Raw genomic sequence first — 57,671 nt, 5'->3', positions numbered from 1 at the left:
CCAACCGCGCCGGCCAGAAGGGATTTTCCTTTTTGATTTCTGCCAAACAGTCTCTTGACCGCGCCAAAACAGCAGCCAAAATTTCGGAATGGGATGACCAAAACCTGATTAAAAAGATCGCCCAGGATATAGGCGGAGATCCTTTTCTCCAGGTTTCTGCCCGTAGACAGGCTGATCCAATAGATGACAGCGGCTGTAAGAAAGATAAAATTCAGTCCTTTGATCAGGATATTGTCAAAAAGCAAGAAAACCAGGGAAGACAGGATAATGACAATAAAACACAACCAGCTCGTTCTTGTTTGACGAAACTTGCCTGATTTCAGATATAGGACGGTAGACAGACAGAATACCGCTGCAAATAAGGTAACACCTGCACCAAGACCGGCATCCAGGATCAGATTCCAATATAAGAAGCCACAGGCCAGCATGGCTAATGCGAAAACAATATCACTTCTTGTATAGGTTGCCGTATCCATACTGTTATTCTTCTCCGTGTTATTCTTCTCCGTGTTATTCATCTTCCTGTTCTCCTTTCCGATACTCTAATAAATCTCCGGGCTGGCAATTCAGAACCTTGCAGATTTCTTCCAGGGTCGAAAAGCGAATGGCCTTGGCCTTGTTGTTTTTTAGAATTGAAAGATTAGCCGGAGTGATTCCGATTTTATCCGCCAGCTCACCGGCAGAAATTTTTCTTTTTGCCATCATAACGTCGAGATTAACGACAATCAATGAGAATCCCTCCCCTAGATCGTAAAATCATTTTCCCTTTTGATAACGATTGCCTGTTCAAAAACATTTTTGATCACTCTCAGGATCAGCCCTAAAAAAGCGGCACAAACGGCTATAATCACAAAAAGAATATAATAAAATCCTGAGATGAATAAAATGACGGAGACAACAAAACTGCACCATGACAACGCCCGCAGGAGCTTGACATTTTTTTCTACAAACACTTCTTCCCGCCTGATGTTGGAAAGAAGCATGCCAAGGCAGATCAAGGATAACATCCCCGGCAGAACACAGGCATAGACCGTTAGGAGCAAGGAATGAATGATTTCAGGATCTTTTCCTGTATAGCTTACATATGTAGCGATTAAGTTCGGCATAGCAAAAGCTGCGCATATGACCAGAACAATGGCGATCTTGGTACAAATGGAAGATAGTCTTACAGACTTACTTGGATTCCACATTGTATCATACCCTTTCTATCTATTTTGGTTCTATTGTAAATGGTGCATTATCGTAAGTCAATATTAATTTATCATTTTACGATATATTTATGTTGTTTATAGATAAACTTCATCAACCATCAACCGTCAGTCCGTCATCCCATTATCTGGACGCCCCCACCCCCCCACAATTCCTGACGGTGATGGAAAAAGATAATAAACAGATCATCAAAGCAAAATAAAAATAACCTTGGAATGACTTGAGTACCAAGGTTATTCTTTTTAGTTCTTACTGTTTATAAAGTACTACTATGATCAAATTTATTTGTTCTTAGTTATAAGCGGATACAGAGCTCGAATTCATGATGGCAGCAAGGGCACTTTACTGTATGTTTGCCTTTTCGCCGCGGCAGCCGAAGTACTCTTTTACAGTGTGGACATTTGCGGAAACGGTGAGTTTTAATTTCTTTGATTCGGCGCATCGTCAAAGAACCTTCAGCCTTAATCCTATTCCATATTTTCATGAATTTATCGTTTTCCTGGCGTCTTTTATAGATGTTCCGGGATAAGCTTCTGAAGATCATTCCCGCCAGAATGGCCCCCATCAAAACACTGATGATACCGGAACGGATAAACGTATTGGCGATCAGCAATACAAACCAGACCCCAAGCAAAGCATAATACAACTGATCGATGCCGTACCGGCCAATCATCAAACGTGTCAGCTTATTTTTCAGATTACCCATGGTTCACACTCCTTACGCAATTCTCCTCAACAGAACGGACAGCAAAGGTCCGCAATACATAAGCCAAAACAGAGTTTGTCCAGCGTGTCGTTCGGCATGCCGAAGCCGCGTCTTTGTTGCTGATAAATCCTTCCGCCACGCTGCAGCATATTTAAGACGCGTTGGTATTCCGGATTGCCGGGATTCATGCGTACAGCTGTTTCGGCGTGGTTCAGCGCAGTGATAATGTTGCCGATACCGGCATTGGCAACAGCACTGCAATAGTACCATTCGGCATTTCGGTCGCTCATCCTTGCCAAAATATTCAGCGCCTCGCGAAAATAGCCCAAATTAATATAGTGTTTTACCGAAGCATATCCTGAGGAAGCATCTCCCCCGGAAGCGTTGCTCCCGTTGTAATAGGTATTTGGGTAGGGGGTTCCGCTTTTGATCTGTTCGTAAGCGGCATTGATCTCACTCATCTTCTTAGCCGCTTCCGCATTGCCGGGATTCAGGTCCGGGTGGTATTTTTTGGCCAGTTTGCGATAGGCTTTTTTTATTTCATCATCCGCAGCCGTCTGAGAAACACCCAGTACTTGATAAGGATCGGATATCATTCTTTCTTATCTCCCCTTTGCTTTCTTATTCGCTGCTTCATACCTTGTCCAAACGCCTGAATAGAGAATGTTTTCAATGAGGTTTTGATCGCGTTTGATTGGCAGTTGCCGGTATTTTTCCATACAGTCGGCCATAAGCAGATTTAATATTTGCGGAAAATGATCTGTTGATAACGCCGTCAGCGGATTATAGCATTCTTTTTGGATATCCTTTTTGAGATCAAGACAGGCATCCATAATGTAAATGAATTTGCCAAGCGATTCTCCAAAGTTACGTAAATCTTGAGCATCGTCATCTTCTTGGAAAACGAAGACTTCGCCCATGAGTCTGCCGAAACAACTTGCAGGAATATCTGGTTTTAGTTCCCCTGATTTTTCTATGTCGGAAAGGGTGTTCAAGCATTCGCTGATGACAGCACATTGCCTGGGATAGCGGATGGCAGCCTGCCTGTATTTCTTTTCGAACAGCTTGGCTTCACCCAGCGATAGGATCTTCCGTTCATCCTTCCAATCATCGAGAAATTTGAAATAAGTCAGGACAATACTCATATCGGCGGTATAATCTGAGATGTCGTTGTGCCAATAGCAGTGAGGTTTACGAGGATGCATGATGCATCGCCCGGTTTGAATGGTCGTATCTTTCTGATAAAGCGCTGAAAGGAACAGTACGAGGAAAGTCATGTCATAGTTTAGTGTGATACGGCTGAGGATGCCGTGACGGTCTCCCAGCGTCTGGCATAAACCGCAGTAGCACGACCGATAGTGTATTTTTTCTTCGGCAGTTAGCTTATCGATATTGGCGACAACATAACCGAACATATTTTTCACCTGACTTCCCTGACTTCATTCATATCTTATATAAATAAAAAAAACCTTCACCCCAAGGGCAAAGGTCTCGCTTACAAATCAGTCAATTGCAATAAAGCCGGGATCGAAATCCGTCTTGACGACTTTATTATCCAGCTACTCCCCTTTGATTTACGATAACGCAATTATACCAGAAGGAAAATTTTGATGCAACTACGAATATTTTGTTATGCAAAAATTTACTGCTAAAATAACATAAAAAAAAACGGCTGTGATACAATAGGTCTAAACCAAGGAAAGTATTATGTTCATTCAAAAATGATGTATGTATCCTTAACAGACAAGGAGGAGGTAACATCAATGACCGTCATTCAAACGAGGGATCTCACGAAAAGTTACAACAAGGCAAGGGGTATTGTCGATGTGAATCTCGATGTCACGGAAGGAGAGATCTTTGGGTTTATCGGGCCAAACGGTGCTGGCAAATCGACGACCATCCGAACGTTGCTCGGGCTTATCTACCCCACTAAGGGAAGCGCCGAAATCTTCGGTAAAAATTGCAGTGAGTTCCCGGAAATACGCAAAGAAGTGGGCTATCTGCCAAGTGAGGTATTTTATTACGATAACATGAAAGTTATCGATCTGCTTAAATATTCCGCGAGCTTTTACAAAAAGGATTGTATGAAAAGAATAAAGGAGCTTGCGGAGATCATGGATCTCGACCTCAAGAAAAAGATCGACGATCTCTCTTTTGGCAATAAAAAAAAGGTTGGCATTGTCCAGGGGCTGCTCCACGAGCCCAAGCTAATCATACTTGACGAGCCAACCAGTGGTTTAGACCCGCTGATGCAGCAAAAATTCTTTGACATTATCGCGCAGGAGAATCAAAAGGGTGCCACCGTATTCTTTTCATCGCATATTCTTGACGAAGTTCAGAGGATGTGCGACAGGGTAGCGTTCATCAAAGACGGTAAAATCATAAAACTTGAAAAAATGAGCACGCTTCAGGCAGATAGCTATAAGAGTTTTAAAATTGAAGCAAAATCTCCCATAGCCGGAGAAACCTTCAATATCAGTGGTGTAAGCCGGCTTGAAATCAAAGAGAATACGGCTGATTTTATTTTCAAAGGCAACATTAATTCTATAATGAAAAAAATTGCGGAGATTGAGCTTGTCAACATATCCATTTACGAACCTGACCTTGAAGAGATCTTTATGCATTATTATGCCAAGGAGGGTTGATCGTTATGAATATGTTTTGGCACGAGCTAAACTCGCTGCGAAAATCGACGATTCTATGGACATGCACTTTGATTGCGCTCGCTGGGATTTACTTTTCTGTCTATCCCGCAATTGCGAATGATGCGGCAGATTTTAAAAGGCTGCTGGGCGGCTACCCGGCGTCGGTGAGGGCAATACTCGGTATTTCGCTTGACAGCATCACCTCTCTTTTGGGCTTTTATTCGATGATATTCACATTTATCACACTGTGCGGTGCCATTCAGGCCATGAATCTCGGCGTCTCTATTCTTTCCAAAGAAACGAGGGAAAGGACAGCGGACTTTCTTCTCGTCAAGCCTGTTTCGCGTTGGGCTATTGTCAGCTCCAAGCTTCTAGCTGCACTAACCATGCTCATAATCACAAACGTAATCTATTATGCGGCTGCCTCCATCCTTGCAACCATGGTTAAAACAGCAGATTTCAGCATTACGCTGCTTTTTATGATCAATCTTACGCTGCTTTTCATTCAGCTCATTTTTTTCTCAGTCGGTGCTGCAGTCGCGGTGATCATTCCAAAGTTAAAATCCGTGCTTCCGGTCTCACTCGGGGTCGTTTTTGGATTTTTCTTTATTGGAGCGCTTTTAGCCACTGGTGAAAATGATGCGGCACGCTTTCTCTCACCGTTTAAATATTTTAATCCTTCTTATATTATTAGAAATTCAAACTATGAAGCCCCCTACCTTATCACAGGCGCTGTTATTGTTATTATTGCAACGGTAACCGCCTATATCATTTATGCCAGAAAAGATATCCATGCCGTGAGCTGATTAACTTTGGATTTCACTAAAAGGGAGGTCGGATCATGAATGTTTTTTTAAGAGAATTAAAGGCCAATAAAAAAGCGTTGATCATATGGAGCGTTTGTATGTTTTTGGGGGTTCTAAGCGGCATGGGCAAATATACGGCCTATTCGGCAGGCGGACAGTACAACAAAATTTTTGAAAATATCCCCTACTCCATCAAAGCGCTGTTGGGAATGGGCTCATTCGATGTAACCACGATGTCCGGGTATTTTGCAATGTTGTTCCTTTACATTGAGATTGCAGCTGCCATCCATGCTGTTTTGCTAGGAGCCGGCATAATTGCTAAAGAGGAACGAGATAAGACAACCGAATTCCTGATGATCAAGCCCGTCTCAAGAGATACCATTATCACTTCCAAGCTTCTTGCAGCCTTTGTGAATGTGGTCATTCTGAATATTGTAACGCTTGTTTCTTCCCTTGTTATGGTCGCTGCTTACAATAAGGGAAATGACATTTCAAGTGAAATAGTAATGTTCATGTTGAGCATGTTCATCGTTCAGCTTATCTTCCTTTCACTTGGAACAGCACTGTCGGCTTTCCTCAAGAATCCGAAAACTTCGGGTTCCCTTGCCGCAGGGATACTCTTCACTGCATTCGTGATATCCAAAATAACGGATATAACAGACAAGCTGAACGCTCTTAACCTACTCTCGCCTTTTAAATATTTTAGTTATGTTCATTTGGCAGAGGGCAATGGGCTCGACCTAACGGCTGTCATACTCTCGCTTGGGCTTGTTTCTATCTTTTGTATCTCCACCTATATCTTTTATCGAAAAAGGGATTTGCACGTTTAATCCTTCAGCCGGGTAATTTCATCTACAAGTTAGTAAATTCTCCTTTCATCCATAAAACGAGTGAGCTCAGGAAAAAGTCACATTCTTTCCAGAGAGTCCTAACCTTACCCTAGACGAACTTTGCACCCTCTTTCTGATATATATAAAATAAAAAATTGATGAACATGTCATTGTTCATCAATTTTTTCGTAACAGAAGGAAAATATCGATCGAAGCCTGAAATATCTTGTCTCAAAACATATGATATACAAACTGGAATTTTCAGTTACAGTCGAAACTGCATCGGTTTCCTGCAAATTATTTTGCCTGTGTTACCGGTTACTTCCGTTGACAATGTGCCTTGCCCGAAGGTTATGACAAGAAACCTGATCACTACTTATCACGACTATGTGCCGGCTTCAACAGATGTTCATACAGTATTGATATTCGACATCATAGTGGAAATACTGCCGTTATGACCCCCGAACCGGCCGCATTTGTCGCTGTTGCGCCCGGCACTGTGAAATAGTTTACGTTAATTCCTTCCACAGTATATCCTTCTTTCGGAGCCAGCGTGATAGTTGCTGTGTATTGCTGACCTTCCACAAAGGAGGCGTCGGCCGGTGTCCAGGTGACCGTCCCCGTATACTGCTCCGTTTCGGTGATTGCTGTCACGGGTGCCGCTCCCGGTGCAGGCGGTGTAACCCCGGCTATTCCCGAAATGTCGATGGTGGCTGCTGACGTTATAGGTGGTAACGCCTTGAACACTGCCGTAATGACCCCGGATCCTGCAGCATTATGCGCTGCTGCTCCCGGTACGGTAAAGAAGTTCGCACTGACACCTTTTAAGGTATACCCTGCTTTAGGAACGAGCGTAATCGTCGCTGTATATTCCTGACCTGCAACAAAGGTACTGTCGGCAGGCAACCAGGTGATTGTCCCCGAATACTGCTCCGTTTGGATCGTTATCACGGGTATCGCTCCCGGTTCAGGTGCCGTTACCCCGGGTATTTCCGGTATATCAATCGCAGCTGCCGTAGACGGGGCCGCAAGGTGGGCTTTAACTTCCGGATCCAAGGAGGTAAGGACCGTGCTGTCCCAGACTTTATCAGTGGTTTTACCTAAAAGAAGGTTCTGAGCTACTTCTTTGGCCGCGTCCCTGTTTACCTCCCAGTAGCTTAACCCGTCAAGATTAATCGCATCGCCAGGCAGTGTTTGGGTCACGATCGTTGCATCTTCAAAAGACTTGGCCGCCCCGGCGAGCTTTAGGAGATCTTTCAGAGACAAGTCTGTTTCTACGGCCTTCATTAATTCCGGGATCAGCTTGGGCAGTTTTAATATGGTGGCGGGCTGAAGCATTTTTTTGCCTACAGCGGTCAGCACTTTCTGCTGCCTGGCGGTTCTTCCGATGTCGGCCGTTGCGTCATGACGAAAACGGGCATATTGGAGTGCCTTGGTCCCGTCTAATTCCTGCACCCCTGCTTTCAGGTTGATATAGCCGTCCTCTTTATCCCCGGTCTCATACTTCATATTTTTTTCCACGTCAATGGTGATCCCGCCCAGCGTATCGATCATATCCTTGAACCCATTAAAATTCGTCAGGACATAGCCGTCCAGCTCAATACCGGTCAGTTCGGTAACTTGTTTTTCCAGCTCCGGGATCCCTTTTAACATGGGGACAGCATTGATTTTACAATAGTTTTTTGATCCGGGAAGTGTTACCCGGGTGTCTCTCGGAATGGACAGTAACGAAATGAGTTTCGTCTTCGGATCAAAGCTGGCTACGATGATCGAGTCCGAATTGTAAGAACTTGCCCCTGGCCTTTTATCGGTCCCGATCAAAAGAATACTGACCCGATTGTTCAAATTCACACTGTCGCCGGGCAGATTGCCTCCCTTAGCGAAATAGAAGGCAAATGCTGCCGTCCCGGCAACAATGCCTGCGATTATCAGTGCTATGATCATAAAAACTTTTTTCAGTTTTTTCTTCTTTCTCTTTTTTTCAACCATTACATTCACCCCATTTTGATTTTGTGCCATAAAAAACATACCACTTATTACCGCGGGGAGCAATACCAATTTTTTGTTATTCTGCCAACCAAGCGATAAATTTTATCCGCAGTATCCAACATTCTTACTTAGTGAAATGATTTGATCTGATTTTAGAGATAGTACCATTACTCTCGGCATGCAATTTGAGAGATCGTTGGCAAATAATTTTTACAAAACCAGAGAAGACTAATGAATACTTACTCTTCTAAATGAACACTTACTCTTCTATAGGAGATTTAAAATGGATGAAAAACGAACAGCAAAATTAAAAAAGATCTACGAGTTGGAGAACCTTCAGATCCATTATTATCACTCCCAATTATCTGAAAGCGATGACCCGATATTTAACAAAGCTCTATTTAAAATCGTCGAAGCTGATAAAAAGCATGCTGAATTTTTTACCGAGCTTTTTCGTGAACATAACGTAAACATCCCGCTAATCACAGCAAGTATTGCCGACATTGCCGGGAGTATTATCGGGGAGGCGATTGAATTAGCCGGGCAGGAAAATATCTGTAAGATTGGGTTTGCCTTAGAAAATCAGATATTGGAAATATACGCTGACTTAATAGAAGAAAACCTAAATTCAGATTTATTAGATAAGCTCATAGACTTTAAGATTGATAAGGAATTTCATGCCTTATGGCTGCAACACTATGCTCAGTATCTAAAACACCAAAAATCCCAAAAATCCTATAGTAATAATCTCATCCAAAATCCCATCGAAGATCATCCAACCGTGAACATGAATGTACGTTTGATCTGAATCATTTTGTTTACTTTAATTCAAAACCGTTTACGCTATCCAATGTTAATAATAACTGAATACTAGATTCAAACTAATCTTTAAAATTTTTTCATAACAGAAGGAAAATATTTGATGTCAGATGAAGATGGCAATACGCCTGTTTTTATCCCAGTTATGAATATAAGCATGAGTTCGGACATTCCGATACCCATGCTTTTTTTGTGAATCTAAACTAGGACATACTGCTAATATTAAGTAATAAAGCAATAAGAATGATTATATTTACTATGGAAACAAGAACAAGGTATAACTTATCCTGTCGACTCATCCCGGAAATCTTTTGGGGACAAGAAGCATTGTCGCAGTGATTACAATTTGCATTTTCCCTAATCTCTGTTTTCTTTCTCTTCAATTTCCGTTGAAGGCGCGCCATAAAATCCAGCATCAAACCTACTGGACAAAAACTATGGCACCAGAAACGAAACAAAGCAATCGACATCAACAGGATGATCGACATGATGATCCATTGAGCGATATTCCCACTGCCGTCAAAGCAAACAGAGAACGGTTCGTAGCTGGCAATCCCGGCATTATTAAAAATTAACGCGGTCATGGCCGCTACCCACAACATCCACCAGCGATATTTACCGACTTTTGATTGGATGTTTTGAGAAGGGGAAAACTTAAACAGGTTTAGACTGCGATATATTCCCTCCTGAACCGCACCAAAAGGACAAAGCCAACTGCAATAAAAATTCTCCCCCCGGAACAGCGTAATAATCAGGATACCGGGCACCATCAGGTACCAAATCGGGCGTTCTACAAATGACGGCAGGTTACCCGAGAAAAGACTGACAAAGTTACTGAAAGTTAAAGAATTATTTAAAATAAATCCAATGAAAATTACGGATAAAAATAACAGCCATGGGCGTAACTTTTTAATCTTTCTGGCAGAGCAAATGATTGCCGTCAAAACTAAGGCTAGGGCCGCCATATCCTTCCAGGTTGGATTAACGCCATCATCGTTGGGAATTTTCATACCCAGTTGCTCATTCGCTATTTGGACCGAACCCTTTTGCACCGCAGCAATAATCGCTTCCGAAGTTATGGTTGCTCCGGACACCGCATTGATATCCCCAAATCCTTGCTCAGGATTTCTTCCAAGAATCTTTTGCAAAAATCCGGTGGCTAGGACTTTATTCAAGTACAAAGGCGTTTCACTATTTTCGGTTAGAGAAACCTTGGTGATTTGTCCTGCTGGATTCAAGACACTGAGTACTGAGAGTTTGCCGCCATAACCAGAAGCACCGGCGATTACACCGTATCCCAAAAAGTTTTCTTGGGCATCCCATAATTTATAGCTGGGATAGTTTCCACCTGCATTTTCAAAACGTGCTGCCGCCGGTTCTCCCTGTCTTAGAACCGACAAGGTGTCTTTTTCGTTAGCAAAATGTTGATAAATGACAGCAAAAATGAGTAGCAATACCATAATACCTATGAGCTTTTTGTCTCTTTGCTTCTCCTTATTCACTTAACTCCCACCATCTAAAGTAATAGTTTTCTGTATTTTTCTTTAATCTCATCATCAATAGCGGTTTCTTCCCGGCACCAATAACATAAATGCCTGGTATTATCAAAGGTAATACTCGTGCATCGCCGGCATTTTATAGCAGCCGCACTGAAGAGTGTAGTTGCTTCAAAGGGTTTCTCAACTTTTTCCCTGTCTCTGCTTATAGCCTCTCTCGGACAAAACAATTGGCAAATCCGGCAGTCCAAACACAACCCACTGGTAAAATAGCGCGTACAGATACCGCCTTCTACAGTATTTTTCAAGGTCTTTGAGGGACAAAAATTAGTACACATTCCACAATTTACGCATTTGTCATTTATTTTAATTGTTGGCCAATAAGCTGGAGAAGCGCCTTTAATCCTGTTATTAGGATACACTTCAGCCAGACGTTTCTGCCAATCAGGCAAATAACTATTTCGTCGTTCTTGATCACGTTCCTTAGAGAAAGATTTTGTATTGTTACGTATGTTTTCGCTTATCTGCCTGCCTTTGCCTATCACAGACAAAAACAAATCCCGTCGTGAAGTAACTTTGAGTCCGGTTTCGATTGCTTTAAGATTTTTTTTGGTTTTGCCCTTACTACTCTGGTGTATATAGTTGATTTCCGGTGTACACCCTGAAGCCTCCAACCATTCAGCCGCTGTCCCTACATTGAAGTCCAACCGGGATAAAGTGCGAGACATAGAACACCCCTCACACTGGTCCAAATGGAGTTCAATTGCTGTTTTTAAGCCGAATTCATACCAAGCTCCCTTAGAAATCATACTTAGACAAGCCGGTAATTGTACTGCTCCCATTTCCCACGTCTTGTCTTTATTAAAAGGAGACGAATGTTTACCACAAAAAAACTCTGTAGCTTTCCATTTCTGTTCCTCTACTTCTTCCACTATTGAGGTCTCATCCCATAGACTGGAGCTAAAGACCTGGGTTGGACAATCATTAAAACATAACCCACAACCACAACATAAGTCTTTATTCAGATAGACGCTATGTTCATGTAATAAAATAGCCTTTGAGGGACAATTCTCTATGCAATGATTGCATTCTACTGCATGATGAGTCTGGTTTAAACATCTATTCTCGGCTATCTTAATCGAAAAACCTTTTTCGAATCTCATGCAAACACCCCTATTTCTTAGGAGAAAATTTTAATAGTTTTTAACCAGCATTTCTCGCATAAAAGCGCTTCCTATTTCTCCGAGAGTACGGTAAACCTCGCTGTTACTTAAGGTAATGCAATGATTAAAGAACTGTTTTGCCCATTTCTTCAAATGTACTTCTGAAAATTCTTGGATTTCCGCCTCTCTCCTATCAAGTTTTTCTTGATTGTTTTCCTGTAAGGCTCTGGCCTTTTCCAGATAAAGATACATCATGAATTCCATCTCAGTCGACATATGGTCACCAGGTTCGTTGACCTCCTTAGTCATCATCAGTCCAGCCTTCTTATAACAACGCTCTGCATCAAGAGCCGCCGGGCTAATGAAAAGACTGGGGCTTCCTTCATTCTTTTCGGGATTAAAGCAAAACAATGTTTCATAGATATCCATTGCCGGTTTTTTCGGATTGGTAAACAATCGTGTATACTCTTGGCGTATCTCTGTAAGAAGCTCTTCCTTTGTCTTTTCATCATTCTGGAACGTTGTAAATTTGGTTTTAATGTGTTGAATCTCTTCTATTGAGAAATTCAGCTCGCAGTAAATAGCTATAACATCTTCCGCTAGACTTCCGTTTAACAAGGCAGTAGCCATTTCCACTGTGGGTAGGCGAAAAAACATAGACAACAATTGATACATATCGGATGCTGCCAAAGATCTTCGAATTTCTTGTTCTTGCGTGTTTACTTCTTGCGTGTTTACCATTTTTTCTCTCCTATCCATTTTCTATATTGAAGATTTTACCGCTTAATTATTAATTGCTTTACCGGCAGGCTGAAACCAATCAGCCTGCCGGTTTGCCGAAAAGAGATATTCTCTGACTAAGCCTGCTCAGATCTCGCGCCAAGCCTATGGTTATCCAAACTTTGATTAGACTTTGACCCGAGATTGAGTCTATCGAGACCGATCATGACCAGTAGACAACCCAAGGCTATAATACCTACTGCTAGTCCGATTTCAATTATTGAAGGTAGGTAGATTCCCTGACCGCTAACGTAACCTTCAGGACCGGGATAAGAAAGCAGTGGATTAAGTAATTGGGCCTGTAAAAGTGTGTATTTAATCATGAAGATCGCAAGAATCCCGACCCCCGCTCCTGCGACGAGCGTTCCCTTGTTGATCAGGAGAACCACACCTGTTGCAATAGCAATTAGTTCTATCCAGAAGAGTGGTGCCCCTTTACCGAGTACCAACCAGTTAAGGATCTTATATTCATCTCCAGCACCGGCATACAAACCGATCGCTGCTTCACCGAAGACTACCATCAATTCGACCGCGAGAAATGCTCCGGCCAGCTTGCCCAGTTTAGATAGTTTTTCGTTGCTTATCTCTATATAACCGCTCTTATTAAGTATCGCAAAGAGGATAATCAGTAATGCCAACGCTGCCACTAGGGCTGCCGCCAAAAATGACAGCGGTTCTACCGGGTTATTCCACAAGGGTCTGGCTACCTGCATCGAGAAGGCGAAGGAGGTAACCGTTACTAATAAACCGGCAATAAAGGCTACCAGAGAAATGCCGTACAAGGCCTTCTCCTCTTTTTCGCCCTGTTCCGCCATAATTAACTGGCGTGTAAATACAATGCCGATAACAACATAGGCTGCTAAAATCACAGTATCCCAAAACATTGGGGATTCAATATTAGCGCTAAGAATAATATTCCAGACTCTTTCCGGATTGCCGATATCCACAATGATGAAGAGTCCAGCGGCAACTACACTGCCGATAGCCCCGACGAAGGCCGCTATCCTTGTAAAAGGCTTATATTCCGCCATCCCTTGGAAAAGGTAGGCCGAGGAGGAAAAGATCAGAGAACCTGCTGCTATACCTGTGAAAAGCATGAACCCGATAATATAAAGTCCCCAGCAATTATTGTTATCCAAATTGGTTAGCTGCAAACCCTTGGTCAGCTGCAAAACCCAGCAAGCCAGGCCAATCACTGACAGAAGGGCGAAAATAATCAACCAAAGTTTTGAACCACCTTGCTTCGCCACTTTTGCATTCATTTTATTAGCCCCTTTCTTAAGTTAAATAGTACACGGACGGGCCGGTACCTTTTTCTTCAAGCATCTTGACATAGTTGCGGCCTTGGATCGCTTTGCTGACTTCACTGTTCGGATCATCCAAATCTCCCCAGTAGCGGGCACGACCGATACAAAGCTCCATACACGCCGGCTCTGCACCTCTGGCAATCCGGTTCACGCAAAAAGTACACTTTTCCACCACATTATACTGATGCACCGGGGCATCGATATCACCCAGCGTATGCTCTAAATAATACTCCGGCTTGCTCCAATTAAAGCTGCGGGCACTGTAAGGGCAGGCCACCATGCACATCCGGCAGCCAATACATTTATCATAATTCTGAATGACAATGCCATCCTCTTCCCGTTTGTAGGTAGCTCCTACAGGACAAGCTTTGACACAAGCAGGATTTTCACAGTGCTGACAGTTCATCGGTACATACTGTATTTTTGCATTTGGGTATGTGCCCGATGCCGTATCCATTCCTTCTCCGCCAACGGTCAATACCTTGTTCCACCAAATATGATTAGGCAAGTTGTTATTGGACTTACATGCCACCGCACAGGCATGACAACCAATACAACGTTTTAAATCTATCGCCATTCCATAACGCATTGTTTATTCCTCCTTTACATTTTTTTAACTTCGCACAATGTGTCGAAATAGGCATTATTGGGAACCGCAGGATTAATCGCTCTGGAGGTTAAATCAGCTTCGTCTCCATCAATAAACTGATCATGCTCAAACCCATGGTTTGCAACTACCACTCCTGGACGAACAGCCGGAGTCACAAATGCCTTCAAAACCATATAACCCCGGTCATTGACTATCTTTACTGTATCTCCTTGAACAATCCCACGCACAGCCGCATCCTGAGGATTAATCTTTATAAAAGGTTCTGGCATTATTTCTAATAACCACTGAACATGTGTATAACCAGTATTTGCTTTTAATCTACTCCGTTCTGTGGCGAAGATTAAAGGATATTTGGAAAACAACGGTTTATCAGGCCAAGCTTCTATTGGCGGTTCCCAATAAGGAAGGCTTTCCTTTTTCTGATCAATTTTCTGACCATAATCGATATAGGGTTTAAAGGCTTCCTGATAGAATTGGGCACGTCCGGTAGGCGTCGGGAAAGTACCACTTCCGGCGTGAACTTCTGCACCTGTCATAAATGCGGCTCCTCCACTGGATGTAACACCTGCTGCTCCATGAACATAATCATCCGACATATAGCGCATTGTCTTTTCTTGTTTCAATTTCTCCCAGCTAATACCGACCGCCTTACAGGCATCGCTATCCATAAGTTTTGTGTAAAACTCATCTCTGGTAACAACGAACTCATCACCAAAACCCATACCTTTTCCTAGTAAATTGATGATTTCCAAATCGGGTTTGCTCTCATAAAGAGGGTCTATTGCCTTTTCAGTCATTTTAGCAAATGGGTTAAACATAGTGAGTACGCTCTCATATTCAAAGTATCCGCATACAGGTAAAACGATATCTGCGTGTTTGGCGGTATCGCTCATATATTGATCGGCGACAACAACCAAGTCCAGCTTATTGAATACTTCAATCCAAGATTTTCTCTCGGCCTGAGCTCGAAGTATATTTGCAGTGGATACAAATAAACTTTTTATAGCCATGGGTTTACCAGCATACATGCCTTCATTCAAAATATCAAGTAACTTAAGTGAAGGAATAGTTGGCCCTGGAACTTTCCCAGGTGGGTAGATAATACTTGAACAATCGAACATCGATCCTAAACACAGGCCCTGAACACCACTAACACCAGCTCCATGCTTCGCCAATTGACCTGTTACCATAGCCAAAGCATACATCGCCGCATAAGCTGGTGCCGCATTGCCCATATGGTCAATTCCTTCAGAAGCATATAAACAAGTGGGACCGGCAGCATACATACGAGCAAGTTCATAGATGGTCTCTACAGGAATGTCGCAAAGCTCAGAGGCTTTTTCGGGAGTCCATTCGGCTGTTCTTTCCAACAGCAAATCATATGCCGTGGTTACTTTAATGCCATTAATCTCAAACGTGCCATTAATAACGGGGTTGGGAATTTCCGAAGGCAAACCAACTTTCCCGTCGGCTCCTCGGACAACAATCGCGTTATTTTCAGCATTAGCTGCTCCTCCAAGATCACTCTGGCGCAAATATAAACCATCGCTTTCTTTTACCAAGAAGGGGCCAACGGTATTTTGAGCAATAAATTCCTTATCTGCCAAACCTTCCTTGACAACAATATTAATCATCGCCATAGCTAACGCAGCATCGGTAGACATCCGAATCGGTACAAACTTGTCTGCTTTAGATGCTGTAATTGTATAATTTGGGTCAATAACAATCACCTTTGCCCCGTTTTCAGCAGCTTCCTGCACAAAATGCCAATTCTGCTTGTATGACGAGGTAGGATTGGTCCCCCATATAAAGATGTATTTGGAGTTCATTATATCGGTAAGACTATTCCCGAAAAACCAAGGCCCGTAGCCAACTGCTCTGCCTGGAGCGTCCACCGCCGCCATATCAAGCATATGAAAAACAAAGGTTCCCCCCATCCAATTAAACAGCCTCTTTAAATAATTGTTTACGCAAACTGTTGAATTTCCTCCAGCAAATGAATAGCTAATACTGGAACCACCATACTCACTCAGATAGCCTTTCCATTTTTCACAAATATATTGAATGGCTTCATCCCACGAAAGCTGCTCCCATTTACCTTCACCACGCTCCCCGACTCTTCGCATCGGATATTTCAGGCGTCTTTCTTCATAGGTACGTAGCGCATGTGAGAGACCTTTTCCACAAATACGATTCCATTTCTTATCTGGAAAATCCCGTTTAGATGTTTTAACGATTTTCCCATTCCTGACATGTACATTGAGGCTGCAGCCGCCCTCACAACAGGATGGGCAAGCACCCGCGAAAATTTGCTCCTCTGGGCTAGTAGTTTGCGCGTCATCACCTGCAGCCAAAGCCTGCAGTACCGTACTTCCCGGAGACGCCGCAACCGCGCCAGCCATCGCTGCCGCAGCCGCCGTGCCTTTAAGGAAGGTTCTTCTGCCAAAATTTCTCCTCAGAATGTTTCCATCTTCTTTTCCCATCAAATTTACCTCCTTTTCGTTTAAAAGCATTTGTTGTTTTTGCAAGGCTTGGTGAAGGGCAGGCAAAAGCATTTTATCCGCTTTTTCCTTTTCAACAATGAAACAAGCGTCAATGCTTTCTAAATAATGAGCATAGACTAACTCGTCCCTGGAAAGGAGAGGAACAATTGTAAGCGTGGGGTTTTCCGTTTTGAGGCGGGCTATGGTATCTGGACAGCTTTCCTTATAGGCGAAAATATCAATAATTAAGATACCGCCGGATTTTTTTTCCACCCTTTCATATAATTCCATTAGGCTTTTGACGTGAATATACCCTTTCCTCATCAAGAAAAGCAAATCGACAATCGGCAGCCGCAGCCAGACATTGGGAACAGCTACGATTATTTCAGCTTCCTTTGCTCCTTTGTTTTCCTTCATCCATCTCACCAAAAACAACTCCTTTAAATCGTACGCGCATACAATTTGACTTTAGTTTATAAAAAAGAGATTTATCTGTCTGTCATGAAGAACCATCGATCTTCTTTCCCTATTTGGTCACGTATTCCATGACAACTGCTACATATCTTCAAATATTTTATGACGGATGGTGTATTCCACTAAATCCGCTTTCTTGAACAATTTCAGCTTTTCACTGATACGCCGTTTGTAAGTTTCAACGGTACTGGCGGATAAAAAAAGTATCTCACCAATTTCCCGACCGCTATACCCATGGGAAAGCAAACCAAGTACCTGTCTTTCTCTGGAAGATAGAACCTCAGGGGATATTTCCTTCTGAGGTACTGCCGATGGAATTGAACTCTGAACCCTGTATTTGCCGGCTATTACCTGCACACCATCTGTGCTTAAGAAAACCTCACCCCGCTGGACTTGCTCAATCGCCTTAAGCAGATCCCGGTCAGCCGCTGATTTATGAAGATACCCCATCCCGCCGGCTTCGAGGAACTTTAGCAAATAAAGCTGTTCCGGATGCATGGTAACAGCAATCACTTTAATATTCGGCAGACCTTTGATAATTCGGGCCGTGGCTTCTACTCCGTCAAAATCAGGCAGGGTAATATCCATTAGTACCAAATCCGGCTGCAAATAGAGTACTTCCTCAACCGCATCGGCTCCATTGCCTGCCTCACCAATCACCCGAATATTCGCTTTACTTTCCAGGAACATCCGCAGAGTGTCCCGCAACAGTTTATGGTCGTCTACCAAATAAATTGTTGTCTGCTTTTCCATGCTAACCTCCTACTTGCTTAAACCAAGGGCAGTAAAATATTGAGAGTTAATCCCTGATCCTTTTGATTAAGCAACCAGAATTTACCCTTAGCCAGCTTCACCCGCTCCTCCATCCCCAAAAGACCAAGGCCACTGCTTTTTCTTTCTTCCATGCCTTTACCATTATCTTCAATTTGCAGCAGAAGTTTGTTGCCTTTTACCGTCAAATTAATCATAACGGAACTGGCTCCGGCATGACGGGCGACATTGGTCAGTCCTTCCTGCACCGCCCGGTAAACGATGATCTCCACATCATCGGGTAAGCGTTCCTCCAGATTATGGTGCCTGAACTCTACCGCAATTCCCGTAGAATCTGTGTATTCCTTGATATGAGATTCCAACGCCGCCTGTAAACCTAAATTTTCTAATAGAGCAGGCCGCAAATTATGAGAAATACGCCGGACTTCCTCAAGCGTTTGCTGCGTAATATGAGAAAGACCACCGAGACGCCCTTTCACATAGTCTAAATCCTCTGATTGTTGCAGAATATTCAATTGAAGCAATATGGAGGTCAGCACTTGTCCGACCTCATCATGAAGGGCCAGAGATACCTGTCTGCGGCCATTTTCCAGCTCTTGTTCAGCTTTTTGATAAAGGATGGACAGGGATTTTTCTCTCTCTTTCAAGGCTGTGATCAAATGCGTGGTGCAATAAATATCTGATAAAAGCTGGGATATAGGCTGCAATAGCCGTAGCTCTTCCTGTAATAAGCCGTCTAAAGGAGAGGCCCCCGCCCAGCCTGCCAGCAAAACTCCCTCAATCTTATCTTCTCTTAGCAAAGGCAACAACAGGCATCTCTGCCAGATTCCGCCCTGAAAATAGCGACCGGCTGTTTCTGGAGCGTCAATATATACGGCAGCAGTCGATAAATTCCATCCGATCTGCCGCCAGGAAGAAGCAAAGTGAGAAGAGGCCGAAGAAGAATATTGTTTATGTAAAATATAGTTATTAATCTTTTGCACATAAACCGCACAACCATCTGCCTTGATAACTTCGCAAAATAACTTCGGCAGTTCTTCTTGGATCCGCAGTTGCCCATAATTCGACAGGGCTTCACTTAGCTCCAGTAAAAATGACAATAATAGTTTATTCTCCGACACGATATCCCTCCTTTTTTATATCTTTATCTTATTATAAAATATAATTCAGATGATTTCTGTCGTGAAAAACGTTACAAACCTTGACAAACTGAGCTTTTGTGAACATAACATAGATATCCCGGTAATCACAGCGAGTATTGCCGACATTACCGGGAGCATTATCGGGGAGGCGATTGAATTTAAAATTGATTTTGAAATAAGCTCATATCAAAGGGTCCGAGCCGTTTTCATTACACTAGAAACACTGTAAAATGTACTTATCTCTTTGTCCAAAGGCAAAAACAAAATATTTTGCACAAACATATGTTCCCATATATATTCCATTATATGGTATAATAAGGATGTTAGGAAATAAATTACTGAAAGGAGGTAAAACAGATGGATAACGATCAATTTCAGGAACTGGTACTAAATCAATTGAGTTCTCTTGGGAACAGAATGGAACAACTTGATAACCGGCAGGATCGGTTTGAAGAAGGGCTGCAGCAACTTTACTTTGATCAGCAACAACTCAAGGCAGGCCAGCAGCAGCTTCTCTCTGATCAGCAACAGCTCAAGGCAGGCCAGCAGCAAATCTGGACGAGTATAGATGCAATTGCTGTTAGCCAGGAGCAGATGCAGCAGGACATCCAAACAATTAAGGGGGACATCATCCATATTCGCCAAAGCCAAGCGCGTGTGGAGCATGATCTTTCTGGAAAAGTCAATGCTTTATTCGATTTCCGCGAGAGCCAGATCGAAACGAATCAACGTGTTTCTGAAAGACTAGAACGGCTTGAAGCTAAACGATAAATATTTTTGGATTGTTAGACGAGGACTTTTACATAACGGTTTTATTTACGTCGATGAAGATAAAATTTCCCCGTTAAAATAAATCAGATCACCTTCCGGATAATGCCAGACTGCCTTTAAAATGGTCGGTTTGAAGATGCCGTTCTCATTCCTCTCATAACCTTCATATACCGCAGACCAGGGGATGCTTTGCTTACTGCCGTCAAAACCTACAGCCATTCGGTCATTGGTGGTGCATTCAAGCATTTCTCCCGCTTCATTGAAGGTAAAGATGCCACTCGCGCTTATGCCGAAGGAAGTAATCGACGCTTTAGCATGCGTATCGTCAATCGCTTCCCAAGTGATGTAGTCTTGTAAGGCAATGTTCGGTACATACAAACTCTCTGCGAGCACCGTTGCCAGACAGGCCTTATCCATTTCGACACCCTTTTGGTCAAACAGCGTAAAGGCCTTGGCGATCACGCCTTTCATGGAGCCCACGCCCTGATTGTAGCTGTCGAAGCCCTGAAAAGGAATTCCGTACATCGCACTGTCAATGAAAGCCAAACGGTTTGGCGTTTCAACAAAGTTGTACTGCGTATAGTCAATGGTAAGCGTTGCCTTATCCACGCCGGTGGAAAAAGGTACGCTTTTAAATTCGGTTTTCATCCAGGACATTTTGGAAGTACCAATATAGCCGCAGTGGTTAAAATATTTTTGTACAGGCTCAGGCAGATGGGCAATATCCTGTTCGGTAAAGATTTCTGTTTCCGGTTGGGTCTTGGAAATAAGTTGGATAGCCGCCTTATTAAAGTCTGATTTTAAAGACGAATAAGGTTGGATAAAGTAAACGACGGCCAGCAAAATAATCGCTGCAAGAATACCTGCAATAACACCTAACGTTATCATTTTTTTACTCCTTGATCTCTTCATTTTCATTCTCCATCATTTCAATATTGCGACTGATCTTGACTAATCCTTGATAAAATCTATCCGTTAGTTCAGGGTCGAATCCACTAAAAATCTGCTGCATGAATTCTACTTCCCGCTGTCTGCGCGCCGCAAAATAGGTGTGAAATTTCGGAGTCAGCATAATTCGCAAAGCTCTGGCATCACTTTTATCCTTGGATATGGTGACAAATCCGTGTTCTGCGAGTGTCGCTGCCAGACGCTTGGCATTCTGCCTGGAATAGCCGATATCATCAGCCGCTTCGCTTACAGTCGGCGGCTCTTCAAAACGGGCCACACTAACCAGGAACAGCCACTGTTTAATGGTAATATTCTGATCAAAAGCATCCCCGAGCACTTGTAGCCTGTTAGCTAAAACAAAGATCATTCCGAAAATATTGGCCTGCTTTTTCATTTCGTCCATCTGATACACCTCCAGATCGTTCTTGACTGCCTCCATATAAATAGGTAACATATTACGTTTTTATTATACGTAATATGTTACCTATTTGTCAATCCTTTTGCTCAATTTGTAGAATTTGCAAGCGCTTGCAAATTCTACGGTTATTAAAATAAGTGGTTTGCCGCATTTCTTCTTTCTTCCTTTGTGATAAGCGGCGGGCATATTGTCCAAGGCGATGGTTGCCACATCTTTTCCGGCGTATTCCGAAGATCCACAGAAAGGAACAAGGAAAAATACTAAATTGCAGCATTTCTATATCCTTATAGCCTTTTTGATAAATAAAAAAACTTGGTCCCAGACCAAGTTATAAGACAGGGCAGCCAGCCCAAAATTCGTTTAATTGAAAGATGTTACCCGAAAATATAGCGGAAGTCAACCTATAAGCCGAGTTCTGTACCTCTTGTGAGGTGATGATCATCTATCTAGGACTGCCGTTACCGGCAGCCTCAAGCGACCTTACCCGGGAACAGAGCGGGCAGCTCCATCGTTCCTCTATTTGGTCTTGCTCCAGGTGGGGTTTGCAGGGCCAGCCAGTTACCTGACTGCCGGTGAGCTCTTACCTCACCTTTCCACCCTTACCGCTTGGCAGCGGCGGTATATCTCTGTTGCACTTTCCTCAAAGGGAATCTCCCTCCGCCGGGCGTTACCCGGCACCCTGCCCTGTGGAGCTCGGACTTTCCTCAGAGACGGCCTTTCGGCACTTGTCCCCGCGACCATCCGGTTGACTTCGCTATCCAATCTTACTAGATTATTTGTGTTTGGTCAAATAATTCTTAAGCGTATCTAAAGTAAATCGCCGTAATCAATTTGTTGCCTATTTCATATAGCGTATATCAGGAATGCAATGATTTGTTTCACATTAGTTGCTTCGACAAATTACGGCGTAATCACAGTATATCATTCCAAAAACAAAATTCAAGCTACAATTTATAACACTATAATCAAATTTTCCCTATAATTTTGTAATTATTTTAATTCCTAGTTATGCACAAGTTGTGAACAAATTGTGCATAACTCTTGAGGTCTTATGCTCATCCGTCCAAGAACAACCAGAGCACTATTGGAGTCAACTATAAATTTATCTTTCAGACAATTCTGTCATGTTAATAACTTTATCCACGTTTCAACCACGGCACTTTGCTCGCCGCGCTGATAACCAGTTCTACGTCATCCATTGTTCGATCGGCTCTAATATAATCGTAAAGCGCATGGATCATTGGGATTTCGCTAAGAAAATGCCCGAGCTCACCAACGGCCATACCTGATTCGAGACAATCCAGCACGTTATGGTAGCCGATTTCCCCTGTGATATATAAATCAGCGCCTTTAAAGGCAGCCTTCGCCACAAAACTGCTTCCGCTGCCATTTAATATGGCAATTTTTTTGATCTTTCTGTCAGGATCTCCTGCCAATCGCACTGAAGAACAGTCATGGCCATACTTCTCCGTAAGCTGTTTCAGAAATCCTTCCCACAAATCAGCTAGTCTGACAGGTTTCGGTAATGTTCCGATCACCCCGTATCCTCTGGGTTTTCCGGTATTCCGGAGTGGTATCAGGTCGTAAGCGGGCTCTTCATACGGATGTGCCTTATGCAAAGCCTTCACCGCCCTGCCAAGGCTGCGCTCTTCGACAATGCTCTCGAGTCGGATCTCGGGCACTCTGATCAGCTCTCCAACTTTTCCTATAGTCGGCTCGGCTCCGTCCAGCGCCCGGAACATGCCTTCACCGTTCGTCTGAAAGAAACATTCGCTGTAGGCATCACTGTGCTCGCCATCGGTAATTCCACTGCCGACGCCTTCGGTGGTCAGAGCCTTCCGGATAGTCTCGACGTGTTCTTCCGGAACAAAGGTGACGATCTTGATCAGTTTCTCAGCAGAGGTGGTTTCCAGGAACTCTGTTTTCTGCAGTCCGAGCATTTTCGCAAACATCAGGCTCGATGACAGATACGACTGATCCAGATTCGTGTGGGCAGCATAAAATGAGATCCCATTGCGGAAAAGCAAAAGGGGAACCAATGCCGCCTGGTTGTCCATTCGGAGATTCTTCAGCGGTTTAAACAGCAGCGGGTGGTGGGAAATAATCAGTTCAGCTTTTTCCGAAACAGCTTCTTCGACGGCTTCCATGGTTCCGTCCAGCGTCAGTAGCATCTTATTGACGCGCTGGGCGCTGCTGCCGACCAGGAGTCCAGGATTGTCCCAGTCTTCTGCCCAGGAACGCGGCGCTATCTTTTCGATAAGTTGTTCAACCTGGCCTACTGATACAGCCATTTTTTTATTACCTCCATCATGGCGATTTCCTGCCTGATCTGTTCTGCTTTCTGGGAAACTGCAGCCCTGTTTGTGCGCATCATTTCCAGAACGACTCTTTTGAGATTGCTCGTAGTGTCGGCAATGATGTCGTTTAACCGGGGTTCTTTGCGTTCAATGATCAGCGGTCCGAGTTGCCAGATAAAATTACGCAGCATCTGTTCCAGATCCTTTGCTGCTTCCAACGCAGGCACTCCGGTACAGTCCGCAGCAATATCCTGAATGATCTGCTTCATCCGCTGCTCGACTTCCTCTCTATCCAGGCCTTCTGAGCGGGACAGGCAAATGACGGTATACAGCCTGCCGTCTTCTTCTGTCAGACATTCTTCGCTCAGCCTCCAACCCTCGGAAAGCAGTTCGAATCTAACCCTGTTTTCTGCGCCTTGCGGCTGAAGGATCAATGTCTGGACGCTCTGCAGTACGTCCGGCTTCGTGGCTAGTATTTCAAGGATCGTCACACCTCCCATACCGGCAATGACCAATGTATCGACTTCTCCGGACTCCAGCGGAATCAGGCCGTCTCCCTGCCGGACCTGAATGTTGTCCTGCAGTCCATAGGCTTTGACATTCTCAACGGCAGATTTATAAGGCCCTCTGTGGACATCTACCCCGATCGCCTGGCAAATCACTCCGGCCTGTACCAGATAGACAGGCAGATAGGCGTGATCCGTACCGATATCCCCAACTCTGGCGCCGGCGGGCACCAGTGACGCAATTGTCTCCAGGCGGGAGCCAAGCTTTATAGCCGTTTTATTTTCCAGCTTATTATCTTGTTGTCCTGAAATCATTGTATTCCTCAATGTTATCATCCCTATAACAATAAACTCCGGCTTGCACCAGAGTTTTGTTTTTGATTTCAAATTCATTATTTTTGGTGGTGGGCCCACCTGGGATCGAACCAGGGACCAACCGGTTATGAGCCGGCCGCTCTACCGCTGAGCTATAGGCCCAAAAAATATGGCTCCCCGAGCTGGATTCGAACCAGCAACCTATCGGTTAACAGCCGATTGCTCTACCGTTGAGCTATCGAGGAAAGCCTGCGACGTTTATTATACGGAATTATTGCGCGATGGTCAAGCATGTTTTATCAATTTTATCTTGCGTTATGTGGATTTATTTCAACTTTTCTTAATCCTTTTTAGTCTTATTTATTGTCTTTAGCATAAGAAAATTTTTTAAGAAAGTCCTGATTTTAGTCTAAATAATCCTTCAGTTTTTTGCTGCGGCTTGGATGGCGGAGCTTGCGCAGCGCCTTGGCCTCAATCTGCCTGATTCTTTCTCTGGTTACGCCGAATTCCTGGCCGACTTCCTCCAAGGTCCTGGTACGTCCGTCATCGAGTCCGAAACGCAGTCTGAGGACCTTTTCTTCTCTCGGGGTGAGCGTCTCAAGGACCTCTTCGAGCTGTTCCTTGAGCAGGATGAATGACGCAGCTTCAGAGGGAGCCGGTGCATCCTCATCGGGAATAAAATCTCCGAGGTGGGAATCTTCCTCTTCCCCAATTGGTGTTTCCAAGGAAACAGGTTCCTGGGCGATCTTTAAAATCTCCCGAACACGTTCTTCCGGTATCTCCATGACCTTAGCAGTTTCATCCGGGGTCGGATCGCGGCCCAGTTCCTGCAGGAGCTGTCTGTTAACCCGGATCAGTTTGTTAATCGTTTCAACCATATGAACCGGGATACGAATCGTTCTGGCCTGGTCGGCAATCGCACGTGTAATGGCCTGTCTGATCCACCAGGTCGCATACGTGCTGAATTTAAAGCCTTTGCGGTAATCAAATTTTTCCACAGCTTTAATCAGGCCAAGATTACCCTCTTGAATCAGGTCCAGAAAAAGCATGCCGCGGCCCACATAGCGTTTGGCAATACTGACCACCAGACGCAGGTTTGCTTCGGCCAGACGGCGCTTGGCCATTTCATCCCCGGCCTCCATCTTGAGAGCCAGTTCAATCTCATCTTCCGCTGTCAGCAAAGGAACCCGGCCGATCTCTTTCAGGTACATCCTGACAGGATCGTCAATCCCTACACCTTCAGGAATGGAAAGGTCAATGTCTGTTTCACTGGCGATCTCGTCGGCAAGATCTTTTGTTTCTTTGTCGATAACCACTTCGACGCTGTCGTCAACAACATCAATACCGAGCCCGCTCAGCTGGTCATAGATCTCCTCAATCTGGTCCTCAGAAAGGTCGACCTTCTGCAAAGCATTGGCAATCTCATCATAGGTAAGATTACCCTTGGTTTTGCCCAGCTCAATTAAAGTCGAGACATTTTCCTTTTTCATTTCATCTACGGTCACGGAATTCTCCCCTTCCAGCGGGTAATTCGCAACAAATTGTTTCTTATTATTTTTCGCCACGTTTCAACCGCTCTCCTATCTCCTGGAGCAGGGCAAGCGCCCCAGCCATATCTCCAGATTTTTCCAATAAAATCATTTTGGCCTGCAAATCTTCGATCGTCTCTTTCTTCTTTGTCTCCTTAATCAAAGCAATGCAGTCCTTAAGGAGCATATCGGCTTTATCGAAATCAATGGACAATTCATATATTTCGGCAAGACGCCTTTGAACCTTCTCGTACCAGCTATCATTATCGATAAGATTCAAACTGTTTTCCGGGAAATTCTCGAAGATATATCTATGTTCCTGCAGCCTCCAAAATTCCTGATCCAGGTTGTCAGCTACTTGATTTTTATAATTGGGATTCTCCAGGATGATTCTGAGAATGGTCTGTTCGGCCCGGAAAACTCCTAAATGGACATAAGATTCCTGAAAACTGTCAATGTCCGTCCCTTCTATAGTATTTCTTTTTTTTACAGAAATATCCTGTTGTTGCGAAAAAATTTCTGGATTGCCCCTATTTCCTCTGGTTTTCTTCGTCAGGCTATCGATCTCGTGCTGAACTGCTTCGAGCGTGAGACCGAGCTCCAGACTTAAATATCTTTCATATCCTTCTTTCTCAACTATGCTTGGTACTTTAAGAATATCGGGAGCAAGCTTTCTAATCAGTTCTGCTTTATCCGGTATGGTCCGCAGGGGGGTATCCCGGATCAGCATTTTATATTTAAACTCGATAAAAGTGATGGTATTTTCGAGTTTCTTGCGAAATTCAGCGACGGTGTGCTTTTTCAGAAATTCGTCGGGGTCCTTGGCATCCTCGAACAGCAGTACCTGAATGTTCAGGCCTTCATCAAGAAGGATCTCACCCGCCCGCAGAGCTGCCTGAATCCCTGCTTTATCCGAGTCATAGCCGATTACAATCTTGCCTGCGTATTTTTTAAGCAGCCTGGCCTGATCCTTAGTCAGGGCTGTGCCGAGCGAGGCAACCGCATTTGTGAAGCCTGCTCTTTGCGCTGCAATTGTATCCATATACCCTTCAAGGAGTAAAGAATACCCTGCCTCCCTGATTCCCCGAGAAGCCAGATGAATGCCGTAAAGATTACGTCCTTTATGAAAAAATTTTGTTTCCGGTGAATTCAGATATTTAGGTGTGGAATCATCGAGCACCCGTCCGCCAAAAGCAATTGGAGCGCCTTTGACATCGAGGATGGTATAAATCACTCTGTTACGAAACCTGTCGTAATAACTGATTTCCTGCTCACTGGTTTCCCTGCGGACAGCGAGTCCGAATTGAGCCAGTTCTTCCGGTGCGACTCCTTTGTCCGCAAGTTCCCTGATCAAGCCATCCCACCTGTCCGGTGCAAAACCAAGACGGAAATCCCGGATGACTTCAGATCCAATCCCTCTGTGTTCAAAGTAAGTCAGTCCGGCCTGTCCTTCGGGACGATGCAGAAGCACGTCGTGATAGTAGCGGGCAGCCCACTCATGAATCTCCCGCCAGCGGCTGCGCTGTGCTTCGTTCTTCGTCTCCTCCGGAGAAAGCTCTCTTTCCGGCAGCTCCATCCCATACTTCCCGGCTACCTTCTTCAAAGCTTCGATGAAGGCTAAACCTTCTTTTTTCATCAGGAAAGAAAAAACATTTCCGCCGGTGTGGCAGCCAAAACAGTAGAACATCTGACGATCGGGATTTACATTGAAACTTGGAGTCTTTTCAGAATGAAACGGACAAAGCCCTTGATAGTTTTTGCCCGTACGTTTCAGCACCACATGCTCAGAGATAATTTCAACAATGTCAGCTTGGCGGCGTACTTCTTCGATAAAATCCTCAGATATTTTATGATCCATCCCAGCACGCCCTTCATGGATTTACGTTTTTCTGACAAGCCTTTATCTTTTTCGATAAACTTTTTATTTTTCCTTCTTATTCTAAGACAATTTTTTTACAATTTTTGCTTAGCATCTTATCTCCCTGCTATTCTTTAGGAATAAAAAGATGTTTGAAGATGCTGATGGCGTAGTTGTCTGTCAGACCCGCAACATAGTCGGTGATGGCTTGTTTCAGATCTCCCTCTGTCCGTTTAAGATAATCTTCCGGCAGAATTTCCGAGTGATGCAGGTAATAATCGAAAAGAATTCCCAAAACCAATCGGCTTTTGCTGCGTTCCTCCTGCAGTAAACTGCTGTAGTAGACTCTCTCAAACATAAAGTCACGGAATTCTTTCATGATTGCGGAGATTTCTGCAGACTGACAAATCGTGTCCTTGCCTTCCGAAGCCTGAATCATATCGAGAACCATGGTCGTGATCATTTCGCTGGTACTGGAGCCAATCCCTTTTCTAATCGTGGACGGAAGGTCGTCAACGGACAGAATCTCAGCCCGCAAAGCATCGTCAAAATCGTGGCAGAGATAGGCAATCCTGTCTCCGATCCTTACAATCTGTCCTTCCAGGGTTTTTGGCATTCCAGAACCGGTATGGTGCAGAATTCCGTCCAGGACCTGCTCCGTGAGGTTCAGGCCCTCGCCGTTTCCGGTAAGGACAGTGTAGATCCTGACCGACTGTTCGTTGTGTTCAAAATGGCCGATCAGGGAAGCCAGCGTTTCTTCACCGACGTGTCCAAAAGGTGTATGACCGACATCATGACCCAAGGCAATTGCCTCAATCAGATCTTCATTTAAGCTTAGCCCCCGGCCGATGGTTCGGCAGATCTGTGCGACTTCCAGGCTGTGGGTCATCCTGGTCCGATAGTGATCTCCGATAGGAGCAATATAGACCTGCGTCTTGTGTTTCAGGCGACGAAAAGGCTTGCTATGCAAAATTCTGTCTCTGTCTCGTTGGAACCTGGTTCGAACGCTGCATTCAACTTCCTCTCTCGCTCTCCTTGCTTCGGCGCTTTTCGCTGCCAGGGGCGAGAGCCGCTGGAATTCATGTTCCTCCGTTCTTAACCTGATTGACTGGGACATCTACAACCACCTTCTTCACAAGAATCAAAAGGGATTAGACGCAAAAACAAAAGAAATAGCACCCGAGGCCACAATTCCGCCACTTTCTGGCGGAATAAGCTAAGATTTTGTACTTCGTCTTTTATTTTTCGCAAAAATCCTTCAGACGTTCTTTCAATTCTTTAACTGTTTAATTCAACATTAAGTTTAAAAATCCTGCTTAAATCGTTAAATTGTATCATAGAATAAAACATTTACAAAATACTGTAAAAGTCATCTTTCACGTTTTTAGGAGCACAGACCAGTTAAAAGTACCTAGAAATAACTCACCCTTGTATTCTTCCAGTTGCCAGTTCAATAGTAAGTAAATTTACAAGATAAAAATGAGGTATTGTCTCTTAAATCACTAAAAGACAATACCCATAATCTTTTTGTTGAGTCAACTCTTTACCTTATACTATTTATTGCTTTATTTAATAAACCCTTTTTGTTTCAATGCAGCCTGCGCAGCGCCTAAGCGGGCAATCGGTACGCGGAAGGGTGAACAGGAGACATAGTCCAGGTTAATTTCCTGGCAGAATTCGATCGAGGAAGGATCTCCGCCGTGTTCGCCGCAGATTCCAATTTTGATGCCCGGATTTGCTTTACGTCCAAGATCGACGCAGATCTTCATGATCTTACCGACGCCGTCCCGATCTAAGACTGCAAATGGGTTATTGGCCAAGATATTTTGGTTCAAATAGTCGGGCAGGAATTTACCTTCAGCGTCGTCACGGGAAAAGCCTAAAACGGTCTGGGTAAGGTCGTTAGTTCCAAACGAGAAGAACTCGGCAAACGGTGCAATTTCGTCTGCGGTAAGCGCCGCTCTCGGCACTTCAATCATCGTTCCAATTTGGTAGTTGATCTTGACGCCTTCGGCTTTGATGATTTCCTGGGCAATTTCCTCGGTCTGCTTGCGCAGAATCTCGAGCTCTTTATGATGAATGACGAGCGGGATCTTGACATGCGGACGCACGTCAACTCCTTCTTTCACGAGTCTAGCTGCAGCTTTAAAAATAGCTCTGGACTGCATCGCGTAGATTTCCGGATACGATATTCCAAGACGGCAGCCGCGATGGCCGAGCATCGGATTCATCTCCTGGAGACCGCGGACTTTCTTCAGCAGAACCTCTTTAGCCTTGATTTCCTTTTGGACCTTTTCATCCTGCAGGTTGGCCGTGAGTTTTAATTCCTGAATTTCGAGAGCAAGTTCTTCACCGTTTGGCAGGAATTCATGGAGAGGCGGATCCAGCAGACGAATCGTCACCGGCAGTCCGTGCATGGCCTTCAAGATGCCGTAGAAATCGCCTTCCTGCATCGGCAGAAGTTCAGCCAGGGCGGCTTCTCTTTCGGGAAGCGTCTGGGCCAGAATCATCTTCTGGACAATCGGGATACGGGCAGGATCCATAAACATGTGTTCCGTCCGGCAAAGTCCGATGCCCTGGGCACCAAATTCTCTCGCTTTGGCGGCATCAGGCGGATTATCGGCGTTAGCCATAACCTGAAGCTTTCTGATTCCATCTGCCCACTCCAGAATTTTTTGGAATTCACCGCTTAAGTCAGGATCCTTCATCGGGACAGTTCCTCTGATGACCCGTCCTGTTGCGCCGTCGATCGTAATCTCGGTACCTTCGGGATAAGCATCATCGCCAATCACGAAGATCTTGTCGGCAAGGTTGATTTTCAAAGCATCACAGCCGCAGACTGCAGGTTTGCCCATATGTCTGGCTACAACAGCAGCGTGGCTGGTCATGCCTCCCCTGCTGGTCAGAATCCCTTGGGCTGCGAGCATGCCATGAATATCATCCGGGGTGGTTTCCGTACCAACGAGAATGACTTTTTCTCCGGCCTGGCCGAGCTTTTCAGCTTCGTCCGCACTGAAGATAATCTTGCCGGAAGCTGCTCCCGGTGAGGCAGGCAGTCCTGTCGCTACGACGTCGAGCTTGGCGGCATCGTCGATTCTGCGGTGCAGCAGTTTTTCTAATTGATGCGGATCAATTCTCTCGACTGCTTCTTCCTTGGTGATGAGACCTTCCTGACAAAGTTCGACAGCAATGCGGATCGCAGCAGAAATCGTACATTTTCCGTTACGGGTCTGGAGTATGTAGAGTCTGCCTTTTTCAATCGTGAATTCGATATCCTGCATGTTTTTATAATGGTTCTCCAGATTCTTGGCGATTTCGCTGAACTGGCGGTAAATTTCCGGATTGTCATTTTGCAGGCTGTCAATCGAAAGCGGTGTACGGATACCTGCAACGACGTCCTCACCCTGGGCATTCATCAAATATTCCCCATACAAGTGTTTTTCCCCAGTTGACGGGTTCCGGGTAAAGGCCACGCCCGTACCAGAGTCATTACCCATGTTGCCGAATACCATTGACTGGACGTTGACGGCGGTGCCGTAGCTGTCCGGAATACCGTTGGCTTTCCTGTACACGATCGCCCGGTGGTTATTCCAGGATTTGAAAACGGCGGTGATCGCTTCCTTAAGTTGTTCATACGGATCATCAGGAAATGGTACGCCGGTCTCCTGCTTAACAAGCGCTTTAAACTTAACCACAAGTCCTTTCAGGCTTTCCGGAGAAAGCTCGGAATCGAACGTTACACCCTGTTTTTCTTTGACTTCTTCCAGGATATTCTCAAATTTGTGACTGGCGATTCCAAGTACGACATCGCCAAACATTTGGATAAAACGTCGGTAGCAGTCAAAAGCAAATCTCTCATTGCCTGTTGCCTTGCTGACGCCGCTGGCTGTTCCTTCGTTCAAACCGAGGTTCAGGATTGTATCCATCATCCCGGGCATGGAAACCCTCGCGCCGGAACGGACCGAAACCAGAAGTGGGTTTTCGGGATCGCCAAATTTCTTGCCGCTTGCTTTCTCGACATCCTGGATCGCGGGAAGGATCTGTTCCCATAATCCTCCGGGCAGCTGCTCACCGCAGTCATAGTATTCGAGGCAGGCTTCTGTGGTAATCGTAAAGCCTTGCGGGACATTCAGTCCGATGTTGGTCATTTCAGCCAGGTTTGCTCCCTTGCCTCCAAGAAGGTTTTTCATGTCGGCACTGCCTTCACGAAACAAGTACACATATTTTTTGTCAACCATCTTTTCTCAACTCCCCGTTTATTGTTACTTTCTGCAGGATCACACTTGCGGTTTCTTCGACCGCTTTATTGGTGGTATCTATGATTACACAGCCAATCTTTTTCATGATCTGTTTGGCATAGTCGAGCTCCTCCATAATCCTGTTTAGATTGGCATAATCGGCGGATGCTCCCAGTCCCAGCGTTTTCAGCCGTTCACTGCGTATTTGGTTCAGTTTTTCCGGGCTTAAGATCAGCCCGAAGACTTTATTCCGGGGAACTTCAGACAGTTCCCGGGGCGGTGTCACTTCCGGCACCAGCGGTATATTCGCAGCCTTAATCCCTTTATGGGCAAGGTACATACTTAGCGGTGTTTTCGAGGTCCGGGACACACCTATTAGGACAACATCAGCATATAGCAGTCCTCGCGGGTCCTTGCCATCGTCATATTTAACTGCAAACTCCACAGCCTCTACCTTCCGAAAGTACTGTTCATCCAGCCGATGCGTAACATTCGGTATATTTTTGGGATCAAGTCCGGTTTTATCAGCCAATGCCGAAATCAGCGGACTCAAAATATCGATGGTTATTAAATTTTTTTCTCTGGCCCTTCGTTCTATGTAGAGCCTTAGGTTTGTCAGAACCAGCGTGTAAACGAGAATTGCCTGTTCCTCAACCGCTTCTTCCAGGATCTCGTCAATATGGATTTCATCCTGGACATAAGGCACCCGGCGAATTTTTGTCTTTATTCCGTTAAACTGTGCTGCTGCCGCCCTGCTGACAAACTCTGCCGTCTCTCCCAGCGCATCGGAAATCACATAAATTACCGGGATTTGATCGGTCACCGAAACACCCCCTCACTTTCTCCATTAAAATAGGTTTGCGGTATTTGGAAATTTTTCTTGGCCCAGTTCTACGAACAAGTTGGTAACATTGGTCTTCGTAAATCTGCCAACTACCTCGAAACTTTCGCGACCTTCCTCATTGATGTAGCTTTCGACGACTGGAAGCGTGTCAATTTGGTGCAGCACCAGCTTTCTGGCAGCCTCAAGTACGGATTCATCGGACGCGGCCATGATAATATTCGGCATCCTTGTCATGATGACACTGATTGGCACCCCATGCAGGTCCATATTGCCAAGTGAAGCCTTAAGAATATCCTTGCGGGAAACCATTCCTTTAAGCTCACGTTCATTATTGATCACGATCAGACTACCGACGTTGTTCGTGAACATGGATACGACAGCATCGTAAATCGAGATGCTCTCTTTGACAGCAGCCGCAATTGATTTGAAATCACCGACTCTGAGCTGACGCACCCTTTGGGCGATAGGTGAAGGTCCCGTATTTCCATTATAAAAATAGCCAACTCGGGGACGTGCCTCCAATACACCCGCCATGGTCAGGATGGTCAGATCAGGTCTTAAGGTCGCCCTGTTCAAATTCAGTTGACTGGCTATTTGTTCTCCCGTCATCGGGCTGGATTTTTTCACAAGTTCTAGGATCTTCTCCTGGCGCTCGGAAAGCTGCATTTTTCTCACCCTCCGGAAAATAGAAACTAAAGTTCAAATATAGTAGCACATTGACCATAATTCAATGATATAGTATGTCATATTTCTATATTATATAACATATTCGAGAAAAGAAAAGCCTTATCTTTAAAAAGAAAGCAAAAATAAGGCTGGACCTATGCCAGAAGTGTCAGGTCTCCGAGACAGCCCAGCGCTTCCGCACAGCTCTTCAACAATCCCAGACGAGCATTTCTGAGCTTTTCATCTTCGACCATGATCATGACATCTTCGAACAGTTTTTCGATCAATGGCACGATTTCAGCAGCAAACGCATAGGCTTTCCTAAAATCTGCATTGTTCACAGCCGTCCGGATTAACGGAGCTTTTTCGTGCAGGCATTGAGCCAGCGTCAGCTCCGAGCTTCCTTGTAGATTGGAAACCTGCCATGCTTCGGCAGCTGCTTTCTTGCAGAGGTTCACGCAACGGACATAGGCGTTGCTGTAGGAAACAAAGTCGTCAGCTTCATCCCTGACTTGGGCGAGTACTACGGCCTTTTTCATTAGATGAGCAGGCTTTTCTATTCCGTGGGCCATGACAGCGTCAATCGTATCGTAGCGCAGTCCGGATTCCTGGAGCAGGTAGCGGACCCTTTGAATGAAGAAGTCCAGAAGGGCCGGTCTGATCTTCTCCAGCGGTTCCAGCGTGATTCCCTGCACGGTAAAGATGCTGTAGGACTCTTCGATTAGCCGCAGAAGAGACAGGTTCAGTTCGTCTTGAACCATCAAGCCGACGATTCCAAGCGCCTGACGCCTTAGCGCATACGGGTCCTGCGAACCGGTGGGTTGGATGCCGATCCCGAAAGAACCGACGATTGCATCAAGCTTATCTGCGAGACTGACCACTTTCCCGGTTACAGAGGAAGGGAACACGTCTCCAGCATGACGCGGACGGTAATGTTCGAGAATTCCAGCACAAACGGCCGGGGCTTCGCCATTGCTTCCGGCATAATATGCACCCATGATTCCCTGAAGTTCAGGGAAATCGTAAACCATGTGCGATACAAGATCTGCTTTGGCCAGATAGGCCGTCCGGTCGACCAGTTCTATTTCTTTTGTATTGAGACCCATTTCGTTCGCAATCGCAACAGCCAGTTTCTGAAGACGGGCGACCCTTTGTCCGACGGTACCAAGCTTCTCGTGATACACAACCCTGTCGAGTTTTGGAATCAGGGTATGCAGCGGACTTTTCAGATCTTCCCGGTAATAGAAAGCAGCATCTTCCAGACGGGCTTTGAGCACTTTCTTATTGCCCTCTTTCACGATATCGAGCGAGGTTCTATCGCCATTCCGTACCGTAATGAAGTATGGCAGTAATTTACCGTCTTCTGCCCTGACCGGAAAATAACGCTGATGTTCCTTCATCGGCGTGGTGATGACTTCTCCCGGCAGGACCATATATTTGACATCGACTTCGCCCAGAAGAGCGGTCGGATATTCCACCAGATGACATATCTCTGTCAGCAGGTCCTCGTCCTGGTCGACTTTGCCGCCAACCTTAGCGGCCAATAGCTGGATCTGGCTCCAGATATTCTGTTTTCTTTTCTCTTGGTCGGCCAGCACAAAGACCGATTCCAATGCATTCAGATATTCAGCCGGCTGAACGATCCGGATATAGCTGCCAAGTGTACGGTGTCCACGAGAGGTTCTTCCGGCCTGAATTCCGGCATAGCTGAAAGGGATTACCTCGTCGCCAAACAAGGAGATCAGCCAGCGGATCGGGCGCGCAAAACGGATGTCATAATCTCCCCAGCGCATCGGTTTCGGAAAATTAAGGCTTGTAACCAGATTCAGCGAGACCTGTGGCAGCAGCTTTTCGGTTTCTTCGCCTTTTTGGGATTTTACAGCATACACATAGGGCACGCCATTGATTTCTTTCAGAAAAAAGTCTTCGGTCTTAACACCCTGTCCGCGTGCAAATCCTTCAGCCGCTTTTGTCGGTTTGCCTTCGGCATCGAATGCAGCCTTCTGAGCAGGCCCTTTGACTTCTTCACTGATATCCTGCTGCTTTTCAGCCAGGGCTTCTACATAGAGTGTCAGACGCCTCGGTGTCACAAAACACTGCAGATTCTTATACGCTAAACGCAGTTCCGCCAGCATTTTTCGGGCATTGTTCTCCAGCTGGGCCACTGCACCTGGTGCAAACTTAGCGGGCATTTCTTCCATGCCTATTTCCAGTAAAAAGTCCTTGCTCATTTTTATTCCCCCCTTTTTTTCAGCAAAGGAAACCCAAGTGTTTCCCTCTGGGTGACATAGGCCTGGGCACACAGACGGGCTAGGTTTCTTACTCTGGCAATGTACCCGGTTCTTTCCGTCACACTGATTGCACCCCGGGCTTCCAGAAGGTTAAACGCATGGGAGCATTTCAGTACATAGTCGTAAGCCGGCACGACCAGGCCTGCCTGGACGGTCCGCTCTGCTTCCTTCTCGTACATATCAAACCACTGCCGCAGCGCATCAATATCGGCCACTTCAAAGTTGTAGCGTGAAAAATCAATTTCATTCTGCAGATAAATATCACCGTAGCTGATATCTCCGACCCACTCAATATCAAAGACGCTGTCCTTGCCCTGAATGAAGGTCGCGAGCCGTTCTATTCCATACGTGATTTCTGCGCAGACGGGTTTGCAGTCAATGCCACCGCACTGCTGAAAATAGGTAAACTGGGTGATTTCCATGCCGTCCAGCCAAACTTCCCAGCCAAGTCCCCAGGCCCCCAGTGTAGGGGATTCCCAGTTGTCTTCCACAAACCGGATATCATGGTCAGCCGGATTAATCCCGAGCCGTTCCAGGCTTTCGAGATAAAGCTCCTGGACATTATCCGGCGAAGGCTTCAGAATGACCTGATACTGAAAATAGTGCTGCAGACGGTTCGGATTTTCACCGTATCTGCCGTCAGTCGGACGCCTGGACGGCTCCACATAAGCCACATTCCAGGGTTCCGGGCCAAGTGCCCGCAAAAAGGTAGCCGGATTCATGGTTCCTGCGCCTTTTTCAATATCGTAGGGCTGGGCAATAATGCATCCCTGTTCACCCCAAAACTGGTTAAGGTCCAGAATAAGATCTTGAAATTTCATCAATTTTCCTCCTTTTTAGATCAGACCAAATAAACGCAATCCATGCAAGAATCGTAATAGCAACGAAAAAAATAAACCCCCATCCATACAGCAAATGATTGCTGCAGGGACGAGAGTATTTCCCGCGGTTCCACCCTGCTTGATTCACAATGTACTTACGTAACTTTGTCACGTAACTTGGAATCCTCTTTGAACCTGGTCCGCTCCAGACTGCCCAACCTGTTTTCACCTGTCCGGCTCCCACCCTCCCGGACTCTCTTAGCGGCTATCGCAGGTATCTTTTCCATCTATGCGGACAAAATATTTTCATAAAAAGGAAGCTACTTATATGCAGCATACCTTTATCTGAAATATTATATGCTAATAAACCTCCACTGTCAATTCTTCCAGAACTCACTGCCTTGTCTCCAGGCCAGGAGTCTGCGTTCAAATTTCTGTTCACAGTAGTAGCACAGGCTTTCGAGGATTTCCTGCCGCATTTTTTTGTTCCAGCGCATTCGGTCAAGCTTCGTGAGATCAGCCTGGTACAGCTGGCGCATCAAGGCCAGGCTTCCCGGATTCAGCGCTCTGACAATCCGGTTGTTTTTACAAGCAGCACAGAGAAAACCTCCGGCCTCCGCACTCAAATAGACCTGTTCTCCGTAAAGGTCTCCGCCACATTCGGTACAACCCTCCATCGATGGCAAATAGCCCTGCAGGTGCATTAGCCTGAGCGCATAAGCGGCCTGAGCCATATATGCATTAAGATGTTTGAGCAAAAAAAGAAAACTTAAGGTAAGGGTGAACAATTCTGGATCAGGCTGTTCTCTGACAGTAGAAATATCCAGCAGCTCGACCATTGCCGACGCGGTGATCGTCCGGTCAAAATCGTCCCAGAGATGGATGAAATTCTCCCGGGGCTGAGCCTGATTCACCGTATCCAGTGTTTTCCCCCTGTACAGCAAAAAATCGGCATACGTAAAAAGCTGCGTCCCACCTCTTTGGGTACTTTTGGGTTTTCGAACTCCCTTGGCCACAGCCTCAAGCTTTCCTTTTTCCCTTGAAAAAAGCGTGACGAGCCTGTCCGACTCACCATACTCCCTGCTGCGGATTACAATTGCATCCGCCTGATAGACCGCCATCTCCCAACATCATCCCCGGTCGTGTCTTTATTCCCTATTATACCCTCAATAGATGCTATCTTTTTGGAATACATCTAAGAACTAAATACTACTGGATTATTGCGATTCCGGAACTGGTTCCGAGTCTGTCGGCGCCTGCTTCAATCAGTTCCAAGGCAAACTCTTTCGTCTTAATCCCGCCGGATGCTTTGACTTTAACAGCAGGACCTGCCCAATTTTTCAGGTTCTTGACGTCTTCAACTGTTGCGCCACCAAAATAACCGGTCGATGTTTTGATATAGTCTGCTCCGGCTTCCCGAATAATCTCAGCCGCTTTTTGTTTTTCGTCCTCGTTTAAAAGTCCGGTTTCAATAATTATTTTTATTTTTAGACCGCAGCCCTGGGCCGTCTGGACCATCAAATTCACATCACGCTGTACGGCCTTCCAATCGCCTGATTTGGCTTTGCTGATGCACATCACGGCATCAACCTCCCTCGCACCATGGGCCTTCGCTGCCAAAATCTCCTGCATCTTTATTTCGGTAAACGCAGCACCAAGCGGAAAACCTATGACCGTGCACGGTATGACACTCGTTCCGTGGAGCAAGCGTGCGGCGGTACAAATATACACAGGGTTTACACAAATGGAAGTAAAGCCGTGTTTAACAGCCTCATGGCAAAGATCAACAATATCCTTCTCCGTCGCTTCAGGTTTCAGAAGCGTATGATCAATTCTTCCGGCGATATTCATAAGTCTACCTTCCCTTCAGCGTTCTTTTATACTTTCCCGTATCGCTAATATGCTAAGACACTCTATTTTTTAGTAAGCCTAATTTACCCCACAGCATTTATTCTTTCAGGTCCTTCAAATTATACCCCAGATCCCTGAGCTGGTTATTCTGGTTGCGCCAGTCCTTCTTGACTTTGACCCAAAGCTCAAGGAATACCTTGCTGCCCAGCAGCGTTTCAATTTCTTCCCGGGCAAGCCTTCCGACTTCTTTTAAGACGCTTCCTTCCTTACCAATGACAATTCCTTTCTGGGAATCACGTTCAACAAGGATCACAGCCCCTATCTTAATCAAGGATTTTTTCTCTTCCATTTTATCAACCACGACCGCGACCGAGTGCGGAACTTCTTCTCTGGTCAGGTTCATCAGCTTTTCTCTAATCAGCTCTGCAACGACAAACTTCTCCGGCTGGTCAATGACGACATCATCCGGAAAATACATTGGGCCAGGTGAAAGCGCTTCAAAAATCAGATCCATTAACTTCGCAGTATTCTCGGACTGTAAAGCTGAAATCGGAACAATTTCTCTAAAATCTGCTATTTTGGAAAAGCCGGCTATTTTCTCCAGCAGCTGATCCTTGGAAATGAGGTCAATTTTATTTAAGGCCAAAATGCAGGGAATTCCGCTGTCCTTAATGACCTGAAGCACGTATTCATCCCCCGATCCAAACGGCACGGAGGCATCGACGACGCATATCGCAAAATCAACCCCCTGCAAAGTGCTTTTGGCGGCCGCGACCATGTATTCGCCCAGGCGGTGCTTCGGTTTATGAATACCGGGCGTGTCAAAAAAAATGACCTGCCCGCGTTCTTCGGTAAGGATACACCGGATTCTGTTTCTGGTTGCCTGCGGCTTATCGGATATAATCAGCACTTTCTGACCCAAAAGCGTATTTAGTAAGGTCGATTTTCCAGCATTGGGCCGTCCGATCACTGCAACAAAACCCGATCGAAAAACTTTATTATCCTGCTTGTTCAACTGTTTTACCATCCTTGTATCATAAGTCTCGTATCATAAAATTGTGTATCCTATCGTTGTATATCCTATAGCTGTATATCATGTGGTCTCTTATCCTAAGTGCTTTTTAAAAACTCCGGGCCAAACGAATCAGGGAGAATATCCTTCAAACTGGTTTTCCTGATTTCTCCGCTGCCATTGCTGAGTAAAACAAGGCAGTCCGAGGCGAACTCCCGGATCACCTGCCGGCAGGCACCACATGGGGACGGCATCTCCTCGAGCGGAACTGCGACAGCAACCGCTTTGATCCGCCTTTCCCCCAATCCGATCCCATGGAATACGGCATTGCGTTCCGCACAGACACTCAGACCATAGGAAGCATTTTCGACATTGACACCGGAAGTGATCCTTCCTGATTCCCAGAGAACGGCGGCGCCAACCTTGTAGCAGGAGTAAGGGGCATAAGCATCTTCACAAGCTTGATGCGCCTGGCGAATCAGCTCCGCAGCCTGGTTGATATCTATAGACTGATCAATAACTATAGCCTGATCATTCCTCATCCACATCCGCCCGCCCCCTTAGATTAGAGAAATCTAACGACATGCAAACTATTTTTTTCAAAGGTATCTTATAATCAGTCTGTGGGCCACAGTTCCGCCGTGAGCGGAGCACGATGCGGAGCGCGGCTTTTTGTGCCATGGAGGGCACAATAGCCGAAAGGCGGTATTGTTGCCCACAGACCTACCCTAAAATAAATAAGGTCCAAAAATAATGATCCCAATAACGACGGCCTGAATAGTGGAAACCAGTACGGCACCGGAAGCAACATCCTTGCCGAGGCCGGCAAGGGGATGGTACCTGGGTTCAGCCAGATCAATTGCCCTTTCCAACGCGGTATTAAACAATTCCGCCACCAGAACGCTGCCAATAGCATAAATAATGAACAGCCAGTGAACGCCTGAAAGATGAAAGTAAGCGCCTGCCAGAACAACAACCACGGCGGCAAAAAAATGAAATCTGAGGTGTTTTTCTGTTCTCAGCGAGTAAGCAATCCCTTGCAAAGCCCCTCTGCAGCTGCCGGCAAAACCAGCAGGCTTACGGATATCCGGCATTATTCTTCCCCCTTGTCAGCGCAGCAAGCCGAGCTGATCCATAACCTGTTCCTCCAGACGCCTCATAACACTGGAATCATCCTCATTGCCATGATCGTACCCCAGAAGGTGCAGTGTTCCGTGCACTGCCAGGTAAACAATCTCTCTGGCAAAGGAATGCCCATACTCAATAGCCTGCGAACGGGCTCTTTCGACAGAAATCACGATATCACCGAGAGCCGTATCGCAGTAGCTAAAATTATCGTCATCTTCTTCGTATTCGTCAAGATCTTCTTCATCTTCTTCGTCAATCATTTCTTCGAGAGAATATTCAAGCCGTTCTTTCTTATCCTTATCCGACTGAGGATTATAATAAATCTCCGGCTCCCCTTCCCCCTTTTCCCGAAGGGCAAAAGATAGGACGTCTGTAGGGCTGTTAATTCCACGGTACGTCTTATTCAGGAGATAAATAGATTCATCATCGGTCAGGACAAGTCCGATCTCAGCGTCTTCCGGGCCACCTCCCTCAAGAAGTGCTTTCTGAATGCCCGTGCGAAGCAGTTCTGCTATTTTATTTTGTTCATCTTCTGTAATAGAATCATCTTCCCAACTGATATCTAGTTCCATTTCTCAGAAAAGACCTGCCATTAAAGAGCAAGTCTTTTTCTCCCCCCTATCCGTGAGAATTATTTTTTACGAAAGCGAATCAGGTTCGCTTTCCTGCTTAGCCGAAGACTCATCCTCTTTTTGCGGTTTCGATTCCTCCTGTTTCTGACCAGTGTCTGCTTCCTCTGCCAATTTGGTCTTGGCCGACGGCAATTCAGGGTATTCGATTCTGGAATGGAATATTCCGCTTAGAACCTTAACAAAAGCTATAGATATCTTATCCAAATCCTTAAAGGTTAAGTCACATTGGTCAAGCAGGCCCTCATCAAATTTCTCCTTGATAATCTTACGCACCAATCCTTCAATTTTTCCCGGCGAACTGTCCTTCTGGGAACGGACGGCTGCTTCAACATTATCCGCCAGAAGAACCAGCGCCGCCTCTTTAGACTGGGGACGCTGCCCGTCATATCTGAAAGCTTCTTCCGGAGCATCCGGATTCTCTTCGAGTGCTTTATGGTAAAAGAACGATGCCGTACTGTCCCCGTGGTGCTGCGCAATAATATCCTGAATATTGGATGGAAGCTTATGCTCTTTGGCCATTTCTAGTCCGTCTTTGATATGGGAAATAATAATTAGGGAACTAAGCGTCGGGGCAATCTTTTCGTGGGGATTATCCTTGGAAAACTGGTTTTCTATAAAGAAGTACGGTCTTTTCAGCTTGCCGATATCATGATAGAGCGCACCGACTCTGACCAGCACAGGGTCAGCTTTAATTTCCTCAGCGGCAGTTTCAGCCAGATTCCCAACTAGGACGCTGTGATGGTAGGTCCCTGGCGCTTCGATCAATAAGCTTTTCAACAGCGGCGCATTCGGGTTAGATAATTCCAGCAGCCTTACAGCTGATGTAATGTTAAAGCCCTGTTCCAGCCAAGGCAAAACACCCATGGTAAGAACAGACGACAGAAACCCATTGGCAACGCTCAGCATGCATCCAATCAGCCAATCGGTTGGACTAATCTGAAGGATTAAGGCAACACCGCTTACAAGGGCAATATTTACCAAAGCCACAAACAATCCTGCCCTGGCCAGTTCAGAACGGCGGTCCAGTTTAGCAACACCCTGTATGCCGACAATGCCGCTAAGCAAAGAAAATAAGGCTGCCAGCGAACCTGCTGCTCCCATGTTCCCTGGATCTGCCATCATCCCGGTGAAAATAGCCAGAATGACGCCTACCAGAACTGCGATCTTAACGCCAAGCAGGAGTGTAACCGTCATCGTAACCCAGGCTGCAGGTATCAGGATAGCCGTCAAAGTGTTTAAATCATTGTCCCCAAGACTGATCGCCATAAAGGCTTTACCCATAGCCAGCGCAACAATCATCAGAAGTCCGATCAGCACCATCCTTTGCCAGTGGGTAAACGTGTCGGGGCTGAACTGGTAGGCAAATAAGATCAAAATGATCATCGAAACCAGGACAATTATTGCAATTCCGGAAGCCGGCTTCCACGGAGATTCTACTTTGATCAATCCGTACGCCTGCAGGGCTTGATAAATCTGATCATCAACAATTTCCCCCGGTCCTATAATTTTTTCATTTTCTCGATAGGTCCGGATGGATGGTTTAACCTTAGAAATGGCAATATCCTGCATTTTTTTTGTCGCTTCTTCATCGATGGTCAGTGTCGGTTTGATCACACACTGTTCAATAAATTCATTTATAAGTTCTTTTACAGGTTCAGTTACATTGGATTGATTGATCTGTTCACTCATTCGGTCCTGTGAAAGTGATACTTCTGCCTGAGATCTCGCTCCGGTCTCGGCATCGCTTGCTATCCCAAGGATGACAACTGAACTAGTTCCGGAGGCAGATACAATCTCCTGATCAGACAAATTCAGCAGCGCTTCAAGCGTGCTGTTCGATAATCTGCTATAAGGGACTTTCTTGCGGAGCTCGTCCATTTTTTCTGTAAGACTGTCCTTAGAATCTTTTTGATCCGCTAGAATCTCAAATGTCCGATCCAAATCTTTTGACAAGTTGGAAATTTGATCGTCATCAGCCATATAAACAGGTCCGACTGCATTTGCCGCTGCTTCCTGTTCTTCCTGGAACTTGGCGAGATCTGTCACTTTCTTTTCATAAGGTGCCGTGATCAATTCCGGACTGGGCTCACCGGATTCAATATTTAATTTGGACTGAAAAAGATCCGAGGCCAATATCGCGGTTAAGAGAATAAAGAACAGCACAAATAATGCTATCTGGTATTTTGTCATAGCATTCTTGGTCTTTTTAGGCAAAAGCATTGTTTTCAATTTTTTATTCAAGTCCCATCAATCCTTACCGGACTGCTTGTCCTCTTTTTTATCTTGCGCATCGTAAGCGTGAATAATGCTTTGTACAAGCGGGTTGCGTACAATATCGTCCAAAGTAAAGTAATGGAAGGAAATGTCTCCGATACCTTTCAGGATATGTTGTACTTCAATCAGCCCTGAATAATTGCCGCGGGGAAGGTCAACCTGGGTGATGTCGCCGGTAACCACTGCTTTGGAGGCAAATCCGAGCCTGGTCAGAAACATTTTCATTTGCTCCGGGGATGTATTTTGGGCCTCATCGAGAATAATAAATGAATCGTCTAGCGTACGCCCCCGCATATAGGCCAATGGAGCAATCTCAATCGTGCCTTTCTCAATATACCGTGCGGTCGTTTCCGGTCCTAGAAGATCATAGAGCGCATCATAGAGCGGTCTGAGGTACGGATTGACCTTCTCCTGCAAATCCCCGGGCAAAAAACCAAGTTTTTCTCCGGCTTCCACCGCAGGCCGGGTGAGAACAATCCTGTTCACTTCTTTGGCCCTCAGCGCCTTGACCGCCATGACCACCGCCAGATAGGTCTTTCCTGTCCCGGCGGGTCCGATGCCAAAGACAAGTGAATCCTTAGCAATGGCCTTAACATACTTGGCCTGTCCAAGCGTCTTGGGTTTGATCGGACGGCCCCTTTGTGTCGTCGCTATGATATGGGTGAGGTTTTGAGCCATATCCTTCACGCTGCCCTCTTCCACCTGGGAAACAACGTAGGTTACGTCTGCCAGGGTCAGTGTATTGCCTTTCCTAATTAAGTCCAGAAGCTGTTTGAGAACTGCTTCGGCAAGCTTGACCTGTTGTTCTTCACCTGAAATCGTCATCTCTTCACTGCGAAAAACAATCTGACAGCCGAGACGCTCTTCCAGAAATCTTAAGTTGACGTCCTCAAGGCCAAACAGGTTTAATGCTTCTTCTTTATCTTTCAGATTTAGTTTCGATTCATTACGCAAATGTGAGTTCCTCCAAATACAAGGATATTTGCTTATTTTTTATATACCGCGATATCTTCAAAGGTCTCAACTTCAACCCTGACATGTTCTGTTCCTTTTTTAGAAGAAAGAATCCGAACCTTATTCTGCAGTACTTTGACCCCTGAAGGCAGTTTTTGTTTCAATTCCTCCCTGGCTAGAGTCTCTGCAAGCTTCCTTCCTTCTGCTGCTGTACGGCTTACATGTACTTTTTGGGTTTCTTCATAATGTACCTTTAACAATTCGACAGGAAAACGCCAATTCCTCCAACTGGGCAATGCATATGTGCAGGTTTCTTGGATCGAATCGGAATAGGGGCTATCCTGATTTGTTATCATTATTACACGGTTATTTATTTTTATTCCCCACCCATTGGTCATATTTTCTGTCTTTTCAATCCTATCTTCTTCCAGGGAAACAATCTTGTCTGCGCTGTACCAGACCCTTGCCCTGATAAAGCCTTTGGCCGCCGGAGCATCCGTCGCGTTTTGTTTGGCTCTGTTCTGTCCAGATACATCAAAACTGTATTCCGTCATTCCTCCCGAAGCCTTGATCAGAACCTGTCCGGCGGTAACCAGCTGTCCTTCAGCAATCAGCGCCTGCCCCTGAATGACGATCACATCTTCCACATAGCCTGTTTTGGCTGCCAAGAGATCTCCCTGGAATAAAACGTTTTGCGGCAGGGTTTTTTCGACAACTCTGATTTTGATATTTGTTCCGCGCTCTTCCATCGTCACCCAGACCAGGTCAGGCATGCTCTCCTGAACTTGTTTACTCATCCGATCAAGGTCAAGGGAATTTTTCAGCACCCATTTATTTAAGCCGGCTTTTCCTGCTTCAGCAATAATCTGATCCGCTGACACCCTACTGTTTCCTTCTACACTAATGGAAAACACATACTGAGAAAGAACCGTGAGTGCTGCAATGATGATAAAAACACCAAAAATCAGACCCTTGCGTTTTTGCCAGCGCAGCGCTACAAACGGGAACCCATATCTGTTTCGGATCTTGATTTTGATTCCTGCTTTTTTGGCTGCCTTGCGCAAACGCTTGAAATCTGCAGCATTGATTTCGGCTAAAAAGCTGTCCGGCAGTTTTTTCCCATTATAGAATTCAATCCTGTCTTTAAGCGCCTCATTGATAAATCCAGCTAAGTTCTTGCCCTGCGCTTGAATGGTTACCCTTCCGTGCAGGTATCTGCCAAATTTTCCGAACACCTTCAGCCCTCCCCAAAGCTTAGTCCGGTTAACCGGCCGCGGATACTAATCTCATGATCCTGTACAGCGGTAAGGATGAATTTATCTCCGTTAAGGCAGAGTTTGCCCTCGGAAGTCCGCAAAGTAATTTCCTGATCCGAAAATCCGACCACTTCATCAAAATATTCTATGATGATCTCACTGCGTCCAATAATGGTTATTTTAGGTCCGTTATCCAGGACATCCGTCGGAAATTCCAGGATCTCACCGGCATGTTTTTGAAGCCTTTTCAGCACGCTTACCACTCCCTTCATAGCATGTCTATGCATCAGGAGCAGAGAATAGTCCAAGCAGTTAGCTGGAGACCAGGAGATCAGCGGAGAACAGAGGGAAACGAAAGAACAGATTGAATGCGCAACAGCCGAAGAGCCATTCAGGTACATGGCGTAAACCGTAAGTTTACCATTAAAAAAACTGCCGCTTATTAGCGGCAGTTTTTCATTACTCATTTTTAGGAACCCAAGAGTTCTCTCACGACTTGATTCACAAGCTTCCCTTCGGCTCTTCCTTTTGTCTTCGGCGTAATAATTCCCATGACTTTTCCCAAATCTTTGGGACCTTGGGCACCGGTTTCAGCGATGATTTCCTTAGCTATTTCGCGGATTTCCCCTTCAGTGAGCTGCTGAGGTAAGTATTCCATCAGGACGTCGACTTCCTCTTCAAGTTCCTGAACTTTGTCGGGCCTGTTCGCATTAGCAAACTGTTCCATCGCATCCCGCCGCATTTTTAACTCGCGGGCAAGAACCTCGATAACCTGATTATCATCGTTAAACTCCATTTTCTTGTCTATCTCAGCGTTTTTGATGGCAGCCCGTACCATTCGGATAACAGAAAGTCTGACCTTCCCCTCCTCTTTGGCCTTCATAGCTGTCTTCATATCCTCAACCAGACGATCCTTCAGGGACAATTGGAGCCAACTCCCTTATTTGAATTTACGTTTCCGCGCAGCCTCAGATTTCTTTTTTCTCTTAACGCTTGGCTTCTCGTAATGCTCGTGTTTGCGAGCTTCCGATAATACCCCAGAACGTTGACAGTTTCGCTTGAACCGGCGGAGTGCGGAATCCAGGGATTCATTTTTACCGACTCTGACTTCACTCATTTTTTTATCCCTCCCTCCACTGGTCAACTGATACGAAATAATTATAAAGGATGAATATGGACACGTCAAGCTGGAAGGAGCCTGCTTATTTGGCACATCAAGACACAACTCAGTCCTAATCTGACGGTTTTCCCGAAAGATGTTTAGCCGATTTTCTTGCCCAGCGGCTTGCCGCCGATCAGATGATAGTGCAGATGTCCAACCTCCTGACCTCCATCAGGTCCGCAGTTCACAACGACTCTGTAGCCTGATTCGGCAACCCCGAATTCTGCTGCGAGCTGCCTGATCAGGACAAAAATCCTGCCGGTCACAGCCATGTCATCTTCTGTCAGATCATTCAGACTGGTTAGGTGCTTTTTCGGAATAACCAGAATGTGAACAGGCGCCACGGGATTAATATCCTTAAAGCACAGGATATCTTCATTTTCAAAGACAATCGCTGAAGGAATTTCCTTGTTCACGATTTTGCAAAAAATGCAATTGTCCATGGGCCGAACCTCCAATTTTTTATCTTAGCGGCCTTTGCTGCCGGGTTATTCGCTTTTCGCAATCACTGTCTTGCTGAGAATATTCTGGTCACATTGCTCGAGCGTATCTGCAAAAGGAGTAAAGATATACAAAAAGACTGTACTGTCAAACTCCTCGAAATATCTTGCATAAATTCTTGTTCGGGATGCAATCAGCGGGAAATCCTCCAGGCTGGTTTTTTTGAGCGGATTACCGTACTGAATGTAAGCCCGCCGGCTGCCTTTATATTTGTGCGCCGGACTGTTAACTAGGATGATTGCATCCATTTGTTCCCAGCCCTCATAACCCGCATACGTGACTCCGCTCTTGACCTCGGAAGAAAGAACATTCATTTTCTGCTGCTCGGCAGGGCATCCCAGGCCGTCCAGGACCAGCTTCTGATAATCATATTTCGCTACAGCCATTATTTCGTTGCTATTCAGCTTCCCATCCGCCGAAAAACCATACTTGCTTTGCCCGGAGTTGTTCTTGATCAGATATCCTCCATAAAAACTCGCATAATAAGGTGAGTCATCCTTGTAAAGCGTGGATGAACCGTAATTCCAGCTGAACGCGCCGAAATTATAGAGTATCGACAGGGAAAGATCTCTTCCGGTGTATTGCGAAAAACCTTCATGATCATTAAATACCATGACAAACGGATACCAGTCTTTTTCTTCCGTACTGGAACCACCCGGGATCTGAACGGAGACATGCTGTTTATCCATCAGGCTCTTGGAATTTTCATATTTGGTGTAAGCCCACATCACCGCATAGCTTCGTACTTGTGCGTACAATGGTGCTTTTAATAATAATACACCCAGCGCAATAACTACGATTAAAACAATAATAAGGGGCTTCTTCCAATTCCTGATCTTATTCATTGTGGCTCCTTGTACTTTGAGGATTATTTGTTAATTATTATATTATAAAATGTTAGAAGATTAAACACCATTTGACAAATTCTGCTTTATTCAGCTTCATTAATTTCTTGGCAAGCAGCATTTTCTGGGGCTGAAACCAAATGCTCCTCGCGGACAGTGCATGTAATCAGATCGTTCTCGGCCAGGCTGGACGGAACTCTAAGTTCCAGATAATTTCGGGTATGTCCGCGGGCTCTTCCGTCTTGATCTACATTCTCCAAGAGTACTTCAAGTGATTTTCCGATAAACTTTTCCTCATATTTTCTGCGGCTCTTTTGACCAGACTGAATCAATTCCCTAACCCTGGTTGTTTTAATTGGGTTGGGTATCTGCTCCGGCATATCCGCCGCGGGCGTACCGGGTCTCCGGGAATAAGGGAAAACATGAATACCGGAAAATTCGCAGCTCTCAATAAAACGCAGGCTGTCCTGATAATCCTGATCTGTTTCTCCAGGAAAGCCGACCATAATATCGGAAGCGATTGCCGCATCTGGAACTCTGGCCCTTATCTGCTTCAGCAAAGCAGCATAATCCTCTGTCGTATAGGGCCTGTTCATTTTTTTCAGGATCTTGTCAGAACCGCTCTGAAGCGGAATATGGAAATGGGGACATACTTCCACATTGACAGCAATGATTTCCAACAATTCCAGCGAAAACTCCATCGGTTCAATCGAACCAAGCCGGAGTCTCTTCATCCCCGGAAGCTTCACCAGTTCACTGACCAGAACTCCCAGATTCATATTTTTATCGGCAAAGTCCCTGCCATAGGCGCCGATATGAATACCGGTCAGTACAATTTCCTTGTATCCTGCTCTCAGAAGTTCCCGGGCCTCCAGGTAGACGTTTTCAGGATCACGGCTGCGTGACGGCCCCCTGGTATAAGGTACGATGCAGTATGTACAAAACTGGCTGCAGCCATCCTGAACCTTCAGCATGGCCCGTGTCCGGCTCTCATTTTTGATCAGCGGAAGCTCCTCATATTTTATGCTTTCCTCAAAGCTTTTGACCTTTCGGAGAGGTTTTAAAGATTCAACCGGCCGCTTTGTCGAAGCACCGGCAGCACGTTCGCCCTGGATATCGCGTAAAAACTGAAGCAGGGAACTCCGGTCCTGAGTTCCCATGATCAGACCAACTCCATCGATCCCTGCAACCTCATCAGGACTTAGCTGGGCATAGCAGCCCATGACAGCGATGATTGCCCTCGGATGATCCTTGACCATCTTGCGGATGAGCTTGCGGGATTTCATGCTCCCTGTACCAGTTACGGTACAGGTATTAATAATGATCACGTCGGCAGAATCAGCCTCCTGGACGGTCTTATAGCCTTCATCGGACAGCAGCTGAGAAAGCGCTTCGCTTTCGGTCTGGTTGACCTTGCAGCCAAGCGTTAGAAAGCTCACCTTCAAGCCTTTCAGACTTTCCTTACTCCCGGTTATTTTTCGATTATCTTCGTTATTCATACCTTGGCTTCTTTTCCTTTTTTGAAAGATATTGAATTCTGAAGCAACGGTTTTACTTACCTTCAACCATAACGACACGTCTATCCAAGATCACCGAAGTAAGCGAGAGTCATCACAAGAGCTGCCAGAGCAGCTGTCTCTGTCCGTAGAATACGCGGTCCCAAAGAGACACTCTTAGCCTGAAGTTTTTCCTCGGCCCAGGCCACCTCTTCCAGCGCAAAGCCTCCTTCAGCCCCGATAAGCACAGCGATCGGGTATTTGGGTTCATATCCCTGAAGCACTTCCTTTAAGGAGTGCGTCTTTTCATCTTCATAAGGAATCAGCCATTGCGTCTCTGCCGGCAGCAGTCCCTTTAGCTTCACCCAATCGGTTACTTCCATAATTTTCGGTTCGATGACCCGATGAGATTGTTTCACAGCCTCAGCCGCGATTCTTTGCCAGCGAACCACTCTGTCCCGAGCTTTAACTCCTTCCAGTTGCAGGACAGACCGTTTCGTCCTTAAAGGGATAAGTCCGGCCATTCCGAGCTCAGTCCCTTTTTGGATGACCCATTCCATCTTTTCTCCCTTGGCCAGTCCCATGACAAGGTATACCCTTGCCTTTGCTTCCACGTCAGGGAATCCCTCTTCAACAATTCTGCAGTAGGCTGAGTCCCTGTCTAGTTCTTCAATAACTCCGAGCCACTGACCACCGGAATTATCAAAGCCCATGACTTTAGCGCCGCATTCAAGCCGCACCACATGAGTCAGGTGATGAAATTCTTCTCCGGCTATGTTAAAAGTGTCCTTTTCACGGGACGAGATTTTAAAACGGTGCATAGGATTCCTTCTCTCGAGAAAATAAAGAAGCCACTTGATACACTCAAGCAAACACAGCTTTCAGCAGTACCCAGCCTGCATCTTCAAGCCTGCCGACACAGCGAAGGCCAGCCGCATTCATTTCTCCCAGAACATCGTCTTCCCGGGTATCAATGATGCCGGAAGCAAGAAGGATACCCTCCGGTTTCATCAGCTGAGGCAAGGACGGCAGGAGTTCAATGATCACATCCGCGATGATATTGGCGATGACGACATCAGCTTTCCCCGTAAAGACCTCACCGAGGTTTCCCGTTTCAATCTTAATTTTATCTTCCATGTGATTCAGCGCTGCATTTTGCCGCGCAATCCTCACAGCCAGGCCGTCAATGTCGCCAGCCTGGACGTTTGCGCCGAGCTTGGCGGCCGCCACAGCCAGGATCCCGGAGCCGGTGCCAATATCAAAGACGTCCAGACCTTCCTGAATATGGTCTTCCAGCGCCTCCAGGCAGAGAGCGGTTGTCGGATGGGTACCCGTCCCAAAAGCCATCCCAGGATCAATCTCAATGATGACCACCTGGTCCTGCATATCTGTCTGTTCCCAAGTCGGTTTGATCAAGAAGCGTTTGCCGATTCGGACCGGTTTAAAGTATTGCTTCCATTCGTTCTCCCAGTCTTCTTCCTTCACCATCACGGAATTCGTTTCTATCATCCAGGCCGGAAATAATTCCTTGAAGAGCAGAAGTTCTTCCCGCAAGGAGGTAATCCTGGGACTTAAGCTTTCATCCTCCGGAAAATAACCCTTGACCACACACTTTCCTGTCACTTCCAAATCCGCATAAATATGATAATCCCAGATCCCTGATTCAACATACCCTTTAATCAGTTCAGGCGATTCGACAACTACCCCCTTGCTGCCAATCCGATAAAAAAGATCAGTAACAGCCTCCTCTCCCTCAGATGATACTGTTACCGCTATCTCAGTCCAATTCATGGCTAACTCCCTTTTCTTCGGTCGTTTTGACCGATCAAACATCTTCTAAGTCAAATATGATCAACTGATAGCATCCCGGACATTATCCTTCACCTTGTCCCAAAGCGATTTTTTACCAAGTTGCTGGCCTTCGGTTGTTATTTTCCCAAATTCGCTGAGCAGCTCTTTCTGCCGTTCCGTAAGTTTGGTAGGCGTTGCTACGATCACCCTGACATGCTGGTCACCGCACCCGCTGCCTCTCCGATAAGGAACACCCATTCCTTTGACTCTGAAGACTTTCGATGTTTGGGTTCCTTCGGGTATCTTTATTTTGACATCTCCATGAAGGGTAGGCACGTCAACTTCATCACCCAGGGCGGCCTGAACAAAAGTGATCGGGATTTCAACGTAGATATCATTGCCGTTTCTCTGGAAGAATTCATCCTTCTTAACGAGCAAAACAACATACAGGTCTCCGGACGGTCCCCCTCTTTCTCCGGCTTCGCCATAACCGCTGTAACGCAGACTTAATCCATCCTCCGTGCCTGCCGGGATATTGACTTCAATCTTTTTAACTTCTTTCACTTTACCTTTGCCATTGCATTTGCTGCACGGAGAGCTGATCATTGTCCCTTTTCCGCCACAAGCAGCACAAGTCTTGGTCGTAGCGATCTGCCCGAACGGTGTACGCTGAGTTGCCCTGATCTGCCCGGTACCGCCGCATTGTGAACACGTGGTCGGATTCGTGCCGGGAGCCGCGCCGCTTCCTCCGCACTCGGTACAGTATACTGAGACCGGAACTTCAATCTGCTTCTTCATGCCAAAGGCAGCCTCATGCAGCGTAATGGACAGATCATATCTCAAATCGGCGCCTTTCGCCGGGCCTTTTCTTCTGGAGCCTCCGCCCATGCCACCGCCGAAAAACATTTCAAAGACATCTCCAAGGCCGAAATCAGCAAAATCAGAGAAATCGCCAAATCCTCCAAAACCCTGTCCATTAAAGTCCACCCCGGCGTGGCCATATTGGTCATATTTTGCTTTCTTATCCGGATCGCTCAATACCGCATAAGCCTCGGTAGCTTCCTTAAAGCGTTCTTCCGCTTGCTTATCTCCCGGTTTGACATCGGGATGGTTTTCCTTGGCTATCTTCCTGTAAGCTTTTTTAATTTCATCCACGCTGGAAGATTTGCTAACACCCAGAACTTCATAGTAATCGCGTTTCATAATTTAAGCTGAAACTCCTCCCTAAATATCAATACAATACCGCATAAGACATAAATAAGACCCGCATTCCTCCGAATGCCGAAGCAGGTCCAAAGATACCGCTGCACCCTTAGACCCTCTTACCTACCTATAGACTCTTTCTAATGTATCATTATACTACCATTATTATTAATATGTTAAGATTCAAGGCGCGTTGTACCGGTATTTAGCTTTGAGGCTAAATACCGGTACTTTTTGTGTTTCAATATCGTTATTATCTGCGGACTCTTCATAATCAATCGATCAAACAATTATCTGATTCATACTGATTCTGTTTATTTATCCTTGTCCACTTCGGTATATTCAGCATCGACAACATTGTCATCTGCCTTGCCGGCTCCGGTATCCTGCTGACCTGGGTTTGGTCCAGCGCCCGGTCCCTGTGGACCTGCACCGGGTGCTCCCTGCTGCTGATACATTTTTTCCACAAACGGATACAGGATTTTGGTCAGTGCTTCGGATCTTGCATTAATTTCCTGAACATTATCGCTGCCTGTCGTAGCTCTAAGTTCTTCAGCAGCCTTCTTGATCGCATCCCGTTCGGCGGTGTCGCCTTTGCCTTCGAAGTCCTTCAGGGTCTTTTCAGCCTGGTACGCGAGTGAATCTGCTTGGTTTCTGGCATCAATCAGTTCCCTTGCCTGTTTGTCTTTCTCAGCATTGGCCTCGGCATCCTGACGCATCTTTTCGATTTCGTCTTTGCTTAAGCCGGTTGAAGCGGTAATGGTTACCTTCTGTTCGTTACCGGTTGCCATATCTTTCGCCGAAACGTGTACAATACCGTTTACATCAATGTCAAATTTGACTTCGATCTGCGGTACACCTCTTGGGGCAGGCGGAATTCCGGAAAGTTGGAAGCGGCCGAGTGTCTTATTGTAAGCAGCCATTTCGCGCTCACCCTGAAGCACATGGATATCTACCGAAGTCTGGCTGTCGGCTGCAGTGGAGAAAACCTGGGATTTGGTAGTCGGAATGGTCGTATTCCGGTCAATGATCCTGGTGAATACGCCGCCCAGGGTCTCAATTCCGAGGGAAAGCGGAGCAACGTCGACTAGAACAATATCTTTCATTTCACCAGCCAAGACCCCGCCCTGGATAGCCGCGCCGAGCGCAACGACTTCATCCGGATTAACACCTTTATGCGGTTCCTTGCCGCTGATTCTCTTAATGGCCTCCTGGACTGCCGGGATTCTGCTGGATCCCCCGACAAGAATGACCTGATCAATTTCATTGAAGGAAAGCTTGGCGTCTTCCATAGCCTGACGGGTAGGTCCCATTGTTTTTTCGATCAAGTCTGCTACAAGCTCTTCAAATTTGGCGCGCGTGATATTCATATCCAGATGAAGCGGTCCTTCAGCGGACATCGTGATAAACGGCAGATTAATATTCGTCTGGGCGACACCGGAAAGCTCAATTTTGGCTTTTTCAGCGGCTTCCTTCAGACGCTGCAGGGCCATCCGGTCTTTGGCAAGATCAACACCATTGCTCTTTTTAAATTCGGCAATAATGTAATCCATTAAACGCTGGTCAAAGTCATCACCGCCAAGAAGGTTATTCCCGTTAGTCGCTTTCACTTCGACCATTCCCTGACTCAGTTCGAGAATTGAGACGTCAAATGTTCCGCCGCCAAGGTCGTAAACAAGTACGGTCTGATCATGCTCTTTGTCAAGTCCATAAGCCAGTGCTGCTGCAGTAGGCTCGTTGATAATACGCAGAACTTCGAGACCGGCGATCGTGCCGGCATCTTTGGTAGCCTGACGCTGGGCATCAGTAAAATACGCCGGAACGGTGATGACAGCCTGGGTGACTGAAGACCCCAGATAAGCTTCCGCATCAGCTTTGAGTTTCTGCAGAATCATCGCAGATACTTCCTGCGGTGTATAGGATTTATCCATCAAAGTCACTTTATAGTTCGTGCCCATATGACGCTTAATCGAACTAACCGTATTGTCCGGATTGGAAACAGCCTGGCGTTTGGCCACCTGCCCTACCAGTTTCTCGCCATTCTTGGAGAAGCCGACGACTGAAGGGGTAATGCGCGCTCCTTCAGGATTCGGGATTACAACAGGTTCGCCGCCTTCAAGCACTGCAACACAAGAGTTAGTGGTTCCTAAGTCAATACCGATTACTTTACCCATTTGATTTCCTCCTTGCAAATTCTCATATCGTATTTTTTGTTTCTTTCAACTTATATGCTCTTTGATCAGACTGAGATTTAGCTTAACACGATCAGCCTGAAACTTTGACCCGGCTGGGCCTGATCACTTTATCCTTCAGATAATATCCCTTTTGGAATTCTTCCAGAATCATATTCTCCGGCTGGTCAGATTCTTCTTTCAGCAGGGCTTCATGGAGATTTGGATCAAATTCCTGGCCGACTGTTTCAATAATTTTGAGCCCCTCATCTTCCAGGACTTTCAGAAACATTCTTTCGATCATTTCGACACCCTGGGATAACGCCTCAAAATCGTTGTTTTTTTGACTGGAAACAATCGCTCTTTCAAAATTATCCAGGACCGGCAGCAGGGAATGAATAACTTTTTCCGAAGCATACCGGGCAGTGTCTTCTTTTTCCTTCTGGGTTCTTTTGCGGAAATTGTCAAATTCAGCTTTCAGTCTTTGCATTTGGGTATAATAGTCTTCCGCTTTGGACTTATGCTCTTCAATTTCCTCACGCAGGCGCTGCAAATGATCGATAGAATCAATGTCCTCAGTCAGGCATTCTTCACTCTCCTGCCCGATGTTCTGGTTTTCTTTATCTTCCTGAGCGTTTGCAGACGCTTGATTTGTTTTTTCTTTGTTCACGCAGTTGCCTCCCTTCTTGATCTAAGTCCGGGTCCTCCGGTGCCTCTCCGTCAGCAATTCGGTCAAACTGTTTGTCATATAGTCTACAATCGCGATCGCTTTGCCGTAATCCATTCTGGTTGGACCCAAAACGCCTACTGAACCAATCTGTTTCCCGTTAATCTGGTAGGTTGCAGATATAATACTGCAGTTTTTAAATACCTGGTCAGCATTTTCCGCTCCGATCATGATACTTAATCCCTTTTGATCATGACTTAGAAGCTCCTTCAGCTTATTGTTCTCCTCAAATACGGAAAAGAGACTTCGAACTTTATTGATATCCCTGAATTCAGGCTGATCAAGCATATTTAATGTCCCGCCAAGGTAGACCCGTTCTTCAGACTCTCCATCCTTATCATCAAACATTCTTTCCAGAATACCCATCATTCCATCAATAATGCGGCGTTTTCTGGAGAGCTCACTGTATATTTCGTTGATCAGGCCTTTTTTCAGATCCTGTACCCTAGTTCCGCTCATTTTCTGGTTAAAGAGATTCGCCAGAACCTGAAGTTCCTCCGGGCTTGTATCCGGACCGATATCGACAATATTATTCTCTACTGAACCATTCTCTTTTACGGTTACCATGATAGCCTTCCCTTGCTCGTAGGGAAGAAAATGCAAATTCTTCAGAATACCGTTTCGGCTTTTTGGTCCAAGTACAATACTAGTCAGGTTCGTCACCTGGGAAATAAGCTTTCCGGTGTATTCGATGACTTCCTGCACTTCGCTGAGTCTGCTGGTGATCTCCTGGTTGATATTTTTCTTTTCATCGTGGTTCAGACTTAAAGGGTCCATCAAATAATCGACATAATAGCGATAGCCCGAGTCGGAAGGAATTCTTCCTGCAGATGTATGGGGCTGTTCAATAAGTCCCAACTCTTCGAGATCTGCCATCTCATTGCGGATCGTCGCCGGAGACACCCCCAGCTCAAACTTTTTGGAAATGGTTCTGGAACCGACGGGCTCCGCGGTGGCAATATAGTCCTGCACAATCGCTTTTAAAATCTTGTGTTTTCTTTCATCCATTTCCATCAAAGTGCCACCTCCGATTGATTTGTTAGCACTCTATCAAGGTGAGTGCTAATCATCTGAACATAATTTAGCATGAAGGTAAAATAATGTCAAGAGGAATCATCATCGAATAGTATACAATTCAACTACAGCATAAAATCCACCAGAACCGCGTTGAGAACGAAAAAACAGGCAGGATTAATTTTCAATCTACCTTCGGCAAGCAAGAAAATATCCTTATCGATATAGTTTTGCAAAATTCGTCCATAAATATCCTGAATTTCGGTTTGAAATTTGGCGGCAAATTCTGCGATGTCAATTCCGTCCGCCATCCGCAGCCCCAGCATCATAAATTCGGAGATCTTCTGTTCTCTGGTCAGCACTTCGTTTGCCGAGGGGTCCAGAGGCCTTAGTCCTGATTCCAGTATCCGCGCATACCCCGCGATATCCTCCCTATTCCTGGTTCTAGCGTTGTGCAGACACGAAACTGCCCCCGGTCCAAGACCGATATAATCCTGCCCTCGCCAATAAGACTGGTTATGTTTGCATTCAAAACCAGGCCTCGCAAAGTTGGAAACTTCATAGCGGCCATAACCGAAGCTTTGAAGATAAGAAACCGCCCATTCGTACATATCAGCTTGTAAGTCGTCATCCGGCAGACGATTCAGGCGTCTCCGGCTGTTCGAGTCATCCAAGGTTTCTTTGCAGTCCGAACTGCCTGCCTGACTGCATGCATATTCTTTATGCAGTGGGGTATCTTCCTCAAGCGTAAGTGCATAGAGTGAAAGGTGTTCCGGCGACAACGTAATGGCCTGGCGGAGTGTATCCTGCCAATGTCCCATTTTCTGTCCTGGAAGTCCAAAAATCAGGTCAAGATTCAGGTTGTCTATCCCCGATTGTCTGACAAGGGCGACGCTCCTGTGAATATCTTCCGCGGTATGGA

General features: G+C 45.7%; 56 protein-coding genes, 2 tRNA genes and 1 other RNA gene (2 of these 59 cut by a window edge). 6 read left to right on the top strand and 53 right to left on the bottom strand.

The genetic code is table 11. The features are described 5' to 3' along the window. The 6 genes from A7K50_RS10510 to A7K50_RS10485 form a co-directional block, all read right to left on the bottom strand. Positions 1-518, bottom strand: partial view of a DUF4173 domain-containing protein gene (locus A7K50_RS10510; RefSeq protein WP_119776091.1) — the start only. It extends 997 nt beyond the left edge of the window; only the first 518 of its 1,515 coding nucleotides appear in the window; its start codon is at positions 516-518; its stop codon lies off the left edge, out of view. After that, positions 511-729, bottom strand: a complete 219-nt coding sequence (locus A7K50_RS10505) for a helix-turn-helix transcriptional regulator (protein WP_020491530.1) — start codon at positions 727-729, stop codon at positions 511-513. The genes A7K50_RS10510 and A7K50_RS10505 overlap by 8 nt, the downstream gene beginning before the upstream one ends. A gap of 14 nt (positions 730-743) precedes the next feature. Continuing rightward, positions 744-1,190, bottom strand: coding sequence for a DUF2975 domain-containing protein (locus A7K50_RS10500; RefSeq protein ID WP_119776090.1), 447 nt, complete (start codon positions 1,188-1,190; stop codon positions 744-746). A 314-nt stretch (positions 1,191-1,504) separates the two neighbouring features. Then, positions 1,505-1,915 (bottom strand): hypothetical protein, encoded by a 411-nt coding sequence (locus A7K50_RS10495; protein WP_119776088.1) that lies wholly within the window; start codon positions 1,913-1,915, stop codon positions 1,505-1,507. A gap of 26 nt (positions 1,916-1,941) precedes the next feature. Continuing rightward, positions 1,942-2,511 (bottom strand): DnaJ domain-containing protein, encoded by a 570-nt coding sequence (locus A7K50_RS14490; protein WP_119776086.1) that lies wholly within the window; start codon positions 2,509-2,511, stop codon positions 1,942-1,944. 6 nt (positions 2,512-2,517) lie between these two features. Further along, positions 2,518-3,330 (bottom strand): DUF5685 family protein, encoded by an 813-nt coding sequence (locus A7K50_RS10485; protein WP_020491526.1) that lies wholly within the window; start codon positions 3,328-3,330, stop codon positions 2,518-2,520. A gap of 348 nt (positions 3,331-3,678) precedes the next feature. On the opposite strand from A7K50_RS10485, the gene A7K50_RS10480 reads away from it, so the two are divergent. The 3 genes from A7K50_RS10480 to A7K50_RS10470 are packed head-to-tail and all read left to right on the top strand — an operon-like array spanning position 3,679 to position 6,196. After that, positions 3,679-4,560, top strand: a complete 882-nt coding sequence (locus A7K50_RS10480; RefSeq protein WP_026156289.1) for an ABC transporter ATP-binding protein — start codon at positions 3,679-3,681, stop codon at positions 4,558-4,560. Between the two features lie 5 nt (positions 4,561-4,565). Next, a complete protein-coding gene (locus A7K50_RS10475; RefSeq protein WP_020491524.1) occupies positions 4,566-5,366 on the top strand; it encodes an ABC transporter permease subunit in 801 nt (266 codons plus the stop codon). 35 nt (positions 5,367-5,401) lie between these two features. Continuing rightward, positions 5,402-6,196 (top strand): ABC transporter permease subunit, encoded by a 795-nt coding sequence (locus A7K50_RS10470; protein WP_119776084.1) that lies wholly within the window; start codon positions 5,402-5,404, stop codon positions 6,194-6,196. 432 nt (positions 6,197-6,628) lie between these two features. Here A7K50_RS10470 and A7K50_RS10465 read toward each other — a convergent pair whose 3' ends face one another. Further along, positions 6,629-8,215 (bottom strand): LCP family protein, encoded by a 1,587-nt coding sequence (locus tag A7K50_RS10465; RefSeq protein ID WP_119776083.1) that lies wholly within the window; start codon positions 8,213-8,215, stop codon positions 6,629-6,631. Between the two features lie 253 nt (positions 8,216-8,468). On the opposite strand from A7K50_RS10465, the gene A7K50_RS10460 reads away from it, so the two are divergent. After that, positions 8,469-8,993 (top strand): demethoxyubiquinone hydroxylase family protein, encoded by a 525-nt coding sequence (locus tag A7K50_RS10460; RefSeq protein ID WP_119776081.1) that lies wholly within the window; start codon positions 8,469-8,471, stop codon positions 8,991-8,993. Positions 8,994-9,207: 214 nt separating this feature from the next. Here the strand turns inward: A7K50_RS10460 and A7K50_RS10455 are convergent, their stop codons facing one another. The 8 genes from A7K50_RS10455 to A7K50_RS10420 all read right to left on the bottom strand — a co-directional run bounded on the left by A7K50_RS10455 (position 9,208) and on the right by A7K50_RS10420 (position 19,209). Next, positions 9,208-10,506 carry a 4Fe-4S binding protein gene (locus A7K50_RS10455; protein ID WP_119776080.1) on the bottom strand — a complete coding sequence of 433 codons (1,299 nt, stop codon included), beginning with the start codon at positions 10,504-10,506 and terminating at the stop codon, positions 9,208-9,210. Between the two features lie 14 nt (positions 10,507-10,520). Further along, on the bottom strand, positions 10,521-11,663 hold the full coding sequence (locus A7K50_RS10450; protein WP_119776078.1) for a 4Fe-4S binding protein: 1,143 nt from the start codon (positions 11,661-11,663) through the stop codon (positions 10,521-10,523). 30 nt (positions 11,664-11,693) lie between these two features. Further along, positions 11,694-12,404: a molecular chaperone TorD family protein gene (locus A7K50_RS10445; RefSeq protein ID WP_119776077.1), complete on the bottom strand. Its 711-nt coding sequence runs from the start codon at positions 12,402-12,404 to the stop codon at positions 11,694-11,696. Between the two features lie 116 nt (positions 12,405-12,520). After that, on the bottom strand, positions 12,521-13,705 hold the full coding sequence (gene nrfD / locus A7K50_RS10440; protein ID WP_119776075.1) for an NrfD/PsrC family molybdoenzyme membrane anchor subunit: 1,185 nt from the start codon (positions 13,703-13,705) through the stop codon (positions 12,521-12,523). Between the two features lie 16 nt (positions 13,706-13,721). Further along, a complete protein-coding gene (locus A7K50_RS10435) occupies positions 13,722-14,339 on the bottom strand; it encodes a 4Fe-4S dicluster domain-containing protein (RefSeq protein ID WP_119776074.1) in 618 nt (205 codons plus the stop codon). A gap of 14 nt (positions 14,340-14,353) precedes the next feature. Then, positions 14,354-17,260, bottom strand: coding sequence for a molybdopterin-dependent oxidoreductase (locus A7K50_RS10430; protein WP_243103733.1), 2,907 nt, complete (start codon positions 17,258-17,260; stop codon positions 14,354-14,356). A 138-nt stretch (positions 17,261-17,398) separates the two neighbouring features. After that, a complete protein-coding gene (locus A7K50_RS10425) occupies positions 17,399-18,070 on the bottom strand; it encodes a response regulator transcription factor (RefSeq protein ID WP_119776070.1) in 672 nt (223 codons plus the stop codon). A gap of 17 nt (positions 18,071-18,087) precedes the next feature. After that, entirely contained in the window at positions 18,088-19,209 is a 1,122-nt protein-coding gene (locus tag A7K50_RS10420; protein ID WP_119776069.1) for a sensor histidine kinase, read from the bottom strand. 61 nt (positions 19,210-19,270) lie between these two features. Between A7K50_RS10420 and A7K50_RS10415 the strand changes: the two genes are divergently transcribed. Both A7K50_RS10415 and A7K50_RS10410 read left to right on the top strand, forming a co-directional pair. Then, the gene (locus A7K50_RS10415; protein ID WP_119776067.1) at positions 19,271-19,459 is read left to right on the top strand and encodes a hypothetical protein; all 189 of its coding nucleotides are present in this window, start codon (positions 19,271-19,273) and stop codon (positions 19,457-19,459) included. 128 nt (positions 19,460-19,587) lie between these two features. Next, positions 19,588-20,001 carry a hypothetical protein gene (locus tag A7K50_RS10410; RefSeq protein WP_119776066.1) on the top strand — a complete coding sequence of 138 codons (414 nt, stop codon included), beginning with the start codon at positions 19,588-19,590 and terminating at the stop codon, positions 19,999-20,001. Between the two features lie 45 nt (positions 20,002-20,046). Here the strand turns inward: A7K50_RS10410 and A7K50_RS10405 are convergent, their stop codons facing one another. The 38 genes from A7K50_RS10405 to hemW form a co-directional block, all read right to left on the bottom strand. Then, positions 20,047-20,889, bottom strand: coding sequence for a DUF6544 family protein (locus tag A7K50_RS10405; RefSeq protein WP_119776064.1), 843 nt, complete (start codon positions 20,887-20,889; stop codon positions 20,047-20,049). A 4-nt stretch (positions 20,890-20,893) separates the two neighbouring features. Further along, positions 20,894-21,352 carry a MarR family transcriptional regulator gene (locus A7K50_RS10400; protein ID WP_119776063.1) on the bottom strand — a complete coding sequence of 153 codons (459 nt, stop codon included), beginning with the start codon at positions 21,350-21,352 and terminating at the stop codon, positions 20,894-20,896. A gap of 403 nt (positions 21,353-21,755) precedes the next feature. Then, positions 21,756-22,120, bottom strand: an RNA gene (gene rnpB, locus A7K50_RS10395) — RNase P RNA component class A. 383 nt (positions 22,121-22,503) lie between these two features. Then, complete coding sequence (locus tag A7K50_RS10390; protein WP_119776061.1) at positions 22,504-23,658, bottom strand: Nif3-like dinuclear metal center hexameric protein; 1,155 nt, start codon at positions 23,656-23,658, stop codon at positions 22,504-22,506. Further along, positions 23,643-24,485, bottom strand: a complete 843-nt coding sequence (locus A7K50_RS10385) for a class I SAM-dependent methyltransferase (RefSeq protein WP_119776321.1) — start codon at positions 24,483-24,485, stop codon at positions 23,643-23,645. The genes A7K50_RS10390 and A7K50_RS10385 overlap by 16 nt, the downstream gene beginning before the upstream one ends. 87 nt (positions 24,486-24,572) lie before the next feature. Then, positions 24,573-24,647: transfer RNA gene (locus tag A7K50_RS10380), tRNA-Ile, on the bottom strand. A gap of 8 nt (positions 24,648-24,655) precedes the next feature. Beyond that, positions 24,656-24,730: transfer RNA gene (locus A7K50_RS10375), tRNA-Asn, on the bottom strand. 159 nt (positions 24,731-24,889) lie between these two features. Further along, positions 24,890-26,050, bottom strand: coding sequence for an RNA polymerase sigma factor RpoD (gene rpoD, locus A7K50_RS10370; protein WP_119776059.1), 1,161 nt, complete (start codon positions 26,048-26,050; stop codon positions 24,890-24,892). After that, on the bottom strand, positions 26,037-27,872 hold the full coding sequence (dnaG, locus tag A7K50_RS10365; RefSeq protein WP_119776057.1) for a DNA primase: 1,836 nt from the start codon (positions 27,870-27,872) through the stop codon (positions 26,037-26,039). Before dnaG ends, rpoD begins: the two co-directional genes overlap by 14 nt. Positions 27,873-27,999: 127 nt before the next feature. Next, complete coding sequence (locus A7K50_RS10360; RefSeq protein WP_119776056.1) at positions 28,000-28,989, bottom strand: deoxyguanosinetriphosphate triphosphohydrolase; 990 nt, start codon at positions 28,987-28,989, stop codon at positions 28,000-28,002. Between the two features lie 448 nt (positions 28,990-29,437). Continuing rightward, complete coding sequence (ppdK, locus tag A7K50_RS10355) at positions 29,438-32,110, bottom strand: pyruvate, phosphate dikinase (RefSeq protein WP_119776054.1); 2,673 nt, start codon at positions 32,108-32,110, stop codon at positions 29,438-29,440. Further along, positions 32,103-32,933: a pyruvate, water dikinase regulatory protein gene (locus A7K50_RS10350; protein ID WP_119776053.1), complete on the bottom strand. Its 831-nt coding sequence runs from the start codon at positions 32,931-32,933 to the stop codon at positions 32,103-32,105. Before A7K50_RS10350 ends, ppdK begins: the two co-directional genes overlap by 8 nt. Positions 32,934-32,957: 24 nt before the next feature. Then, positions 32,958-33,620: a helix-turn-helix transcriptional regulator gene (locus A7K50_RS10345; RefSeq protein ID WP_020491503.1), complete on the bottom strand. Its 663-nt coding sequence runs from the start codon at positions 33,618-33,620 to the stop codon at positions 32,958-32,960. A gap of 155 nt (positions 33,621-33,775) precedes the next feature. Beyond that, entirely contained in the window at positions 33,776-35,851 is a 2,076-nt protein-coding gene (gene glyS / locus A7K50_RS10340) for a glycine--tRNA ligase subunit beta (protein ID WP_119776051.1), read from the bottom strand. 2 nt (positions 35,852-35,853) lie between these two features. After that, positions 35,854-36,732 carry a glycine--tRNA ligase subunit alpha gene (gene glyQ / locus A7K50_RS10335; protein WP_119776049.1) on the bottom strand — a complete coding sequence of 293 codons (879 nt, stop codon included), beginning with the start codon at positions 36,730-36,732 and terminating at the stop codon, positions 35,854-35,856. A gap of 155 nt (positions 36,733-36,887) precedes the next feature. Next, entirely contained in the window at positions 36,888-37,019 is a 132-nt protein-coding gene (locus A7K50_RS14485; RefSeq protein ID WP_282433204.1) for a hypothetical protein, read from the bottom strand. A gap of 90 nt (positions 37,020-37,109) precedes the next feature. Then, entirely contained in the window at positions 37,110-37,853 is a 744-nt protein-coding gene (recO, locus tag A7K50_RS10330) for a DNA repair protein RecO (RefSeq protein ID WP_119776048.1), read from the bottom strand. 88 nt (positions 37,854-37,941) lie between these two features. After that, positions 37,942-38,583 (bottom strand): deoxyribose-phosphate aldolase, encoded by a 642-nt coding sequence (deoC, locus tag A7K50_RS10325; RefSeq protein WP_119776046.1) that lies wholly within the window; start codon positions 38,581-38,583, stop codon positions 37,942-37,944. A gap of 97 nt (positions 38,584-38,680) precedes the next feature. Beyond that, positions 38,681-39,610, bottom strand: coding sequence for a GTPase Era (gene era, locus A7K50_RS10320; protein ID WP_199698278.1), 930 nt, complete (start codon positions 39,608-39,610; stop codon positions 38,681-38,683). Positions 39,611-39,693: 83 nt separating this feature from the next. Next, positions 39,694-40,137, bottom strand: a complete 444-nt coding sequence (locus A7K50_RS10315; protein WP_119776320.1) for a cytidine deaminase — start codon at positions 40,135-40,137, stop codon at positions 39,694-39,696. A gap of 186 nt (positions 40,138-40,323) precedes the next feature. Next, positions 40,324-40,689: a diacylglycerol kinase family protein gene (locus A7K50_RS10310; protein WP_119776038.1), complete on the bottom strand. Its 366-nt coding sequence runs from the start codon at positions 40,687-40,689 to the stop codon at positions 40,324-40,326. A 15-nt stretch (positions 40,690-40,704) separates the two neighbouring features. Beyond that, positions 40,705-41,295, bottom strand: coding sequence for an rRNA maturation RNase YbeY (ybeY, locus tag A7K50_RS10305; protein WP_119776036.1), 591 nt, complete (start codon positions 41,293-41,295; stop codon positions 40,705-40,707). A gap of 66 nt (positions 41,296-41,361) precedes the next feature. Then, a complete protein-coding gene (locus A7K50_RS10300) occupies positions 41,362-43,545 on the bottom strand; it encodes an HDIG domain-containing metalloprotein (protein WP_243103715.1) in 2,184 nt (727 codons plus the stop codon). A gap of 57 nt (positions 43,546-43,602) precedes the next feature. Next, the gene (locus A7K50_RS10295; protein WP_020491493.1) at positions 43,603-44,583 is read right to left on the bottom strand and encodes a PhoH family protein; all 981 of its coding nucleotides are present in this window, start codon (positions 44,581-44,583) and stop codon (positions 43,603-43,605) included. Between the two features lie 32 nt (positions 44,584-44,615). Then, the gene (gene yqfD / locus A7K50_RS10290; RefSeq protein ID WP_119776034.1) at positions 44,616-45,818 is read right to left on the bottom strand and encodes a sporulation protein YqfD; all 1,203 of its coding nucleotides are present in this window, start codon (positions 45,816-45,818) and stop codon (positions 44,616-44,618) included. A 2-nt stretch (positions 45,819-45,820) separates the two neighbouring features. Continuing rightward, positions 45,821-46,306 (bottom strand): YabP/YqfC family sporulation protein, encoded by a 486-nt coding sequence (locus A7K50_RS14360; protein WP_243103714.1) that lies wholly within the window; start codon positions 46,304-46,306, stop codon positions 45,821-45,823. 2 nt (positions 46,307-46,308) lie between these two features. Then, positions 46,309-46,764: a GatB/YqeY domain-containing protein gene (locus tag A7K50_RS10280; RefSeq protein WP_119776032.1), complete on the bottom strand. Its 456-nt coding sequence runs from the start codon at positions 46,762-46,764 to the stop codon at positions 46,309-46,311. A gap of 15 nt (positions 46,765-46,779) precedes the next feature. Beyond that, the gene (gene rpsU, locus A7K50_RS10275) at positions 46,780-46,956 is read right to left on the bottom strand and encodes a 30S ribosomal protein S21 (RefSeq protein WP_015044591.1); all 177 of its coding nucleotides are present in this window, start codon (positions 46,954-46,956) and stop codon (positions 46,780-46,782) included. Positions 46,957-47,099: 143 nt separating this feature from the next. Next, positions 47,100-47,444 carry a histidine triad nucleotide-binding protein gene (locus A7K50_RS10270; protein WP_020491490.1) on the bottom strand — a complete coding sequence of 115 codons (345 nt, stop codon included), beginning with the start codon at positions 47,442-47,444 and terminating at the stop codon, positions 47,100-47,102. 45 nt (positions 47,445-47,489) lie between these two features. Further along, positions 47,490-48,347: a hypothetical protein gene (locus A7K50_RS10265; RefSeq protein ID WP_119776030.1), complete on the bottom strand. Its 858-nt coding sequence runs from the start codon at positions 48,345-48,347 to the stop codon at positions 47,490-47,492. A gap of 86 nt (positions 48,348-48,433) precedes the next feature. Continuing rightward, complete coding sequence (gene mtaB / locus A7K50_RS10260) at positions 48,434-49,846, bottom strand: tRNA (N(6)-L-threonylcarbamoyladenosine(37)-C(2))-methylthiotransferase MtaB (RefSeq protein WP_119776317.1); 1,413 nt, start codon at positions 49,844-49,846, stop codon at positions 48,434-48,436. An 80-nt stretch (positions 49,847-49,926) separates the two neighbouring features. Next, positions 49,927-50,664, bottom strand: coding sequence for an RsmE family RNA methyltransferase (locus A7K50_RS10255; protein WP_119776029.1), 738 nt, complete (start codon positions 50,662-50,664; stop codon positions 49,927-49,929). 43 nt (positions 50,665-50,707) lie between these two features. Continuing rightward, entirely contained in the window at positions 50,708-51,634 is a 927-nt protein-coding gene (gene prmA / locus A7K50_RS10250) for a 50S ribosomal protein L11 methyltransferase (protein WP_119776027.1), read from the bottom strand. A 60-nt stretch (positions 51,635-51,694) separates the two neighbouring features. Then, the gene (dnaJ, locus tag A7K50_RS10245) at positions 51,695-52,837 is read right to left on the bottom strand and encodes a molecular chaperone DnaJ (RefSeq protein WP_119776026.1); all 1,143 of its coding nucleotides are present in this window, start codon (positions 52,835-52,837) and stop codon (positions 51,695-51,697) included. A 314-nt stretch (positions 52,838-53,151) separates the two neighbouring features. Further along, positions 53,152-55,011 carry a molecular chaperone DnaK gene (gene dnaK / locus A7K50_RS10240; protein WP_119776024.1) on the bottom strand — a complete coding sequence of 620 codons (1,860 nt, stop codon included), beginning with the start codon at positions 55,009-55,011 and terminating at the stop codon, positions 53,152-53,154. A 91-nt stretch (positions 55,012-55,102) separates the two neighbouring features. Then, positions 55,103-55,678 carry a nucleotide exchange factor GrpE gene (gene grpE / locus A7K50_RS10235; RefSeq protein ID WP_119776022.1) on the bottom strand — a complete coding sequence of 192 codons (576 nt, stop codon included), beginning with the start codon at positions 55,676-55,678 and terminating at the stop codon, positions 55,103-55,105. A 21-nt stretch (positions 55,679-55,699) separates the two neighbouring features. After that, positions 55,700-56,749 carry a heat-inducible transcriptional repressor HrcA gene (hrcA, locus tag A7K50_RS10230; RefSeq protein ID WP_020491482.1) on the bottom strand — a complete coding sequence of 350 codons (1,050 nt, stop codon included), beginning with the start codon at positions 56,747-56,749 and terminating at the stop codon, positions 55,700-55,702. Between the two features lie 125 nt (positions 56,750-56,874). Beyond that, positions 56,875-57,671 carry the 3' portion of a radical SAM family heme chaperone HemW gene (gene hemW, locus A7K50_RS10225; protein ID WP_119776021.1) on the bottom strand. 541 nt of this gene lie beyond the right edge of the window, so only the last 797 of its 1,338 coding nucleotides appear in the window; its start codon lies beyond the right edge, outside the window; its stop codon occupies positions 56,875-56,877.

Origin of the sequence: Dehalobacter sp. MCB1, from assembly GCF_003590275.1 — a bacterium.
GTDB lineage: Bacteria > Bacillota > Desulfitobacteriia > Desulfitobacteriales > Syntrophobotulaceae > Dehalobacter.
This window is presented reverse-complemented; position numbering and strand designations above follow the sequence as displayed.

Excerpts from the sequence above, each read along its gene's own strand:
- A7K50_RS14490 (WP_119776086.1), bottom strand. The coding sequence starts at position 2,511 with ATGATATCCGATCCTTATCAAGTACTGGGTGTTTCTCAGACGGCTGCG.
- rpsU (WP_015044591.1), bottom strand. The coding sequence starts at position 46,956 with ATGAGTGAAGTCAGAGTCGGTAAAAATGAATCCCTGGATTCCGCACTC.
- A7K50_RS10410 (WP_119776066.1), top strand. The coding sequence starts at position 19,588 with ATGGATAACGATCAATTTCAGGAACTGGTACTAAATCAATTGAGTTCT.
- recO (WP_119776048.1), bottom strand. The coding sequence starts at position 37,853 with ATGGCGGTCTATCAGGCGGATGCAATTGTAATCCGCAGCAGGGAGTAT.
- glyQ (WP_119776049.1), bottom strand. The coding sequence starts at position 36,732 with ATGAAATTTCAAGATCTTATTCTGGACCTTAACCAGTTTTGGGGTGAA.
- A7K50_RS10465 (WP_119776083.1), bottom strand. The coding sequence starts at position 8,215 with ATGGCACAAAATCAAAATGGGGTGAATGTAATGGTTGAAAAAAAGAGA.
- glyS (WP_119776051.1), bottom strand. The coding sequence starts at position 35,851 with ATGAGCAAGGACTTTTTACTGGAAATAGGCATGGAAGAAATGCCCGCT.
- A7K50_RS10385 (WP_119776321.1), bottom strand. The coding sequence starts at position 24,485 with ATGATTTCAGGACAACAAGATAATAAGCTGGAAAATAAAACGGCTATA.
- A7K50_RS10400 (WP_119776063.1), bottom strand. The coding sequence starts at position 21,352 with ATGGACGAAATGAAAAAGCAGGCCAATATTTTCGGAATGATCTTTGTT.
- A7K50_RS10480 (WP_026156289.1), top strand. The coding sequence starts at position 3,679 with ATGACCGTCATTCAAACGAGGGATCTCACGAAAAGTTACAACAAGGCA.
- nrfD (WP_119776075.1), bottom strand. The coding sequence starts at position 13,705 with ATGAATGCAAAAGTGGCGAAGCAAGGTGGTTCAAAACTTTGGTTGATT.
- A7K50_RS10475 (WP_020491524.1), top strand. The coding sequence starts at position 4,566 with ATGAATATGTTTTGGCACGAGCTAAACTCGCTGCGAAAATCGACGATT.
- dnaK (WP_119776024.1), bottom strand. The coding sequence starts at position 55,011 with ATGGGTAAAGTAATCGGTATTGACTTAGGAACCACTAACTCTTGTGTT.
- prmA (WP_119776027.1), bottom strand. The coding sequence starts at position 51,634 with ATGAATTGGACTGAGATAGCGGTAACAGTATCATCTGAGGGAGAGGAG.
- dnaG (WP_119776057.1), bottom strand. The coding sequence starts at position 27,872 with ATGGATCATAAAATATCTGAGGATTTTATCGAAGAAGTACGCCGCCAA.
- A7K50_RS10470 (WP_119776084.1), top strand. The coding sequence starts at position 5,402 with ATGAATGTTTTTTTAAGAGAATTAAAGGCCAATAAAAAAGCGTTGATC.
- era (WP_199698278.1), bottom strand. The coding sequence starts at position 39,610 with ATGGTAAAACAGTTGAACAAGCAGGATAATAAAGTTTTTCGATCGGGT.
- hrcA (WP_020491482.1), bottom strand. The coding sequence starts at position 56,749 with ATGGAAATGGATGAAAGAAAACACAAGATTTTAAAAGCGATTGTGCAG.
- ybeY (WP_119776036.1), bottom strand. The coding sequence starts at position 41,295 with ATGGAACTAGATATCAGTTGGGAAGATGATTCTATTACAGAAGATGAA.
- A7K50_RS10500 (WP_119776090.1), bottom strand. The coding sequence starts at position 1,190 with ATGTGGAATCCAAGTAAGTCTGTAAGACTATCTTCCATTTGTACCAAG.
- A7K50_RS10270 (WP_020491490.1), bottom strand. The coding sequence starts at position 47,444 with ATGGACAATTGCATTTTTTGCAAAATCGTGAACAAGGAAATTCCTTCA.
- A7K50_RS10485 (WP_020491526.1), bottom strand. The coding sequence starts at position 3,330 with ATGTTCGGTTATGTTGTCGCCAATATCGATAAGCTAACTGCCGAAGAA.
- A7K50_RS10300 (WP_243103715.1), bottom strand. The coding sequence starts at position 43,545 with ATGACAAAATACCAGATAGCATTATTTGTGCTGTTCTTTATTCTCTTA.
- ppdK (WP_119776054.1), bottom strand. The coding sequence starts at position 32,110 with ATGGTTGACAAAAAATATGTGTACTTGTTTCGTGAAGGCAGTGCCGAC.
- A7K50_RS10445 (WP_119776077.1), bottom strand. The coding sequence starts at position 12,404 with ATGGTAAACACGCAAGAAGTAAACACGCAAGAACAAGAAATTCGAAGA.
- A7K50_RS10405 (WP_119776064.1), bottom strand. The coding sequence starts at position 20,889 with ATGATAACGTTAGGTGTTATTGCAGGTATTCTTGCAGCGATTATTTTG.
- A7K50_RS10425 (WP_119776070.1), bottom strand. The coding sequence starts at position 18,070 with ATGGAAAAGCAGACAACAATTTATTTGGTAGACGACCATAAACTGTTG.
- A7K50_RS10435 (WP_119776074.1), bottom strand. The coding sequence starts at position 14,339 with ATGCGTTATGGAATGGCGATAGATTTAAAACGTTGTATTGGTTGTCAT.
- dnaJ (WP_119776026.1), bottom strand. The coding sequence starts at position 52,837 with ATGAAACGCGATTACTATGAAGTTCTGGGTGTTAGCAAATCTTCCAGC.
- A7K50_RS10430 (WP_243103733.1), bottom strand. The coding sequence starts at position 17,260 with ATGAAGGAAAACAAAGGAGCAAAGGAAGCTGAAATAATCGTAGCTGTT.
- A7K50_RS10315 (WP_119776320.1), bottom strand. The coding sequence starts at position 40,137 with ATGAGGAATGATCAGGCTATAGTTATTGATCAGTCTATAGATATCAAC.
- A7K50_RS10495 (WP_119776088.1), bottom strand. The coding sequence starts at position 1,915 with ATGGGTAATCTGAAAAATAAGCTGACACGTTTGATGATTGGCCGGTAC.
- A7K50_RS10460 (WP_119776081.1), top strand. The coding sequence starts at position 8,469 with ATGGATGAAAAACGAACAGCAAAATTAAAAAAGATCTACGAGTTGGAG.
- A7K50_RS10450 (WP_119776078.1), bottom strand. The coding sequence starts at position 11,663 with ATGAGATTCGAAAAAGGTTTTTCGATTAAGATAGCCGAGAATAGATGT.
- A7K50_RS10345 (WP_020491503.1), bottom strand. The coding sequence starts at position 33,620 with ATGCAGCTTTCCGAGCGCCAGGAGAAGATCCTAGAACTTGTGAAAAAA.
- A7K50_RS10265 (WP_119776030.1), bottom strand. The coding sequence starts at position 48,347 with ATGAATAAGATCAGGAATTGGAAGAAGCCCCTTATTATTGTTTTAATC.
- A7K50_RS10310 (WP_119776038.1), bottom strand. The coding sequence starts at position 40,689 with ATGCCGGATATCCGTAAGCCTGCTGGTTTTGCCGGCAGCTGCAGAGGG.
- A7K50_RS14360 (WP_243103714.1), bottom strand. The coding sequence starts at position 46,306 with ATGAGTAATGAAAAACTGCCGCTAATAAGCGGCAGTTTTTTTAATGGT.
- A7K50_RS10255 (WP_119776029.1), bottom strand. The coding sequence starts at position 50,664 with ATGCACCGTTTTAAAATCTCGTCCCGTGAAAAGGACACTTTTAACATA.
- mtaB (WP_119776317.1), bottom strand. The coding sequence starts at position 49,846 with ATGAATAACGAAGATAATCGAAAAATAACCGGGAGTAAGGAAAGTCTG.
- A7K50_RS10360 (WP_119776056.1), bottom strand. The coding sequence starts at position 28,989 with ATGTCCCAGTCAATCAGGTTAAGAACGGAGGAACATGAATTCCAGCGG.
- deoC (WP_119776046.1), bottom strand. The coding sequence starts at position 38,583 with ATGAATATCGCCGGAAGAATTGATCATACGCTTCTGAAACCTGAAGCG.
- A7K50_RS14485 (WP_282433204.1), bottom strand. The coding sequence starts at position 37,019 with ATGGAAAAGATACCTGCGATAGCCGCTAAGAGAGTCCGGGAGGGTGGG.
- A7K50_RS10390 (WP_119776061.1), bottom strand. The coding sequence starts at position 23,658 with ATGGCTGTATCAGTAGGCCAGGTTGAACAACTTATCGAAAAGATAGCG.